Source organism: Belnapia sp. AC561, assembly GCF_979252845.1.
The window spans coordinates 1-55,602 of sequence record NZ_CEEDBP010000032.1; the positions used below are offsets into that span (position 1 = coordinate 1).

General features: G+C 70.5%; 52 protein-coding genes and 1 tRNA gene (1 of these 53 only partly in view). 19 read left to right on the forward strand and 34 right to left on the reverse strand.

Going from position 1 to position 55,602, the window contains the following annotated elements; translation table 11 throughout:
• The first annotated feature begins 276 nt into the window (after positions 1–276).
• The 10 genes from AC0IW9_RS22045 to AC0IW9_RS22090 all read left to right on the forward strand — a co-directional run bounded on the left by AC0IW9_RS22045 (position 277) and on the right by AC0IW9_RS22090 (position 10,192).
• A complete protein-coding gene (locus AC0IW9_RS22045; RefSeq protein ID WP_471650456.1) occupies positions 277–873 on the forward strand; it encodes a TetR/AcrR family transcriptional regulator in 597 nt (198 codons plus the stop codon).
• 132 nt (positions 874–1,005) lie between these two features.
• Positions 1,006–1,329, forward strand: a complete 324-nt coding sequence (locus tag AC0IW9_RS22050; RefSeq protein ID WP_471650457.1) for an STAS domain-containing protein — start codon at positions 1,006–1,008, stop codon at positions 1,327–1,329.
• Entirely contained in the window at positions 1,329–1,691 is a 363-nt protein-coding gene (locus AC0IW9_RS22055) for a response regulator (protein WP_471650458.1), read from the forward strand. Before AC0IW9_RS22050 ends, AC0IW9_RS22055 begins: the two co-directional genes overlap by 1 nt.
• Positions 1,688–3,673, forward strand: coding sequence for a chemotaxis protein CheA (locus tag AC0IW9_RS22060; RefSeq protein WP_471650459.1), 1,986 nt, complete (start codon positions 1,688–1,690; stop codon positions 3,671–3,673). Before AC0IW9_RS22055 ends, AC0IW9_RS22060 begins: the two co-directional genes overlap by 4 nt.
• Complete coding sequence (locus AC0IW9_RS22065; protein WP_471650460.1) at positions 3,670–4,122, forward strand: chemotaxis protein CheW; 453 nt, start codon at positions 3,670–3,672, stop codon at positions 4,120–4,122. Before AC0IW9_RS22060 ends, AC0IW9_RS22065 begins: the two co-directional genes overlap by 4 nt.
• A gap of 54 nt (positions 4,123–4,176) precedes the next feature.
• Entirely contained in the window at positions 4,177–6,000 is a 1,824-nt protein-coding gene (locus tag AC0IW9_RS22070; protein WP_471650461.1) for a methyl-accepting chemotaxis protein, read from the forward strand.
• A gap of 41 nt (positions 6,001–6,041) precedes the next feature.
• Positions 6,042–6,521 (forward strand): chemotaxis protein CheW, encoded by a 480-nt coding sequence (locus AC0IW9_RS22075; RefSeq protein WP_471650462.1) that lies wholly within the window; start codon positions 6,042–6,044, stop codon positions 6,519–6,521.
• Between the two features lie 13 nt (positions 6,522–6,534).
• Entirely contained in the window at positions 6,535–7,392 is an 858-nt protein-coding gene (locus AC0IW9_RS22080) for a CheR family methyltransferase (protein ID WP_471650463.1), read from the forward strand.
• Complete coding sequence (locus AC0IW9_RS22085; RefSeq protein WP_471650464.1) at positions 7,389–8,477, forward strand: protein-glutamate methylesterase/protein-glutamine glutaminase; 1,089 nt, start codon at positions 7,389–7,391, stop codon at positions 8,475–8,477. Before AC0IW9_RS22080 ends, AC0IW9_RS22085 begins: the two co-directional genes overlap by 4 nt.
• Positions 8,468–10,192, forward strand: a complete 1,725-nt coding sequence (locus tag AC0IW9_RS22090) for a hypothetical protein (RefSeq protein ID WP_471650465.1) — start codon at positions 8,468–8,470, stop codon at positions 10,190–10,192. Before AC0IW9_RS22085 ends, AC0IW9_RS22090 begins: the two co-directional genes overlap by 10 nt.
• A gap of 9 nt (positions 10,193–10,201) precedes the next feature.
• Here the strand turns inward: AC0IW9_RS22090 and AC0IW9_RS22095 are convergent, their stop codons facing one another.
• Together AC0IW9_RS22095 and AC0IW9_RS22100 are read right to left on the reverse strand one after the other, a co-directional pair.
• Entirely contained in the window at positions 10,202–10,402 is a 201-nt protein-coding gene (locus tag AC0IW9_RS22095) for a hypothetical protein (protein WP_471650466.1), read from the reverse strand.
• A 167-nt stretch (positions 10,403–10,569) separates the two neighbouring features.
• Positions 10,570–11,775 carry a CaiB/BaiF CoA transferase family protein gene (locus AC0IW9_RS22100; RefSeq protein WP_471650467.1) on the reverse strand — a complete coding sequence of 402 codons (1,206 nt, stop codon included), beginning with the start codon at positions 11,773–11,775 and terminating at the stop codon, positions 10,570–10,572.
• A gap of 194 nt (positions 11,776–11,969) precedes the next feature.
• Here AC0IW9_RS22100 and AC0IW9_RS22105 point away from each other — a divergent pair, with 194 nt between their 5' ends.
• On the forward strand, positions 11,970–12,461 hold the full coding sequence (locus AC0IW9_RS22105; RefSeq protein WP_471650468.1) for a MaoC family dehydratase: 492 nt from the start codon (positions 11,970–11,972) through the stop codon (positions 12,459–12,461).
• 1 nt (position 12,462) lies between these two features.
• On the opposite strand, the gene AC0IW9_RS22110 is transcribed toward AC0IW9_RS22105, so the two are convergent.
• On the reverse strand, positions 12,463–14,151 hold the full coding sequence (locus AC0IW9_RS22110) for a diguanylate cyclase (RefSeq protein WP_471650469.1): 1,689 nt from the start codon (positions 14,149–14,151) through the stop codon (positions 12,463–12,465).
• Between the two features lie 367 nt (positions 14,152–14,518).
• Here AC0IW9_RS22110 and dinB point away from each other — a divergent pair, with 367 nt between their 5' ends.
• Complete coding sequence (gene dinB, locus AC0IW9_RS22115) at positions 14,519–15,559, forward strand: DNA polymerase IV (protein ID WP_471650524.1); 1,041 nt, start codon at positions 14,519–14,521, stop codon at positions 15,557–15,559.
• Here dinB and AC0IW9_RS22120 read toward each other — a convergent pair.
• The 7 genes from AC0IW9_RS22120 to AC0IW9_RS22150 form a co-directional block, all read right to left on the reverse strand.
• On the reverse strand, positions 15,556–16,206 hold the full coding sequence (locus tag AC0IW9_RS22120) for a response regulator transcription factor (RefSeq protein ID WP_471650470.1): 651 nt from the start codon (positions 16,204–16,206) through the stop codon (positions 15,556–15,558). The genes dinB and AC0IW9_RS22120 overlap by 4 nt on opposite strands.
• Positions 16,207–16,210: 4 nt before the next feature.
• Entirely contained in the window at positions 16,211–17,809 is a 1,599-nt protein-coding gene (locus AC0IW9_RS22125; protein ID WP_471650471.1) for an ATP-binding response regulator, read from the reverse strand.
• A gap of 85 nt (positions 17,810–17,894) precedes the next feature.
• Positions 17,895–19,277, reverse strand: coding sequence for an alginate export family protein (locus tag AC0IW9_RS22130; protein WP_471650472.1), 1,383 nt, complete (start codon positions 19,275–19,277; stop codon positions 17,895–17,897).
• A complete protein-coding gene (locus tag AC0IW9_RS22135; RefSeq protein WP_471650473.1) occupies positions 19,274–20,869 on the reverse strand; it encodes an MFS transporter in 1,596 nt (531 codons plus the stop codon). The genes AC0IW9_RS22130 and AC0IW9_RS22135 overlap by 4 nt, the downstream gene beginning before the upstream one ends.
• A complete protein-coding gene (locus AC0IW9_RS22140) occupies positions 20,866–21,234 on the reverse strand; it encodes a DoxX family protein (protein ID WP_471650474.1) in 369 nt (122 codons plus the stop codon). Before AC0IW9_RS22140 ends, AC0IW9_RS22135 begins: the two co-directional genes overlap by 4 nt.
• 2 nt (positions 21,235–21,236) lie before the next feature.
• Positions 21,237–21,497: a DUF1427 family protein gene (locus tag AC0IW9_RS22145; protein ID WP_471650475.1), complete on the reverse strand. Its 261-nt coding sequence runs from the start codon at positions 21,495–21,497 to the stop codon at positions 21,237–21,239.
• 26 nt (positions 21,498–21,523) lie between these two features.
• Positions 21,524–22,174, reverse strand: a complete 651-nt coding sequence (locus AC0IW9_RS22150; RefSeq protein ID WP_471650476.1) for an isochorismatase family protein — start codon at positions 22,172–22,174, stop codon at positions 21,524–21,526.
• A gap of 314 nt (positions 22,175–22,488) precedes the next feature.
• Here AC0IW9_RS22150 and AC0IW9_RS22155 point away from each other — a divergent pair, with 314 nt between their 5' ends.
• A complete protein-coding gene (locus AC0IW9_RS22155) occupies positions 22,489–23,007 on the forward strand; it encodes a helix-turn-helix domain-containing protein (protein WP_471650477.1) in 519 nt (172 codons plus the stop codon).
• 10 nt (positions 23,008–23,017) lie between these two features.
• On the opposite strand, the gene AC0IW9_RS22160 is transcribed toward AC0IW9_RS22155, so the two are convergent.
• On the reverse strand, positions 23,018–27,997 hold the full coding sequence (locus AC0IW9_RS22160; protein WP_471650478.1) for an AAA family ATPase: 4,980 nt from the start codon (positions 27,995–27,997) through the stop codon (positions 23,018–23,020).
• A gap of 164 nt (positions 27,998–28,161) precedes the next feature.
• Between AC0IW9_RS22160 and AC0IW9_RS22165 the strand changes: the two genes are divergently transcribed.
• Complete coding sequence (locus AC0IW9_RS22165) at positions 28,162–28,455, forward strand: hypothetical protein (RefSeq protein WP_471650479.1); 294 nt, start codon at positions 28,162–28,164, stop codon at positions 28,453–28,455.
• A gap of 116 nt (positions 28,456–28,571) precedes the next feature.
• Positions 28,572–28,943 (forward strand): hypothetical protein, encoded by a 372-nt coding sequence (locus AC0IW9_RS22170; RefSeq protein WP_471650480.1) that lies wholly within the window; start codon positions 28,572–28,574, stop codon positions 28,941–28,943.
• A 63-nt stretch (positions 28,944–29,006) separates the two neighbouring features.
• On the opposite strand, the gene AC0IW9_RS22175 is transcribed toward AC0IW9_RS22170, so the two are convergent.
• Positions 29,007–29,726 carry a response regulator transcription factor gene (locus AC0IW9_RS22175; RefSeq protein ID WP_471650481.1) on the reverse strand — a complete coding sequence of 240 codons (720 nt, stop codon included), beginning with the start codon at positions 29,724–29,726 and terminating at the stop codon, positions 29,007–29,009.
• 364 nt (positions 29,727–30,090) lie between these two features.
• Here AC0IW9_RS22175 and AC0IW9_RS22180 point away from each other — a divergent pair, with 364 nt between their 5' ends.
• Positions 30,091–31,575: a sensor domain-containing diguanylate cyclase gene (locus AC0IW9_RS22180; RefSeq protein WP_471650482.1), complete on the forward strand. Its 1,485-nt coding sequence runs from the start codon at positions 30,091–30,093 to the stop codon at positions 31,573–31,575.
• An 87-nt stretch (positions 31,576–31,662) separates the two neighbouring features.
• Here the strand turns inward: AC0IW9_RS22180 and AC0IW9_RS22185 are convergent, their stop codons facing one another.
• The 19 genes from AC0IW9_RS22185 to AC0IW9_RS22275 form a co-directional block, all read right to left on the reverse strand.
• On the reverse strand, positions 31,663–32,187 hold the full coding sequence (locus AC0IW9_RS22185; protein WP_471650483.1) for a 2'-5' RNA ligase family protein: 525 nt from the start codon (positions 32,185–32,187) through the stop codon (positions 31,663–31,665).
• On the reverse strand, positions 32,184–32,993 hold the full coding sequence (locus AC0IW9_RS22190; protein WP_471650484.1) for an SDR family NAD(P)-dependent oxidoreductase: 810 nt from the start codon (positions 32,991–32,993) through the stop codon (positions 32,184–32,186). Before AC0IW9_RS22190 ends, AC0IW9_RS22185 begins: the two co-directional genes overlap by 4 nt.
• Positions 32,994–33,066: 73 nt before the next feature.
• The gene (gene mdoH, locus AC0IW9_RS22195) at positions 33,067–34,764 is read right to left on the reverse strand and encodes a glucans biosynthesis glucosyltransferase MdoH (protein ID WP_471650485.1); all 1,698 of its coding nucleotides are present in this window, start codon (positions 34,762–34,764) and stop codon (positions 33,067–33,069) included.
• 2 nt (positions 34,765–34,766) lie between these two features.
• Positions 34,767–35,789 (reverse strand): UDP-glucose 4-epimerase GalE, encoded by a 1,023-nt coding sequence (gene galE / locus AC0IW9_RS22200; protein WP_471650486.1) that lies wholly within the window; start codon positions 35,787–35,789, stop codon positions 34,767–34,769.
• Positions 35,786–36,439, reverse strand: coding sequence for a uracil-DNA glycosylase family protein (locus AC0IW9_RS22205; protein WP_471650487.1), 654 nt, complete (start codon positions 36,437–36,439; stop codon positions 35,786–35,788). The genes galE and AC0IW9_RS22205 overlap by 4 nt, the downstream gene beginning before the upstream one ends.
• On the reverse strand, positions 36,436–37,194 hold the full coding sequence (locus tag AC0IW9_RS22210; RefSeq protein WP_471650488.1) for a PIG-L deacetylase family protein: 759 nt from the start codon (positions 37,192–37,194) through the stop codon (positions 36,436–36,438). Before AC0IW9_RS22210 ends, AC0IW9_RS22205 begins: the two co-directional genes overlap by 4 nt.
• The gene (locus tag AC0IW9_RS22215) at positions 37,191–38,432 is read right to left on the reverse strand and encodes a glycosyltransferase family 4 protein (protein ID WP_471650489.1); all 1,242 of its coding nucleotides are present in this window, start codon (positions 38,430–38,432) and stop codon (positions 37,191–37,193) included. Before AC0IW9_RS22215 ends, AC0IW9_RS22210 begins: the two co-directional genes overlap by 4 nt.
• Positions 38,429–39,274: a sugar phosphate isomerase/epimerase family protein gene (locus AC0IW9_RS22220; protein WP_471650490.1), complete on the reverse strand. Its 846-nt coding sequence runs from the start codon at positions 39,272–39,274 to the stop codon at positions 38,429–38,431. Before AC0IW9_RS22220 ends, AC0IW9_RS22215 begins: the two co-directional genes overlap by 4 nt.
• Before the next feature lie 2 nt (positions 39,275–39,276).
• A complete protein-coding gene (locus AC0IW9_RS22225) occupies positions 39,277–40,758 on the reverse strand; it encodes a YcaO-like family protein (protein WP_471650491.1) in 1,482 nt (493 codons plus the stop codon).
• Complete coding sequence (locus AC0IW9_RS22230; protein ID WP_471650492.1) at positions 40,755–41,600, reverse strand: MBL fold metallo-hydrolase; 846 nt, start codon at positions 41,598–41,600, stop codon at positions 40,755–40,757. Before AC0IW9_RS22230 ends, AC0IW9_RS22225 begins: the two co-directional genes overlap by 4 nt.
• Positions 41,591–42,634, reverse strand: coding sequence for a Gfo/Idh/MocA family protein (locus AC0IW9_RS22235; protein WP_471650493.1), 1,044 nt, complete (start codon positions 42,632–42,634; stop codon positions 41,591–41,593). Before AC0IW9_RS22235 ends, AC0IW9_RS22230 begins: the two co-directional genes overlap by 10 nt.
• 2 nt (positions 42,635–42,636) lie before the next feature.
• Positions 42,637–43,752 (reverse strand): class I SAM-dependent methyltransferase, encoded by a 1,116-nt coding sequence (locus tag AC0IW9_RS22240; protein WP_471650525.1) that lies wholly within the window; start codon positions 43,750–43,752, stop codon positions 42,637–42,639.
• On the reverse strand, positions 43,752–44,663 hold the full coding sequence (locus AC0IW9_RS22245) for a hypothetical protein (protein ID WP_471650494.1): 912 nt from the start codon (positions 44,661–44,663) through the stop codon (positions 43,752–43,754). The genes AC0IW9_RS22240 and AC0IW9_RS22245 overlap by 1 nt, the downstream gene beginning before the upstream one ends.
• A 2-nt stretch (positions 44,664–44,665) precedes the next feature.
• Complete coding sequence (locus AC0IW9_RS22250) at positions 44,666–45,865, reverse strand: inositol-3-phosphate synthase (protein WP_471650495.1); 1,200 nt, start codon at positions 45,863–45,865, stop codon at positions 44,666–44,668.
• Positions 45,866–46,029: 164 nt separating this feature from the next.
• Entirely contained in the window at positions 46,030–47,337 is a 1,308-nt protein-coding gene (locus tag AC0IW9_RS22255) for an MFS transporter (RefSeq protein ID WP_471650496.1), read from the reverse strand.
• Positions 47,334–48,419, reverse strand: a complete 1,086-nt coding sequence (locus AC0IW9_RS22260; protein WP_471650497.1) for a glycosyltransferase — start codon at positions 48,417–48,419, stop codon at positions 47,334–47,336. The genes AC0IW9_RS22255 and AC0IW9_RS22260 overlap by 4 nt, the downstream gene beginning before the upstream one ends.
• On the reverse strand, positions 48,416–49,339 hold the full coding sequence (locus AC0IW9_RS22265) for a galactosyltransferase-related protein (RefSeq protein ID WP_471650498.1): 924 nt from the start codon (positions 49,337–49,339) through the stop codon (positions 48,416–48,418). The genes AC0IW9_RS22260 and AC0IW9_RS22265 overlap by 4 nt, the downstream gene beginning before the upstream one ends.
• Complete coding sequence (locus AC0IW9_RS22270; RefSeq protein ID WP_471650499.1) at positions 49,336–50,481, reverse strand: hypothetical protein; 1,146 nt, start codon at positions 50,479–50,481, stop codon at positions 49,336–49,338. Before AC0IW9_RS22270 ends, AC0IW9_RS22265 begins: the two co-directional genes overlap by 4 nt.
• Positions 50,478–52,268, reverse strand: a complete 1,791-nt coding sequence (locus AC0IW9_RS22275; protein ID WP_471650500.1) for an HAD family hydrolase — start codon at positions 52,266–52,268, stop codon at positions 50,478–50,480. The genes AC0IW9_RS22270 and AC0IW9_RS22275 overlap by 4 nt, the downstream gene beginning before the upstream one ends.
• A 514-nt stretch (positions 52,269–52,782) precedes the next feature.
• Between AC0IW9_RS22275 and AC0IW9_RS22280 the strand changes: the two genes are divergently transcribed.
• Positions 52,783–52,995, forward strand: coding sequence for a hypothetical protein (locus AC0IW9_RS22280; RefSeq protein WP_471650501.1), 213 nt, complete (start codon positions 52,783–52,785; stop codon positions 52,993–52,995).
• Positions 52,996–53,458: 463 nt separating this feature from the next.
• Here AC0IW9_RS22280 and AC0IW9_RS22285 read toward each other — a convergent pair.
• The 3 genes from AC0IW9_RS22285 to AC0IW9_RS22295 all read right to left on the reverse strand — a co-directional run bounded on the left by AC0IW9_RS22285 (position 53,459) and on the right by AC0IW9_RS22295 (position 54,025).
• A tRNA-Glu gene (locus tag AC0IW9_RS22285) sits at positions 53,459–53,534 on the reverse strand.
• 42 nt (positions 53,535–53,576) lie between these two features.
• A complete protein-coding gene (locus tag AC0IW9_RS22290) occupies positions 53,577–53,753 on the reverse strand; it encodes a DUF2256 domain-containing protein (protein WP_471650502.1) in 177 nt (58 codons plus the stop codon).
• On the reverse strand, positions 53,750–54,025 hold the full coding sequence (locus AC0IW9_RS22295; RefSeq protein WP_471650503.1) for a DUF6476 family protein: 276 nt from the start codon (positions 54,023–54,025) through the stop codon (positions 53,750–53,752). Before AC0IW9_RS22295 ends, AC0IW9_RS22290 begins: the two co-directional genes overlap by 4 nt.
• On the opposite strand from AC0IW9_RS22295, the gene AC0IW9_RS22300 reads away from it, so the two are divergent.
• Entirely contained in the window at positions 54,006–55,013 is a 1,008-nt protein-coding gene (locus AC0IW9_RS22300; protein ID WP_471650504.1) for an RluA family pseudouridine synthase, read from the forward strand. The two genes, AC0IW9_RS22295 and AC0IW9_RS22300, sit on opposite strands and share 20 nt — an antisense overlap.
• A gap of 232 nt (positions 55,014–55,245) precedes the next feature.
• Positions 55,246–55,602, forward strand: the beginning of a protein-coding gene (rpoH, locus tag AC0IW9_RS22305) for an RNA polymerase sigma factor RpoH (RefSeq protein WP_471650505.1). 525 nt of this gene lie beyond the right edge of the window; 357 of the gene's 882 nt are visible here — the first part of the coding sequence; it begins with the start codon at positions 55,246–55,248; its stop codon lies off the right edge, out of view.

Genomic DNA, 55,602 nt, shown 5'->3' on the forward strand with positions numbered 1-55,602 from the left:
GGCGGGGCACCCTGGGCGGCGGCGGGGCTGGAGAGGGCGGTGCCGGCGGCCAGCGCCAGCGCAGCGGCGCTCGGCAGGGCCCGGTTCAGCCAATCAATCCAGAGGCTTCCGCCATTCTGGCCCGAAAGGGCCTTGTGCTGGTGGGGCGACATAACCAATCTCCAGGGCCGAATGATACCGACCGGTTCGTCCCAAGGTAAGTGACCGGTCAGTATCGTTAAAGGGGCTTTTTTGTGGCGATGTACAATTCCGCCGCCGAGAGGAGTGAGGGCCATCATGTCCAGCGCCACGGCCGATAAGCCGAAGGCCGCCGACCGCATCCAGGCTGCCGCGAAGGACCTGTTCTATCGGCACGGCATCCGCGCGACCGGAATCGAGGAGGTCTGCCGTGTGGCGGAGGCGACGAAGATGAGCCTCTACCGGGCCTATTCCAGCAAGGATGCGCTGGTCGCCGCCATCCTTTGCGACGATTCCGCCGCCTATGATGCCTGGTTCGAGGCGGTGACGGCGCCGCACCCGGCCCCGGCGGCGAAGCTGCAGGCGCTGGTGGAGGCGGTGGCGGCGAAGCTGGCGGTGCCGGACTACCGCGGCTGCCCGCTGCTGCTGGCCCAGGCCGAATTCCCCGACCCGTCCCACCCGACGCATCAGCTGGTGGCCGAGCACAAGGCGCATATGCGGGCGGGGCTGGCCCGGCTGGCCGCCGCGGCCGGCGCGGCGAAGCCCGAGGCACTGGGCGACACGCTGTCGCTGCTCTTCGACGGCGCCTGGGCCGCGCTGCCCTATCTCGGCCCGGAGCGGGCGGGCGAAAGCCTGCGCCAGGGTGCCGCGGCGGTCATCGCCGCCGCACTGCCGGAGACCGGCGCCGTCGGCTGAGCGGCGCAGGGCGGCCATGAACCGGTCGCCGACCGCGTCTCCGTCTTAAGCGTAAAGTTACCCCTGTCTGCGAAATTCCGTCCGTGGGCATGCCTCTAACCGAGGCAAGGACGGAGGTTGAATAGCACCAGCATGAGCCAGTGCAGGGGTGAGGTTCGGGTGGTGGAGCTGTCAGGCCCACTGACCATCGCGTCCATGGCCAGGTGCCGGGCGCGGTTGCTGGAGGCCTTCCAGGACCAGCGCGATATCGTCGTCGCGTGCGAGGACGCGACCGAATTCGACATCGCTTTCGTGCAGGTCATCCTCGCCGCGCGCAAGCTGGCGGATGAGCACGGCATCGGCCTGCGCCTGGCGGAGCCAGCGCCGGCCGGGCTGCAGGACATCATCCGGCGTGGCGGATTCGCGGCCGCCCTGGGGCTGGAAGACGTCGCCGCGCCGCAGCCGGTGCGGCACTGATGAAGACGATCCTCAGCGTCGATGATTCGGCCAGCATCCGGCAGATGGTGAAGCTGACCCTGTCGGGCAGCGGGCACCAGGTGGTGGAGGCGGTGAACGGCGCCGATGGGCTGAAGCGGGCCCAGGCGGGCGCGGTGGACATGATCGTCACCGACCTGAACATGCCGGTGATGGATGGCCTGACCTTCATCCGCGAGGTGCGCAAGCTGCCCGCCTACAAGGGCGTGCCGATCCTGTTCCTGACCACGGAATCGGATGCCGCCATCAAGCAGCAGGCGAAGCTGGCCGGCGCGACCGGCTGGATCACCAAGCCTTTCCAGCAGGACCAGCTGCTGGCCGTGGTGAAGAAGGTGCTCGGATGAGCGCGCCTGTCGATGCCACCGAGACCTTTCGCCAGGAAGCCGGGGAGCTGCTGGAGGAGTTGGAGCAGGCGCTGCTCGACCTGGGGCAGACGCTGGATGACCGCAGCCTGGTCGATACCGTCTTCCGCGCCATGCATACCATCAAGGGCTCCGGCGCCATGTTCGGCTTCGAGGCCATCGCCGGCTTCACGCATGACTTCGAGACCGCCTTCGACCAGGTGCGCAAGGGCCTGACGCCCTGTAGCCGCGACCTGATCGGCGCCGGGCTGCGCGCCACCGACCATATCCGCACCCTGCTGAACCGGCCGGAGGCGGCCGATCCGGCGACCGGCGCGGCGATCCTGGTCGCGCTGCACCGGGCGCTGGCGGAAGCCTCCGACGGTGCCGGGGCCGCAGAGGATGCACCGGCCGCGCAGGCCGCGGCCGCCGGCCAATGGCGCATCACCTTCCGCCTGGCCGCCGATGCGCTGGTGAATGGCACTAAGCCGCTCATCATGCTGGATGAGCTGCGCGAGCTGGGCGAGGCGCGGATCGTCGCGCTGGTGGATGCGGTGCCCGCGCTCGACGTGATGGACCCGGACTCCTGCGCGCTGGGCTGGGACGTCGTGCTCTCGACCGATCGGCCGCGAAGCAGCATCGAGGAGGTCTTCCTCTTCGTCAGTGACGATGCCTCCATCGAGATCGTCGATCTGTCCGGCGGCGGGGCGCCGGCACCGGTGCCGGCGACGGGCGGCGATCCCGCCGGCGTCGCGCCGGTGGCCGAACGCGCCCGCAGCGAGCCCGAGGCCGGCAAGGTCGGCAGCAGCCTGCGGGTGCAGGCCGAGCGGCTGGACGAACTGATGGATCGGGTCGGCGAACTGGTCATTGCCCAGGCAAGGCTGAGCCAGCTCGCCGGCGTCGGCGACGACGGCAACCTGACCACCGTGGCGGAGGAGATCGAGCGCCTCGTCTCCGAGTTGCGCGATACCACGATGAGCATCCGCATGCTGCCCATCGGCTCGCTCTTCGCCCGTTACAGGCGCCTGCTGCACGACCTGTCGCGCGACCTCGGCAAATCCGTGGAACTGGTGACCAGCGGCGAGGATACCGAGCTGGACAAGACGGTGATCGAGCGGCTGGCCGATCCGCTGGTCCATCTCATCCGCAATGCGGTGGACCATGGGCTGGAAACGCCCGAGCAGCGGCTGGCGACGGGCAAGGCCGAGGGCGGCACCCTGCGCCTCGCCGCCCGCTACTCCGGCGCCGAGGTGCTCGTCACCGTCAGCGACGATGGCCGCGGCCTGAATGCCGAGCGGATCCGTGCCAAGGCGGTGGAGCAGGGGCTGATCGGCGCCGAGGCGAAGCTGCCGGACCATGAGCTGCACCAGCTGCTCTTCCATCCCGGATTCTCGACCGCGCAGGAGATCTCCGCCATCTCCGGCCGCGGGGTCGGGATGGATGTGGTGAAGCGCGCGATCGAGGCGCTGCGCGGCTCCATCGATATCACCACCGTGCCGGGGCGCGGCACCGAGGTGACGCTGCGGCTGCCGCTGACCCTCGCCATCATCGAGGGGCTGCTCGTGCGGGTCGGCAAGGCGCGCTACGCCATTCCGCTCTCGGCGGTGGAGGAATGCGTCGAGCTGCCCGCCACCGAGGAGCAGCGCTCACATGGCCGCAGCTTCCTGAACATCCGGGGCGCGCTGGTGCCCTTCCTGCGGCTGCGCGAATTGCTCCAGGCCGATACGCCGCCGGACCCGCATCAGAAGGTGGTCATCATCGCCACCGGCGAGCAGCGGGTGGGGCTGGTGGTGGACCAGATCATCGGCAGCCACCAGACGGTGATCAAGTCGCTCTCTACCCTGCACGCGGATGTGGAGACCTTTTCCGGCGCCACCATCCTCGGCGATGGCACGGTGGCGCTGATCTTCGACGTTAGCCACCTGCTGGAGGTCGGCCAGGCGCATGAGGAGAGGACGCGCGTCCTCCGGCGGGAGGCCGCATGATGACGGGGGCGAGCAGCCTGCGGGACCTCGATGTCCTGACCCTCGGGATCGGCGGCGAGATCTTCGCGGTCGAGGCGGCGGCAGTCCGCGAGATTCTCGACTTGGTGCCGGTGACGGAGGTGCCGGGCGCGCGCGCCTTCGTCGGCGGCGTCATCAACGTGCGGGGCCGGATCGTGCCGCTGGCCGATCTGCGGGTACAGTTCGGCATGCCGGTGACGCCACCGACGCTGGACACCCGGATCGTCGTGCTGGAACTCGAGCTCGATGGCGGACCGACGGCGGTGAGCATCCTTGCCGACCGTGTCTATGAGGTGACCCAGCTCGCCGCCGGCTCGCTGGAGGATGCCCCGCGCATCGGCATGCGCTGGCGGCAGGATTTCATCCGCGGCATCGGCAAGCGGGACAGCGACTTCATCATCATCCCCAACCTGCCCCGCATTCTGAACTGAGTCGCGGCATTCCGCCCGTTTTCCCGTTCCCCCCACCCTGGAGCTCGCTTGCGTATGCGCATCACCATCAAGGCCAAGCTTCTGGCCTCATTCGCCTTCGTCCTGATCCTGATGGCCTCCATGGCGCTATTAGGCATCTCCAACCTCGGCTCCTTGAACACATCCCTGGCGCAGGTTCTGGATGGCCCGGTGGCGCGGGCTCAAAGATCCCAGGTGGCGATGACCGACCTGGCGCTGCTGGTGCGGGCCGAGAAGAACATGGCCCTATCCTCCGACCGGGCGACGATCGACCGCTTCGAGGCGGAACTCCTGCAACGCCGCCAGGCGCTGCTTGCGATGGTCGATACCGCGATCACCGGGGCGTCTGAGCAGGGGCGGCCGCGCTGGGTCGCGGTGCGCACCTCGGTACAGCAATATGGCCAGGTGCAGGACCGCATGCGCGACCTGATCCGGCGTGGCGAGGCGGCCGAGGCCGTCCAGCTCTCAATCACCGCCGGCCGGCAGAATGTGAGCGAGGCGCAGGAAAAGCTGCTCGAGATCATCGGCATCAACGAGGCGGCGGTGCGCCAGGCACGCCTCATGGCGACTGGCACCTACGAGGACGGCCGCAACCTGCTGATCCTCATCGGCGCCGTTGCCATGCTGCTCGGCATCGGCGCGGCGGTCTGGATCGCGCTCTCGGTCAGCCGCGGCATCAGCCGGGCGGTGGGCCTTGCCAGCGCGGTGGCAATCGGTGATCTCAGCCAGAAGGTGACGGTGACCAGCAACGACGAGATCCGTGATCTCATCACCGCGATGAACCGTATGACGGATAGCCTGAATGCAACGGCCGGCGTGGCGGATGAGATCGCCGCTGGCAACCTGACCGTCCGCATGACGCGGCTTTCCGACAAGGACACCATGGGCATGGCGCTCGAGAAGATGCTCGAGAAGCTGCGCGGCGTGGTCACGGAAGCGACGATGGCGGCGCAGAACGTTTCTTCCGGCAGCCAGGAGCTCTCCTCGAGCGCCGAGCAGCTTGCCCAGGGTGCCAGCGAGCAGGCCTCCTCGGCCGAGGAGGCTTCCGCCTCGATGGAGGAGATGGCGGCGAACATCAAGCAGAACGCCGAGAATGCCGGCCAGACCGAGAAAATCGCCCGCCAGTCCGCCAAGGATGCCCAGGCGAGCGGCGAGGCCGTGGGCCAGGCGGTGAATGCGATGCAGACCATCGCCGAGAAGATCAACATCGTGCAGGAGATCGCCCGGCAGACCGACCTGCTGGCGCTGAACGCGGCGGTCGAGGCGGCGCGGGCGGGCGAACACGGCAAGGGCTTCGCCGTCGTCGCGTCCGAGGTCCGCAAGCTGGCCGAGCGCAGCCAGGCGGCGGCGGGGGAGATCAGCACGCTCTCCTCCGATACGCTGAAAGTGGCCAAGGAGGCGGGCGACATGCTGCTGCGGCTGGTGCCCGACATCAAGCGCACGGCGGAGCTGGTCGAGGAGATCACCGCCGCCTGCCGCGAGCAGGATATCGGTGCGGACCAGATCAACCAGGCGATCCAGCAGCTCGACAAGGTCACCCAGCAGAATGCCAGCGCGTCGGAGGAAGTCTCCGCGACCTCCGAGGAGCTGGCGGCGCAGGTCGAGACGCTGCAGACAACCATCGCCTATTTCAGGGTCGATGACGTTGCCGGCGCGCCGCGCGCGGCGCCACGGCCGGCACGGGCCGCCGCCGAGCCGGCCCGTATCACCGTCAGCCGCCCGAGCCTTGCGGTAACCCGCCCGGCGCCGGCCAAACCTGCCGCCCGGAAGCAGGCGAATGGCAAGGTCAATGGCGGCGGCTTCGCGCTCGACCTAGGCAGTGCCGAGGATCATCTCGATGGCGAATTCCAGCGCCACTGACCGCAGCGACCGATCCGCCCGGGATGAGAGGAAGACGAGGCATGAACGATCTTTCGCAATACGTGACGCTCGGCGTGGACCATGAGGTCTTTGCCATCCCGGTTTCCAAGGTGCAGGAAATCCTCGACATGCGGCAGATCGCACGGCTGCCGCATGCGCCGGGCTATCTGCTGGGGCTGATCGATGTGCGGGGGCATAGCGTCCCCGTCATCGACCTGCGGCGGAAGCTCGGCCTGCCGGCCATCGAGCCGACGGCCAATTCGCGCATCCTCGTGCTGGAAGTCACGATCGAGGCGCGGCCGCTGCGGCTCGGCCTGTTGGCGGACCGGGTTTTCGAAGTGACGGGGCTGGACGAGGACAAGGTCGATCCCTCGCCGGAGATCGGCCAGCAATGGCGTTCCGACTGCATCCTCGGCATCGGCCGTCGACGCGGTGCCTTCGTCATCATCTTCGATATCGCCAGCCTCATCGCCAACGACGTCCCGGCGCTTGTCATGCCTGAGGCATCGCTTGCAGCCTGATCCGGAGTTCGGCATGTCGGACCAGCTCAGCGAGGGCCGCTTCCGTCAGGTGGCCGCGCTGATCGAACGCGACATCGGCATTCGCCTGCCGCCGGCGAAGCGGTCGATGGTTGAAGGCCGGCTGCGCAAGCGGGCCCGCAGCCTCGGCATGGCCGGCGTGAACGAGTATTGCCAGGCGCTGTTCGACGAAGGTCAGCTCGACGTGGAATACATCCACCTCGTCGATCTGGTCACGACCAACAAGACGGATTTCTTCCGCGAGGCCGAGCACTTCGCCTTCCTGCGTGACGTCGCCGTCCCGCGCCTGCTCTCCACCCGCGGCGCACGGCGCGACCGGCGCCTGAAGATCTGGAGCGCCGCCTGCTCGATCGGCGCGGAAGCCTTCACCGTCGCCATGGTGCTGGAGGACATGCTGCGTGCGGGCAACCTTGATTTCCGCTACGCCGTCCTGGGCACCGATATCTCCACCCAGGTATTGGGACAGGCTATCGGCGCGGTCTATCCGGCGGACATGCTGGTGCCGGTGCCGGCCGAGATGCGGCGCCGCTACACCATGCGGCCCCGTGACCAGGGGCGGCAGGAGCTGCGGATCACGCCGGAGCTGCGGGCCAATGTCCGCTTCCATCACCTCAACCTGATGGACACGAGCTATCCTTTCGACCGCGATGTCGACGTGATCTTCTGCCGCAACGTCCTGATCTATTTCGACCGCCCGACGCAGCATGCGGTGCTGACGCGGCTTTGCGGCCATCTGCGCCCGGGCGGCTACCTCATCGTCGGGCATTCCGAATCGTCGGCGGGCGGCGGGCTCACCGGGATGCGCCATGTCACCACCGCCATCTGGCAACGTGAGCAGGGAGATGCGCCGTGAACAGGCCGCCAGGCAAGATCCGGGTCCTCATCGTCGATGACAGTGCCTCCGTCCGCCAGGCGCTGACGGGCATCATCCAGCAATCCGGCGACCTGGTGGTCATGGCCACCGCCTCGGACCCCTTCATCGCCGCGGCCCGCATCCAGGAGGAAGTGCCGGATGTGATGATCCTGGATATCGAGATGCCGCGCATGGATGGCATCACCTTTCTGCGGCGGATCATGGCTCAGCGGCCCATCCCGGTCATTATCTGCTCCTCGCTGACGGAGCAGGGCTCGGCCACCCTGGTGCAGGCGATGGAGGCGGGGGCGGTCGATGTGATCGCCAAGCCGCAGGTGGGCACGACGCAGTTCTTCCTCGAATCCGCGGTTCGGATCTGCGATGCGGTCCGCGCGGCGGCGCAGGCGCGGATCCGCCGGCAGGCTGCGGCCGGGCGGCTGCGCGATATTGAGAAGAAGCTGAGCGCCGACGTGATCCTGCCGCCGCCGAACAGCCGGGCGATGTCGCGGACGACGGAACGTATCGTCTGCATCGGCGCCTCCACCGGCGGCACGGAATCGCTGACGGAGGTGCTGACGGCGCTGCCCATTTCCTGCCCCGGCCTCGTCATCGTCCAGCACATGCCGGAGAAATTCACCGCCGCCTTCGCCCGCCGGCTGGACGGACTCTGCCGGATCGATGTGAAGGAGGCGGCGGATGGCGATGCGGTCCTGCCGGGACGGGCACTGATCGCGCCGGGCAACCATCATCTGCTGCTGCATCGCAGCGGCGCGCGCTATCACGTCACGGTCAAGGACGGTCCGTTGGTGTCGCGCCACCGGCCTTCGGTGGATGTGCTGTTCCGATCCACGGCACAATACGCCGGGTCCAATGCCATGGGGGTCATCATGACCGGCATGGGCGACGACGGGGCCAAGGGCCTGCTGGAGATGCGCAAGGCCGGTGCCTTCACCCTGGCGCAGAATGAGGAAAGCTGCGTCGTCTTCGGCATGCCGAAGGAAGCGATCGCCCTGGGCGCGGCGGAGCGCGTCATCCCGCTCGACCGTATCGCGCATGAGATCGCGGAACAGCGCCAATGGGCCTGAGCGCGGGACCCGGCGTCGCTGCCGTCCGCAAGGTTGCGCTGCGGCTGAAGGATGCCTTCCAGCCGGTGGATGCCGAGATCGTATCGCTGGGCAGCCAGCTCGGCGCTGCGATCGAATTGGTCCAGGGCATTACCGGCAGCTTCGAATCGCTGCCGCGGGAGATGGAAGGTGCGGCGCTGGCGGCCGCGACGGAGGCGCTGCGCGGGGCGGCAGCGACCATGCAGGACCTTGCGGCGGCCCTGCAGCGGGAGCATGGCGGCTTCCTTGCCCTGACCGGGCGGCTGGCGCAGATCGGCGCCTCCATCTCCCGGCTGGAGGGGACGCTCCGGACGCTGTCCCTGCTCTCGTTGAACTCGCGCATCGTGGCGACCGGCATCGAGGATGAGGGCGACGACCTCAACAGCTTCTCGCGCGATATCGCCGCGCTGGTGGCGACCGGGGAGGAGGCGGTGCGCGGCTATCGCACGGCCTATGGCCAGGTGACGGCGGTATTGCGCAGCGCGGCGGCGACGCAATCGGGCTTCGCGGACCGGCACGGCGCCATGTTGCGGCAGGTGGCGCGGCAGATCGAGGAGAGCCTGGGCGGCATCGCCGAACGGCGCGACCGGGCACGGGCGGCAGCGCAGGCCATCGGCGACCGCGGGCGCGAGATCGGTGGCGCCATCGGCACCGTCGTCACGGCTCTGCAGGTCGGTGACAGCACGCGGCAGCGGCTGGAGCATGTCTCGGACACGCTCGGCCTGCTGGTGGACGAACCGGACACGGGTTGCGCCTGGGCGCAGGGCCTGACGCCGGCCGAACAGGAGGGCCTGTTCGGCAGCGTGGTGCGGACCCAGTCCGCGCAGCTTCGTCGCACCGGGGAAGACCTGGCGGCGGAGGTGGCGCGGATCACCACGTCCTTGCAGGGGCTGGGACGGGACAGCGCAGCGCTGGTGGCGATGGGCACCACGGTCTATGGCCAGGCGGAGCGCGGCGGCGGTTCCTTCCTCGCCGCGTTGGAGCGCAACCTGGCGGCCGCCGCCGGGCTGGTGCGGGAGTGCCGGCAAAGCCGCGGCCAGGTGGATGAGGCCATCCAGGCGATCGATACCATGCTGCGGGAGCTGATCGCCCAGCTCCGCTCGGTGCGGGATATCGAGGCCGATATGCGGCTGGTCGGTCTGAACGCGGCCTTCAAATGCCTGCGGCTCAGCAACAAGGGCCGCGCGCTCAATGTCATTGCCCGGGAGTTGCGCGGCTATGCCTGGCAGACCGTCGAATGCGTCAATGGACTCTTCGACGAACTGCGCGGCACGCTGGAGGCCGGCGAGGCCATGCGGACCGAAAGCCGGGCGCTGCGGGCGGAGGACCTCGATTCCCTGCTCGGCGCCATGGCTGATGCGCTCGCGGGATTGCGCGACGTCGGGCAGCGGATGGACAGGGCGCTGACGCACTTGGACCAGCATGGCCATGCCGCCGCTGAAACCCTGGCACGGATGGCGGCGGGGCTGCCGGCCACCGCCAGCCTGCTGCAGGATATTGCGCAGGATGCCGGCCTGCTGGAGGCATCGGCAGGGGAGGGGAGGGGCCCGGACCTCGAGCCGGCCGTGCTGGCGGCGCGGCTGACGATGCTGGGGGCCGATCGCTACACCATGGCCAGCGAGCGGGAGGTCCACAACGGGATGCAGGGCACGCCGGCCTCCGCCCCGGCCGAGGCGCTGGAGGATATCCTGTTCTGAGGCGCCCGCTCAGGGCCGGCGGCGGCGCGGGGCGATATGCTCCAGCCAGGCCTGGGCGGCGAGATAGGCTGCCTCATCCGCCGTATGGGTGACGCGCTGGCCAGCGGCCTGGGTCAATGCCAACTGCGCGATCGTCGAGCTCTCGCTGTCGTTCAGCGGCTGCGGCGCCACCGTCAGGGACGCGGCGACGGCGCTGGAAGTGATGAACATGCAAACAAGCCCGCTGCGAATCATAACCCTGATTTCCCCATCCGCGGCGAAGGCCGTGCCGGCGCCGCGGGTCGATGCCATATAGCGACAAGATGGGGCCGTATCATGGCCGCGGCCAACCACATCTGCGAATGGGGACCATTCGCGCGATGGATGCGGCCGGGCGGCTAGAGGGCGCCGGCGCGGCGCATCGCCTCGATCGCGGCAGCGTCATAACCCAGTTCCGCCAGCACCTCCGCGGTATGCTGCCCCAGCGCCGGGACATCGCCCATCGCCGCCTCCACGTCGGCGAGGACGGCGGGCGGCAGCAGGGCGCGGATCGGGCCGCCCGGGGTCCCGATATCCCGCCAGCGATCCCGCGCGGTGAATTGCGGATGGTGCCAGAGATCCATGGGCTGATTCAGCCGGCCATTGGCGATGCCGGCCGCATCCAGCCGCGCGACAACCTCGCGTGAGGTCAGGGTGGTGAACAGCGCCTCCACCGCCGCGGTCAGCGCCGGGCGATGGATGACGCGGGCGGCATTGGTGGCGAAGCGCGGGTCCGCCACCAGCTCCGGCCGCTGCAGCACCTCCCGGGCGAAGACCGCCCATTCGCGGTCGTTCTGCAGGCCGAAGATCACTTCCCCGTCCGCGGTCCGGTGCGTGCCATAAGGCGCGACCAGCGGATTGCCCGAGGCTTCCCGCACCCAGGGCAGGTTGCCATAGGCGCCGCGGTACATCGGGTAGTGCATCCACTCGGTCAGCGCATCCAGCATCGCCACCTTGACCGAGGCGCCGCGGCCGGTGCGGGCCCGCCGCAGCAGCGCCGCCAGGATCCCCTGCTGGGCATACATCCCGGTGCAGATATCGGCCATCGAGAGGCCGACGCGGGAAGGCGTCTCCGGCGTGCCGGTGACGCTCATCACCCCGGCCTCGGCCTGGATCAGCAAGTCATAGGCCTTCTTGCCGGCGAAGGGGCCCTCGTCGCCATAGCCGGAGATGTCGCAGACGACGATGCCGGGGTTGGTCGCCGACAATGTCTCATACGAAAGGCCGAGCCGGGCGGCGGCGCCCGGCGCCAGGTTCTGCATCACCACATCGGCACCGGCGACCAGCTTGCCGAGCACCGCCTGGGCCTCGGGGTGCTTCACGTCGAGGGTGATGCTGCGCTTGCCGCGGTTGAGCCAGACGAAGTTGGCGGATTGGCCATGCACCGCGCTGTCGTAGCCGCGGGCGAAGTCGCCGACGCCGGGGCGTTCCACCTTCACCACGCTGGCGCCGAGGTCGGCGAGGTGACGCGAGCAGATCGGGCCGGCGACGGCGTGTTCCAGGGCGACGACGCGGATGCCTTCGAGCGGCAGCATGGCATCGGCCCTGTCCGGTGCGGCGGTCATGCGCCTGCGATCCTGGCAAAGGCAGGCGATCCCCCGCGATACCTCATGCATTCCCCCGCTATTGGCCGTCTCCGGCATTCCACGCCATACCAGGATGCGGCGCCGAGGCCGTCAAGGGCTGGGCGCCGCAGCCGCGGGCCGCGATGCAGGGGCGGCGGACGGCGATCGACGACCAGCAACGGGACCCATCAGCCATGACCGATTCCGACCCCGCCCCATTCGATCCGGCCCGGCACCGCATGGTGCCCGAGCAGCGCTGGTTCGAGGATTTCGCCCTCGGCGAGCGCTTCGTCCTGCCCAGCCGGACCATGACCGATGCCATCTTCCTGGCCTTCCAGGCCGCCAGCGGGGACAATCACCCGGTCCACTACGATGCGGAATACTGCCGCGCCCGGGGGATGCCGCAGATGCTGGCGCATGGGCTGCAGACGCTGATCCAGACGGCGCCGGGCGCCGGGCTCTTTCCCTATCTGGTCGAGGATTCGCTGGTCGGCTTCGTCGAGCAGTCGAGCCGCTTCCACAAGCCGGTCTATGTCGGGGATACGCTCTACCCGGCGCTCACGGTGGGGGAGGCGACGCCGCGCCGGACCACCGGCGTCATCGGCCTGACCAGCACCGTGCACAACCAGCGGCGGGAGCTGGTGCTGGATGGGATGATGCGCTTCATCATCCGCAAGCGGGGGTGAGCTACTCGCCCGGCGCGGCGCGGACGATCTCGAGCTTCTTCTGCGCCGCGCGGCCATCCGCGGCCACGACCCGGTTCCGCCCGGCGCGCTTGGCCTCGTACAGCGCCGCATCGGCCGCCTTCATCGCATCCACCAGCCGGGCGGCGGTCTGCGGCACCGCGGCGACGCCGATGGAGACGGTGACCGGCGGCAGCGGGATGCTGCCCACGGTGCGCGCGACGGTGCCGCTGAGCGCGGCGATGGCGCGGCGGATATCATCCGCCCGCTCGGTCGCCTGTTCGATGTCGCAGACGGGCAGCAGCACCGCCAGCTCCTCGCCGCCGTAGCGGCAGGCGACGTCGCTGCGGCGGAGCTGGTCGCTCAGCAGGGCGCCGACCGCATGCAGCACGGCATCGCCGGTGGCATGGCCATGGGTATCGTTGATCGACTTGAAGTGGTCCAGGTCGAGCATCAGCACCGCCACCGGCTGCCCGTCGCGGGCCACCTGCGCCTCGATCTGCGGCATGACCTCTTCGAGGAAGCGGCGGTTGTGCAGGCCGGTCAGGGAATCCCGCAGCGCCTGGCCGCGCAGCCGCTCCCGCAGGGCCTGGTTGGCCAGCGCCAGGGAGACGCTGTCGCCGAGCGCCGTGGCCAGCGCGGTCTGGTCCGCGGTCGGCGGCGGGGCATTGGCGCCGAAGGCAATGCGGAGGACGCCCTGCACCTCCCCCCGCGCCGCCATGGGGACGCAGAGGCCGCTGCCGGTCGCCGCGCAGGCGACGCAGCCGAGGCCGCCTCCCTCCGCCGTGGGATCGCCGTGATGCGGCCGGCCGCGCTTCAGCGCCCAGCATTCGGAGGGGGCGAAATGGTCCGGCGGCTCGCAGCCCGTCGCCGTGGCGGCGCCGCCGTCGCCCTTCCAGGAGGCGGCGAGGTCCAGCCGGTCGCGCGAGTTGTTGAAGGCGAAGAGCCAGCCGGACAGGCCGGGCAGCAGCCGCTTGGCGGCATGCGCCACCACGGCGCGCACGTCGCGGGCCTCGACGCCGCTCTGCAGCAGCTCGCTCATCTCGACCAGGGCGGAGAGCTCGCGGCCGCGGCGATCCGAGGCGGTGCGGGCGGTCTCGGCGGCCTTCTGGCGCCGCCGGATGATGCGGTGCGCCACGCCGAGGGCGACGATCGAGGTCAGCGTGCCGAGGAGGACGAGGATGACCACCGTGGTCTGCCGCCAGCCGAGGGCGGTGCGCCAGGCGGCGATCTTGGCCTCGCGGTCCGCCACATAGACGCCGACGAGGCGGCGGATGTCGTCCGTGGCGCGCTTGCCCTCGCTGGCCTGGGTGCCGCGGACCGCGGCGTCGGCACCGCCCGTGGCGTAATGCTCCAGCCGCCGGGCCCGGGTGCGGATGGCGACCTCGAGCGCATCCGTGATCGAGGATTCCTTCAGCTCGGCCAGGCCGCGATCGACCTTGGCGATCGACTTGTCGCGTTCCCGCTGAAAGAATTGCAGGGCGGCGTGATAATCCGCCAGCTGCTCCTGCCGGCCGCTCAGCAGGAAGCCGCGCGAGGAGCTTTCGAGGTCCACCGCCGCCTGCAGCACGCGCCGGGCATCATCCCGTTCGGTCAGGGCATATTGGACGCGGGCGTCGAAGCGCTCGGCCTCGACATAGCCCCAGGTCGCGGCCGCGGCGCCCAGCATGAGAACGGTGGCAAGGCTGGGCACGACCCATCGCCACTGGCGAAGCGTGTCGCCCTGGTGGGCATCCCGGTCGCTACCCTGAACCTGCGCCACACCCGGCATTGTTACATTCCGTCGCATCCTATCGTATTCTTTACTCTCAATGGGGATTGGGCGCGATTGAAATTGCGGCTGCAACCACCCTGGGTTGCCGAGGGCCGCCTCCGGCCCCAGCCTGGCCTTGCTGAAAATCGGGACGCCGCATCCCGGATGTGCGATTTCTCCGGCTATCACAGGGGCCAATCGGCGATCCGACGGGGGAAGCGTGCCGGAGATCAAGCCGGACCAGGCCAGGGCAGACCAAGACACGGCGGATCAGGCCGCACGGCCGCGCAAGATCATCCATATCGACATGGATGCCTTCTATGCCTCGGTCGAGCAGCGGGACGATCCGGCGCTGCGCGGCCTGCCGGTCGCGGTCGGCGGCTCGCGTGAGCGGGGCGTCGTCGCCGCCGCCAGCTACGAGGCGCGGCGATTCGGCGTCCGCTCGGCCATGCCCTCGGTCACCGCCCGGCGGAAATGCCCGGAACTGGTCTTCGTGCCGCCCCGCTTCGATGTCTACAAGGCGATCTCGCTGCAGATCCGCGGGATCTTCGCCGAGCATACGCCGTTGATCGAGCCGCTCTCGCTGGACGAGGCCTATCTCGACGTCACCGAGAATATCCAGGCCATCGCCTCGGCGACCGAGATCGCCCAGCGCATCCGCGCCAGGATCCGGGAGGTGACCGGGCTGACCGCCTCGGCCGGCGTCTCCTACAACAAATTCCTCGCCAAGCTGGCCTCCGACCACCGCAAGCCGGATGGGCTCTTCGTCATCACCCCGCGGCTGGGGCCGGCTTTCGTCGAGGACCTGCCGGTCGGCCGCTTCCATGGCGTCGGCCCGGCGACCACCGCCAGGATGGAGCGGCTGGGGATCCATACCGGCCTGGACCTGCGGGCCCAAAGCCTGGCTTTCCTGCAGCAGCATTTCGGCAAGGCCGGCGCCTATTACTACTGGATCGCCCGTGGCGTGGACGAGCGCCCGGTCCGGGCCGACCGCCTGCGCAAGTCGGTCGGCGCGGAGAATACCTTCGCCACCGACCTGACGACCTTGGACGCGGCCCGGGCGGCGCTGCACCCGATCATCGAGAAGGTCTGGCGCTATTGCGAGGGCAGCGGCGTCCGCGGCCGGACGGTGACGCTCAAGGTCAAGTATGCCGATTTCAGCCAGGCGACGCGCAGCCGGACCGGACTGGCACCGGTCGCCAGCAAGGGCGAGCTGGAGCAATCGAGCTTCGCGCTGCTGGAGCCTTTCTTTCCCGCGCCCCGCGGCGTGCGGTTGCTGGGCGTGACGCTTTCGGCGCTGCACGACGAGCAGACGGCGGCCGAGGCGCAACTGCGGCTTTCGGTCTAGCCGGGCAGGCCGGCACCCTGGGCCTGGCCTTCGCCCGTCAGCTGGTCCGCCGCCCGTACCAGATCCGCCAGGCTGCGCACGCCCATCTTGCGCATGACCTGGCCGCGGTGGAGCTTGATCGTCGCCTCCGCGACGCCGAGCTCGGCGGCGATCTGCTTGTTCAGCAGGCCAGCGGCGACCAGGGCCATCACCTCGCGCTCCCGCGCCGTGAGCCGGGCATAGGCGGTGCGCAGCGCGCTGCGCGCCTCGGTCTCGACCCGCCGCTGCCGGTCCCGCACCAACGCCGCCTGGATGGCATCCAGCAGATCCTGGTTCCGCACCGGCTTGGTGAAGAATTCGAAGGCGCCGCCCTTCATCGCCCGGACCGACATCGGCACGTCGGCATGGCCGCTGAGGAAGATGACCGGCAGGGTGATCCCGGCCTTCACGAGGTCCTGGTGGAAATCCAGCCCGCTGCGGCCCGGCAGCCGCACGTCGAGCACCAGGCAGCCGCAGGGATCCGGCGGCATCGCCGCCAGGAAGGCATCGACCGAGGGAAACAGCGTGGCGCGCAGGCCGATGGACAGCAGCAGGTCGCCGATCGCCTCCAGCACGTCCGGGTCGTCGTCGACGACATAGACCAGCTGCGGCGGCGGCGCGGCGGGCACGCGGCTAGCCATTCCCGCCCAGCGGCAGGGTGAAGCGGATGATGGTCCCGCGCGGCTTCCGGGCCACCGACCAGATCCGGCCGCGATGCGCCTCGACGATGTTGCGGCTGATCGACAGGCCGAGGCCCATGCCATCCGGCTTGGTCGTCACCAGGGGCTCGAACATCCGCACGGCGATGCCGGCATCGACGCCGGCGCCGCTGTCGGCGACCGCGACCACCACCTCGCCCTCCGCCTCGGTGCCGGCCTCGATCAGGTCCACTTCGATTAAGATGGTCCGCGCCTCGGCCTCGGGCTCGGCCTCGCCGATCGCCTCGATGGCATTCATCACCAGGTTGGCGACCACCTGCTGGAGCTGCACGCGGTCCCCGGTCACCATCGGCAGCGCCGCCGGGAAGCGGGTCTGCAGAAGGATGTTGCGGCGATCGAGCTCGGCCCGCAGCAGCACCAGGGCATCCTCGATGGTCGCCGGCAGGTCGAGCGGCACCATCCGCGGGCTGGTATTGCTGGCCAGCGCACGCAGGCTGGCGATCACCTCCGCCGCACGATGGCCGTTGCGCACCACGCGCTGCGCCGCATCGCTGGCGCGGCGGATATCCGGCTGGTCCTGCCCCAGCCAGCGCAGGCAGGTCTCCGCATTGGTGACGATCGCCATCAGCGGCTGGTTCACCTCATGCGCGATGGAGGCGGCGAATTCGCCGAGCAGGGTCATGCGGGAGGCGCGCGCCAACTCGGCCTCGGCGCGGCGCAGCGCCACTGCCGCCTCCCGCTGGCCGGTCATGTCGGAGAAGACGAGGACGGTGCCGGTGACCTGGCCATCCTCGGCCAGGATTGGGGCGCTGCTGTCGTCGATCGGGATGTCCTGCCCGCCGCGGGCGCGCAGGATGGTATTGGGCGGCAGGTCGACGATCGCGCGTGCCCGCAGGGCCCGGATCGCCGGATCCTCCAGCCGTTCCCCGGTCCGGCCATCGAAGATCTGAAACACCTCGGACAGGGGCCGGCCGAGCGCCTCCGCCTGCGGCCAGCCGGTCAGGCGCTCGGCGATCGGGTTCATGAAGGTGACGGCGGCGGCCTCGTCGGTCGAGATCACGCCGTCGCCGATGCTGGAGAGGGTCGTCTCGTAGCGCTGCTCGCTGGCCCGCAGCCGGCGGTCCGCGGCATGCTTGTAGAGCGCCATCTCGATGGTCGCCAACAGCTGCGGTTCCTGGAAAGGCTTCAGCAGGTAGCCCAGCGGCTCCGCCGCCCCCGCCCGGCGGGTGGTCTCGTCGTCCGCATAGGCGGTGAGGAAGATCACCGGGACGCGGCAGCGGTCGCGGATCTGCTGCGCGGCGGTGATGCCGTCCACCGCGCCTTCCAGTCGGATATCCATCAGCACCAGATCCGCCCGGGTATCGAGCGTGCGCGACAGCGCATCCTCCCCGCGCGAGGTGGTGCCGACGACGACATGCCCCATGCGCGCGAGTTGCTGCGCCAGATCCCGCGCGACGATCCGATCGTCTTCAACAATCAGGATACGGGCGGGCGTCACTAGGCGTGGGTGGTCCTGGGTGATCGCGGACCCGGACCATACCGGCCGCACCGGCGCATCGCTGCGATGCACCATGGCGGACGAAACCACACCCGCCGTCGGCCTGTCCAGCCTGCCGCCCCGGCATGGTGCCGCCTGGCGGTATCGATTCGGGAACGGTTCAGAACTTGAAGGCGAGCGAGGCTGCCGCGAAGTCCACGTTCCGTCCGCCGGCCTGCCGGATCGTATCGCCGACGGTGAAATGCACCAGCCAGGCCCGCAGTTCCAGGTGCCGGCCGAGCCCCCAGCGGGCCGCAAGCTGGACCTGGTGGCCGATCCAGGCGCTGCCCCGGCCGGCGGTGCCGCGCAGCGGCGCGAGGGGGACGGGGCGGTAGATGGCATCCGCCGTGGTCTGCCGCCACAGCAGGTCCCAGCCCAGCTCCAGGGTCACCGCCGGCGCCGGCTGCAGCCGGATCGAGGGGAAGAGATCGATCAGGTTGGCCGGCGCGACCAGTCCTGCCTCGGTGAAATAGGGCACCTTCGGATAGAGCGCGTTGAAGGTGCCGAGACGGCCGTCCCGCGGGTTGTCGTCGCCGCTGGCGATATCCGCCTTCAGCCCCAGCCGTGGCGACCAGGGCAGGGCAGGGAGGCTGATCCCGGTATCGGAGGCCAGGGTCCAGGCCCGGATGGCCGCCCCGCCGAAGCGGCCGGATTGCCCCGCTGCCTCCCAGTCCCAGTCCCAGGGGCCGCGGCGGCCGAAGACCCGGGCGCCCAGCGTCTGCCGCTGCTCGAAGGCGACGCCCTGGGCGAAGCCGGCCCGCTCCCGCTCGGTGCCGAAGGCATAGAGGTCGAGGCCGGTGTCGCCGAGCGGCGCCGTCAGGTACAGGCCCCAGAAGGCCTCGCCGGGGTTGGTCCGGTCGTCGAAGCCCTCCCGCAGCGGCTGTACCGGCCGGCTGACGAAGGCATCGAGCCGCGGCCCGCCGGGCTGCGCCACGATGGCGCGGACGCCGTCGAAGGCGCGGCGCAGGTTGGGGCCTTCGCGTTCCGAGACCAGCCGGCCGGAGCCGAAGGCCAATTCCTGCCGCCCGGTGCGCAGCCGTGCCTCCGCCGTGCCGAGCGGCAGGATCAGCTCGCCGAAGCCCTGCACCAGGTCGCCGCGATTCTCCTGCGTCGTCGCCAGGCTGCCGCCGCGGGCGCCGAGCCCGGCGAAGCTGCCGAGCTGGACGAAGGCGCGAAAGTTGGCGCCGAGGTGCAGGTCCGCATGCGCCATCAGCCGCTGCAGCAGCACCTCGCTCGTCTCCGGCGCGCCCAGGCGGCGGCCGATGGCGAAGCCGCCGTTGCGGGTCCACTCGTACCGCTCCCGCAGCTCCCCGCCGAGCGTCAGGAAACTGCCGTCCACACCGAGCGGCAGGTACTTGAACGCATCCAGCGCGTCGCGCCGCCGGGCGGGGTCGGCGAGGAAGCGGTAGTCCTCGTCGAAGCGATGCACCGGGAAGCCGCCCAGCGGCTGCGCCGCGGCCAGGCCCGGGAGTAGCAGCAGGACCAGGGCGACCAGCCGTCTCATGACTGGCGGAGCGGCCGGCCGAGGGTCAGGAAATGCCGCACCACCGGCGCCTCCGGTCCCTGGTGGAAGCGCCGCGCCTCCGCCTGGACATCGGCATCGGCGCGGGAGACGCGGTGATGCTGGCGCAGATGCTCGGCCCAGGATTCGACGGTGAACCATTCGACCAGCCGCTCCGGATCCGCCGCATCCTCGGTGATGCCCCAGCCGAAGGCGCCATCGCGGCGACGTTCCGCGGCAAGCTGATGCATGGCATGCAGGAAGGCGCCGCGGTCCCGGGCGGCGATGCGGTACTCGATCAGGATCAGCACCGGCCCGCGGTCGTGTGGCACCGGCTCGGCGGTCAGTGGCTCGGGCCAATGGTTCGAGGGGACGAGATCGGCCTCGCCCTTCGGCAGCTTCACCCGGTGCAGCAGCAGCCCCGCCGCGACCAGCCCGGCGGCGGCCAGCAGCAGCGTGCCGGGTACGCCCAGCACCTCCGCCGTCGTGCCCCAGCCGAGGCTGCCCGCGGTCATCGCGCCGTTGAAGACGGTGAGGTAGATCGCCAGCGCCCGGCCGCGCACCCAATTCGGCAGGATCGCCTGGGCGGTGCCGTTCAGGGTGGTCAGCGCGATGATCCAGGCCAGCCCGAGCAGCAGCAGCAGGGCCAGCGCGACCGGCCGCGGCGGGGCCAGGGCCAGCGCCGCCATCGCCACCGCGGTGGCCAGCGCGGCGGCCAGCATGAGCCCATCCGCATCGAGCCACCGCCGCAGCCGCGGCAGCAGCAGGGCGCCGAGGATGGCGCCGGCCCCGACCGCACCGAGCAGGATGCCGTAGAAGCCCGCGTCGCCGCCCAGCAGGTTGCGGGCGACCAGCGGCAGCAGCGCCCAGACCGCGCTGGCGAAGACGAAGAAGATCGCCGCCCGCAGCAGCACGACATGCAGCGGCCGGCTGGAGCGCGCGTAGCGCAGCCCGGCGCGGAAGGCGCCGCCGAAATTCTCGGACAGCGTATCCGCGGCCTTGGCCGGGCGCCGCCACCAGAGCAGCGCGGCGATGACGAAGGCGTAGCTGGTGACATCGGCGCCATAGGTCGCGGCGGCGCCGGCCGCCGAGAGCAGCAGCCCGCCGGCCGCCGGCCCGATCGAGCGGGCGATGTTGATGCCCAGCGAGTTGAGCGCGACCGCCGGCTTCATCTCCTTCGCCGGGACCAGTTCCGGCACGATGGCCTGCCAGCTCGGCCCCATCAGCGCGGCGCCGATGCCGCCGAGGAAGGTCAGCCCGACCAGCGCCGCGACCGACATGGCGCCGGAAGCGGCCAGCAAGGCCAGCGAGAGGCTGACCGAGGCCAGCAGCAGCTGGATGGCGATGAGGAATTTCCGCCGGTCGAGGATATCCGACAGCACGCCGGCCGGGATGGCCAGCAGGAAGATCGGCAGCGTCCCCGCCGCCTGGATCAGCGACACCGCGGCCGGGCCGGCGCCGAGGTCGGTCACCAGCCAGGCGCTGGCCACGTCGCGCATGAAGCTGCCGGTATTGCCGAGGATGGTCGCCGCCCAGACCACGGCGAAGCTGGCACGGCGGAGCGGCGCGAAGGCGCCAACGGGGGCTTCGGTCATGCGTCCTTCCGGGGGTGAAGGGCAACCAGCAGGAAGCCGCCGGCCAGGCCCAGATGCTCGAAGAAGCCATTCGCCGCCATGAAGCGCTCCGGCCCCGGCGGCAACGACCAGAAGCGGTTGGCGATGAGGGTGGCGGCGAGGGTGAAGACCATGAGCGCCAGCGCCCCCGCCCGGCGCCCGCGGCCGCCGAGCACCATGGCGCTGGCGATCAGCTCGAGCCCGATGGTGGCGGCGGCGGTGAGGCCCGGCAGCGGCAGGCCGAAATGCACCGCCTCCGCCACCGCGCCGGGATAGTCGAGCAGCTTGGTCAGCCCGCCCTGGAGATAGGCGGCGCAGAGCCCGAGCAGGCCGAGGCGATGCAGCATGCTCAGGCGACGTCGCGGCGCGGCGTGCCGCCCTTCGGCAGCTCACCAAAGACATGCGGCTTGCAGATCTCGCCGAGCACGCCGACCGAAGTCGCCTGGCCGGAGAACAGGTGCCGCGCCACCGGCACGAGCTGCTCGCCGACCAGGATGCCCAGCAGCCCGAGCAGGGCGATGACCGGCGGCGCCGGGGAGCGCACGCCGATCAGGCCGTAGATGACGCCGACGAGCAGCCCCGCGCCGAGCGAGAGCAGATGGATCTTCATCGCAGCCTCCCTGCGGCGTCCCGGCCTCAGCCCTCGTGCGCGCCGAACATGGTCTTGGCGTAGGTGATGCCGATGCCGTAGCCGCCGCCGAAGCGGCGGGCGATGCCGGTGGTCATGTCGTAGGTTTCGCCGCGCGCCCAGTCGCGCTGCAACTCAAGCAGGTACTGCAGCGCGGTCATCGGCCGGGCGCCGGACTGGATCATCCGCTCCGCCGCCCGCTGATGCGCCTCGGCGGAGACGTCGCCGCAGGCATCGGCGATGAAGTGGACCTCGAAGCCCTGGTCGAGGGCCGAGAGCGCCGGGCCGACGATGCAGACCGAGGTCCAGAGCCCGGCGAGGACGATGCGCGGCTTGCCGATGCGGTTCACCTCGGCGATCACCGCCGCATCCTCCCAGGTATTCATCGAGGTGCGGTCGAGCAGCGCCTTGCCGGGGAAGGGTGCCGTCACCTCGTCGAACATCGGCCCGGAGAAGGACTTCTCCGCGACCGTGGTGAGGATGGTGGAGACGCCGAAGCCGGCGGCGCCGGCGGCGACCAGCCCGGCGTTGTTCCGCAGCAGCACGGGGTCGATGGAATTGGTGGCGAAGGCCATCTGCGACTGGAAGTCGATCATGATCAGCGTGTGGTCGCCGGGCGTCAGCAGCGTGCGGCCGGGGGTCGGGGTGGCGGTGGGCATGGCGTGGCTCCTTGGTGCTTCGGGTCAGCAGCGGGCGAAGGCGAGCAGGCCGGGCACGCTGCGGGCGGCTTGCCCCTGCCCCGACCGGAGGAAGGCTAGGGCCCGGCCGGCCGCGGTGATTGTCGCCTGAGGTGCCGATTTGAAGGATGCGGACGTGGCAGCGGGCGCAGCCCCTAGACCTTGGTCTAGGATCCCCGCGACCTGGGGCGTGCTTCCTTCGCCGCATGTCGAATAGTGCGGCGTCGCCATCGCGGTCAGTCTGCCGGCCAGGGGCATCACCCCCAAAGGAGCGAGAGCCGATGCCGGATCGAAGCATGGAACAATTCCAGCCCGCCGCGGGGCTGCGAGCCACCCTGGTATCGCGGCTGCTGCAGGATGCGCAGGACCTGCTGGCGCGGGACCGCAGCGCGGCCTCGCGCGCGCTGATCCGTGCGGCGCAGCTGATCGACCCGGCCGATGGCGAGGATGAGGGGACGCAGGCCGCCGCGGGTGGCCTCGCCCGATGGCAGGTTCTCCGCCTGGCGCGCTTCATCGAGGCGCATCTCGATGAGCCGGTGCCGCTGCACCGGCTGGCCGCCGAGGTGCGTCTCAGCCGCGGCCATTTCGCCCGGGCCTTCAAGCGCAGCTTCGGCCGCACGCCGCATGCCTATCTGACGGAGCGCCGCATCGCCCGGGCCAAGTCGATGATGCTGCGGACGACGACGCCGCTCAGCGCGATCGCCCTGGCCTGCGGCCTGTCCGACCAGCCGCATCTTTCGCGCCTGTTCCGCCGGCAGACCGGGGAGACGCCCCTGGCCTGGCGCCGGCGCCACGAGGCCGGGCCTGCCGCATAGGCGGAACCGGCTAGGCCCCGCCGTCCGACGGCAGCGGAAAGGTCACGGTGAATTCGGCCCCTGGCGGCGGGCCGAGCGTCAGCCTGCCGTGCAGCTGCTGCACGAGATCGCCGACGAGCTGCAGGCCGAGGCTCGCCGAGGCATCGAGGTCGGCCGCGAGCGCCGCCGGCATGCCGATGCCATCGTCGCGCACGGTCAGCACGCAGTCCCCGCCCTGCTGCGACACGGTGATCGAGATCCGCCCGGCCGCATCATCCGGGAAGGCGTGCTTGAAGGCATTCGACAGCAGCTCGTTGATGATGAGCCCGGAGGAGATCGCGCGGTCGAGGTCGAGCTGGATGGGCTCGACCGAGACATCGAGGCGGATGCGTCCCTCGCGCCCGCGATAGGCCCGTTCGATCTGGGCGCAGAGCGTCTCGACATGGTGGCGCATCGGCACCCGCGCATAGTCGCCGGCGCGATACAGGTTCTCATGCACCAGCGCCATCGATCGGACCCGGTCGCGGCTGTCGATGAAGAGCTCGGCCACCGCCGGATCCTCGACCCGGGCCGCCTGCAGGTTGAGAAGGCTGCTGACCAGCTGGAGATTGTTCTTCACCCGGTGGTGCATCTCCCGCACCAGCGCCTCCTTCTCCTCCAGCGTCGCATTCTCCAGCGAGATGGCGGCCTGGGAGGCCAGAAGCTGCAGCACGGTGACGCGGGCGGGGGTGAAGACATAGGGGGCGAGGCTGTTCTCGAGATAGAGCAGCCCGGTCAGCCGCAATTGCCGCAGCAGCGGGATGCAGAGGACGGAGCGGCCGCCGGTCCGGGCGAGGTAGCCATCCTCGGCGAAGCGGCCGGGCCGTGCGGCGTCGTCGATCAGGACCGTCTCCGGGACGCGCAGCACGTGCCGCACCAGGCCGATCGGCAGCTCCGTCTCGGTCACGATGCGCTGCGGCAGGCGCACGGTGATGCCGCCCGGACCGGTCGCCGCCTCCGCCTCCAGCCGCAGCTCATTGGCGCGTGGCATCAGCAGCAGGCCGCGCTCCGCCCCCGCATGTTCCAGCACGACCTGCATCAGGGTCTGGATCAGCGCCGTCAGCCCGCTCTCGCCCGAGACCGCCTGGGAGGTGCGGATCATGCTGGCGAGATCGATCATGCCGAGCCCGCCTTCGGCGCCGGCACCCGGCAGGGGGAGCTGTTCCGCGAGGCCGCGGTCCTGCTGCTCGAGCTGCTGCACCTTGGTGGTCGCGCCCCAGCGCAGGTAGCAGTCGCGGGCATTGCGCAGATAGGCACCGGCGGAGGTGGCGAAGCCATTCTCCCGGTAGAAGCGGGAAGCCCATTCATGCGCCAGCGCCTCGACCTGCACGAGGCTGTTCTCGGCGGCACTGCGGATCGCCGCCTCGAAATGCTGCATGGCGGTGAAGCCGCGGCCCTCGATGGCCGCGACGGCGCCTTCGAGCAGGGCCGCTCGGGCGGCGAAATTCTCGGGGCAATTCTCGGCCCAGAGGCGGAGCTGCTCACGGTGGCTGGCGATGGCCGTGCGATGGCCGACATCATCGGCGCCGCCGCAGCAGGCGGCATGGGCGAGGCCGGCGTGGAAGTGATACTCCGCCATCTCCAGGTGGCCGAAACTGGTCCAGAGCAGCGGCTCCGCCTGTGCCGCGGATTCCAGCGCCTCGGCATAGGCCCCGCGGATCACCGCCGCCTGCAGCTTGCGGATCCAGTGCCAGCAGGCCGCGATGGCGAGGCTCGGCTCCGACTGCAGCCGGGCCTCGAATTTCGCCTCGTCCCAGGCGCCGCCCTCGGCCTCGCTGCGATCGGGCCGGTAGCCACGCAGGCCGCGCACCATGCAAAGCTGGCTGGTGATGATATCGACGATCAACCCGAAGCGGGCGCGCCGGACGAAGGCGAGCTTCTCCACCGCGACGCCTTCCACCTCGGCCAGCGGTACGCCGGCGGCGAGCAGGCTGGTGATCAGGGTGCAGGCGCTGAAGCCGGAATAGGTCAGGTCGCCGGCCCGCACCGCGACCTCGAAGGCGCGGCGCAACCGGGGCAGGGTGAAGGAGATGTGCCGCGTCCAGGGCGCGACATGATAGGCGAAGCACATCTGCACGCGGGCGGCGTATTGCGCCAGCCCGCCTTCCTCGACCAGGGCCTGGCCGAGCAGGCCGAATTCGAAGCCCGCCCGCCAGTCGCCGAAATAGGGACCGAGCATCATGCCGAGATAGGCATAGCCAAGCGGCGAGGCATTGCCGTTGCCATGCGCGAGGCCGTAGATCGCCATCCGGCAGAGCACGAGGCAGACGAAATTCTCGTCGCTGAAGAAGGCGGGCGGCAGCACGGCGGCCAGCACGTCGAGGACGGCGCGGACTTCCGCATCCTCCAGCCGCGGCAATCCCTGCAGCGCGCCGATCGGCCGGTCGCCGATCTGCCGCAGCAGCAGGCGATACTCGCTCCAGGCTACCTCCGGCTGCGGATGCGCGCTCCAGTGGATGTCGAGCTCGGCGAGGAATTCGAGGCAGGTCTCGACGGCGCGGTCGCTGCGATCGAGTGCGGTATAGAGCGTGATCCGCAGCGCCGCGACCGTGGCCCGGTCGATGCGGCATGGCGCACGCGCCGCAAGCGTCAGGAGCTGCGCCTCGGCCATTTCGGGTTCGCCGGTCAGGAAGCGGCATTCGGCGATGTGGTAGCGGAAGTCGAAGCAGAGCCGTTCCGAGTCCGCCCAGCCGGCCTCGCCCAGCAATTGCCAGCCATGCTCGAAATAGCCGAGGGCGGCGGCGAAGGCGGCGGCGTCGCGCGCGCGCTGGCCGGCCAGCAGGTTCAGCGCGGCGACATCGCGCCGTTCATCCCCGCCGGTGATGCCGGCGATGCCGCGGTTGTACTGGTCGGCAACCTCGAATACCGCCTCCTCCAGCGCCGCGCGCGACAGGCCGGCCACCAGCCGGCGGGCGATGGCGAGGTGCAGCGTCGGACGTTCCGGCGGCGGGGTCAGCGCATGCACCGCCTCCTGCACCCGGTCGTGCACCAGGCCATAGGCACTGCCGGAGTGGGCGATGAGTCCGGCGGCGACCGCGGGCTGGGCCAGCGCATGCACCGCATCCAGCGTCACCCCATGCGCCAGCGCGAGGCGCGTGGCCGGCGCGCTGCTGCCGAGGCAGGCGAGGGTGACCAGCAGCCGCCGCGTCGGCCCGGCGAGGCGGACGAGGCGGCTTGCCACCAGCTCACCGACATTGTCGGTCATCCCCTTGGCTTCGATGCGCGCCAGGTCCCAGCGCCAGGCACGGGCGGCATGGTCGAAGGCGACCAGCCCCTCGTCGACGAGGGCGGTCAGGAACTGGCTGGCGAAGAAGGGGTTGCCGGCCGTCTTCTCGTGCACCAGCCGGACGAGCGGCGCGGCATCCTCGGGCGTCGTGCGCAGCGCGTCCGCGACGAAGCCGGCGAGGTCGCCGAAGGCCAGGTGGTCCAGCCGGATCTCCTGCAGCGGGAAGCCAATGGCGCGCAGCGACCGGACCATGTGGCGCAGCGGGTGCCCATCGTCCATCTCATTGGACCGATAGGCGCCGAGCAGCAGGACGGAACGCGGCGGATCGGCGAAGAGGCTGGCGAGGAGGCTGCAAGTCGCCGCATCGAGCCATTGCATGTCGTCGATGAACAGGACGAAGGGATAGCCGGCATCGATGAAGATCTCGATGAAGCTGCGGAAGGCGAAGCGCAGCCGGGCCTCCAGCTCCCGCTGCGACAGGATCTGCGCGGCCGCGCTCTCGCCGAGCAGGGTGGCCAGGGCCGGGGCGAGCGGCAGCAGCACGGCGACGGCCTCGCCGAGCGCGCTGCGCATGACCTGGCGCCAGCGCTCGCGTTCGGCCGGCGGGGTGCCGAGGACCCGTTCGGTGATGTTCTGCAGCACCTCGCCGAGGGTGGCATAGGGCGTGTCGCGGTGGAATTGCTCCGCCTTGCCGGAGGCCATGATGCCGCGGTCGCGCATGACCGCCGGGCGCAGCTCGTTGGCGATCACCGATTTGCCCGTGCCGGAATAGCCGGAGATGAGCACGGCGCGGGACTGGCCGGTGGCCGCCGTCGCCTCGAAAGCGGTGGCGATGGCCCTGGTCTCCGCCTCCCGCCCATAGAGCCGCTCGGGCAGGATCAGCCGGTCGGGGATATCCTCGGTGCCGAGGACGAAGGGGGGGATCGCGCCGCTGGCCTCGAATTCCAGGCGGCAGCGGCCGAGATCGGCGGCGAGCCCGGCGGCGGTCTGGTAGCGGGCCTCCGCGGGCTTCGCCAGCAGCTTCATGACGATGGCCTCGACCGCCGCCGGCAGGCCGCGGACCAGCGGGGCCAGCGAAGGCGGGGGCCGCGCCACGTGGCAATGCACCCATTCCAGCGGCTCCTTCGCCTCGAAGGGCCGCATGCCGCTCAGCATCTCGTAGAAGGTGACGCCGAGCGCATAGAGATCGGCCCTGGTATCGACCGAGCGGTTCATCCGTCCGGTTTGCTCGGGCGCCATATAGGCAAGGGTGCCGGCGATGCTCTCGGGCGCGGCCAGCGCCTGCTGTTCCCGCCTCGCCTGGGAGGCGATGCCGAAGCCGGTCAGCCGCACCCGGCACTCCGGCTCGACCAGCAGGTGCGGCGGCCGGATGTCCTTGTGGATCAGGCCCTGCGCATGCATCGCCCCGATCGCCGTGGCGGCGGCCTGCGCCACGTGCAGGAAACGCGCGAGCGGCAGCGGCCCGGTCGTCGCCGGCGCCAGCGGCGCGCCGCCGGCATCGGCCAGCAGCAGGGCGGGCTGCCCGGCATGGACGATCGAGGCGAGCGGCTGCGCGGCCCAGTCGCCGCCGAGTTGCGGCGCCAGGGCATATTCATGCGCCAGCCGGTGCCGTGCCGCGGGCGAGGCCGGATTCGTCGCCGGCATCAGCACCAGCACCGTGCCCGGCTGATCCTGCAGGCGGGCACGATAAAGGGCGAGGGTCTCGTCCTGCCGCAACGGGTCGAGACTGTCGCCGTCCAGCTGCATGTCCGCCGTACCCCCGCGCCCGTCCTGGCTGGCGCCCCTGATGGGCGTCTGGTGCCGCCGGTCCTTCCGAGGCTACAGCATCGTGACGGCGCGGCGCCATGGCTGGGCGTGCTGTGCCATGTCACGGCGCAGGCCGGATGGTCTTTCACCGCAGGAGCATGCCGGTGTCGCGCACGAGACTTCCCGACGGCCCGCCGGCGCCGCGCAAGCGGTCCCCCGGCCTCATCGCCTGGGGCGCCGTGATCGGCGTCGTCAGCATCGCCGGCGTCATCGCCGGTCTGGCCTTCCGGCCGATGCGCGACATCGGCGCCCTCGGCATCTTCACGGCGGTGGGTGGTGCGATGCTGATCCGGCGTGGCCTTCACGGTCCCCGCGGCAATTCCGGATCGGACAGCGGCGACGGCGACTTTGCCGATGGGGACGGCAACGGGGATGGCGGCGGCGACAGCAGCGACTAGCGCGGCACTCCCGTCCCTGGGATGACAGGTATGAGGCGATCGAAGATCACAACCGCCGGTTAGTGGATTGCCAGCGGGGCGTGTTCCAGGTTCACCGGGTGACCTGAGAGCGCGCGGTGCCGACGATAAACCGGAACATTCGTTATCAGCAACTTGCGGCGCGGCGCCTGAAGGCGGCGGAGCATCGCTTGCGCTGTTACGATTTCGGCGGTGATGTCGTCGCCTTTGGGGAGTGGAGCCAGCTCGGCCGCGAGGGCGGCCAATGGCGCCGGCCGGTGCGCCTGCAATTAGATCAGGATGTGCTGGACGTCGTCTTCGCCATCACCTTCGCCGCCGGCACCAACCACATGATCGAAGCCTATGCGGTGGCCGCCAGCGGCGCGCCGCTGCTGGTCGGCAAATGGTCCGACGACATATTGCGCGAGGCCGTCATGGCACGCCAATCCCGGCCGGCCGGCCTGCGCCGGAGGCCGGGCGGCTGTGGCTAGGCCTCCTGCCGCGGCTGCCACGGAGCTTCGCTTCCGTGACAGCCGCAGCCGGATGGCGCCGTATCAGTGGCCGGCGGCGAGGAAGACGGTGGCGTCCAGCTTGTAGCCGCCCGTCTCGGTCAGCAGCAGGCGCGGCCGGGCAGGATCGGCCTCCAGCTTCTGGCGCAGCCGGTAGACATGCGTCTCGAGCGTATGGGTGGATACCGAGTTGCTGTAGCCCCAGACCTCGTGCAGCAGCACCTGGCGCGAGACGGTCTTGCCGCCGGCGCGGTACAGGAACTTCAGGATATTGGTTTCCTTGTCCGTCAGCCGCACCTTGCGGTTGCGCGTGGTGTCCTGCAGCAACCGCATGCTGGGGCGGAAGACATAGGGGCCGATGAGGAAGGTCGCGTCCTCGGAGTTGTCGAATACCCGCAGCTGGGCCCGCACCCGCGCCAGCAGCTCCGGCAGGCGGAAGGGCTTCGCCAGGTAGTCGTTGGCGCCGGCCTCGAGGCCGCGGACCACGTCGCGCTCGGCATCGGCGCCGGTGACCATGATGACCGGCATCCGCCGGCCGTCGCGGCGCAGCTTGGCGCAGAAGTCGCGGCCATCAGCATCGGGCAGGCCGACATCCAGCAGGATAGCGTCGTAGCGCGCATCGGCGCTCGCCAGCTTGACCTCGGCCTCGGCCGCGGAGTCCGCCTCGTCAGCCATGAACTCGCCGCCGAGCATGATCTGCTCGGCCAGGGTAGCGCGAAGGGAGGCGTCGTCCTCGATGATGAGGATCTGGCGAAGGGCGGACATGGGGGCTCCGAAGGGTAAAGGCTGGGCTAATCGCCAACCATGTATATCATCTACAGGTTGATGCTGGATTTCACCAATCACTCAAAGGAGAGGATTGTCTTATTTTTGGTGCGATACCGCGAGGACCACGACGGGTCCGCATCGATCAGACCCCCTCCCGCCTGCAGGAGGAGGACACCGGCAAGCCAGGCGATCGGCCTCGCCCTCCGCCGGGCAACGTGATCGCGAATTGCACCTTCAGGCCTGACATCGCGGCCAGCAACTGACACACTATCAACCATAAGTAGTGTATTTCCTTGTAATGCATCATGGATATGGCTTGTGGACCGCCAGGGCACGTGGCCCACGCTCCTGGAGACGTCCCGTGGCTGAGGCCATCCGGCAGCCGATGGTCCTGCCCATCGTCGTCTGGGCCCTTCTTACGCTTCTGGCCGCCGGGTCCATCGGCATCGCGCTGCAGCGCATGCATGCGGCACGGGTCGAGGCCGCCTTCGCCGAAGCCGAGGCCGCCTCGGCAACCGCCGAGCAGGTCATCCTCCGCGCCTTCGAACTGGTGACCAGCATCCATGAGCTGCTGCGGATCAAGGCCGGGCTGCTGGACTACAGCTATTCGACCGCCGGCATCGCGCTCGACAACCACCTCCGCGGGCTGGCCCGCGACGGGCGGTTCGGCCTGCTCCAGGTCAGCGTCGTGGACAGGGCTGGCGACATCGCCTGGTCCTCCGCCGCCGAGGCCATCGGCCTGTCCGTCGCGGACCGCGAAGCCTTCCACGTGCATCTCACGGGCGGCATCCAGGGCCTCTACATCGGCAAGCCGCAGGTCGGCCGGGTCTCGGGCCGCTGGAGCATCATGGTCTCGGAGACCCTCCGCGGCGCCGATGGCGTGCCGCTCGGCATCGGCGTGGTGGCGCTGGATCCCGTCGTGCTCTCGCAATCGCTGAGCCAGCTGGTGCATGGCCCCGGGCGGCGGATCGTGGTGCGACGGCTCTCGGACGGCGCCATGCTGGCCCGCAGCGCCGATATCGAGCAGCACATCGCCCGGCCGGCCGAGCCCGACCACCCCGTGGTTGTCACGGCGCGGCAGGCGCGGAACGGGCAGAGCAGCTACGAGAGCGTCCTGTTCCATCGGGAAACCATCTCCGCCTATCGCTCGCCCAGCGTCCTGCCCATCGTGGTCTCCGTCGTCTTCGACAGCGAGGAGGAGCTGCGCGGCTTCTGGCATACCGCCTATGCGGTGATCCTCTGCGCGCTGGCCGCCTCGGCGCTCGAGCTGCACCTGGCGCGGCTCTGGGGACGGCGTCGGCGGCTGCATGAGCTGCTCGTCGCCCAAGCCGAGCAGGATCCGCTGACCGGGCTGCGCAACCGCCGGGCCATGGAAGCGCAGGCCGCCCTGGTGCTGGCGCAGGCCGCGCGCCTCGCCGAACCGCTGGCGGTGCTGCTCTTCGACCTCGACCACTTCAAGCAGATCAATGACACCCATGGGCATGACGCGGGCGATACCGTGCTGCGGGACGTGGCGACGGCCATCGCGCGCAACGTCCGGCCCGGGGACCTGGTATGCCGCTGGGGCGGGGAGGAAATCCTGGTTCTCCTCCGCCGTTGCGACCGGGCCGGTACCGCCATCCGCGCGGAGGAGCTTCGTTCGGTGATCGCCGGCCTCTATGGCGATGGCCATGGCCCGGTATCCCGCGTGACCGCCTCGATCGGCGGCGCCGTCTTCCCCGTCGCCGGCCGGTCCCTGACCGCGCTGGTCCATGCCGCGGACGAGGCCCTTTATGCGGCGAAGCGACAGGGCCGCAATCGGGTCGTGGTCGGCGGCATGTCCCGGCCAGCCCTGGCGGCTGCCTGAGGGCGGGCGGCACTCAGCACGGTGACGCCGGCAATGCCCCACGACGGTTGCGGCCTCGGGTGATCCTCGGTCGCGGGGCAGGGCCACTCAGCCAGGGTGCGCAGCGTCCTGGAATTGATAACCCGCCGCCGGCGCCCAGGGGCCCCCCTGGTAATGCCAGAGCCGCAAGCCGATGCCTTTGACCTCGAAGGGCACGAAGCCCGCCTGCAGCCGCGCGTGCAGCGCCCGCGCCTCGCCCGCATCCACCTTGTTCTGGATGGTGATATGGGGCCGCAGGGACTGGCGGTCCTGCGGCGTCAGCCAGTCCCACCAGGCCTTGGCCAGGCCGGCGTGCAGTTCGACAAGTGCGGGGGATCGCAGCCGATAGGCGACCCCGCGTCCCATCATCCAGGGTCCCAGCACCTCCAGCGGGAAGCTGCATCGGCCTGTGCCGACCGCCCGCAGCCGGGCGTCGATGGCGTCGATCGCCTCGCCCGGCAGATGGTGGAACAGGGTCAGATGGGCGGCGAGGTAATTCCGCTTCACCGGGAAATGGGTCGCCCGCTCGGCATCGAACCGCGCCTGGGCGGCAGCATCCAGTTGCAGCGTCAGGATCAGCGGCGCCAGCGTCATCGAACCGGCCGCGACCCTGTCCCGCTGCCCCGCCGCACCAGCAGCGAGATCGCCTGCGCCATCCCCGCCCTGACCAGCGCCGGTACCGTCAGCACGCTGCCGCTGATCGGCCCGAGGGTCAGCGTCCGCTGCCGTCCCAGGGCCCGCAGCGCCGCACGCGCCACCGTCAACGGGTCCTGCGCCCCCGGCAGGCTCGGCCCATAGCCGGACCGCTCGGCGAACTGGCTTCGGGTCGCCGTCGGGCAGAGCGCCAGCAAATCCACCGGCGCACCGTCGAGCTCTGCCGCCAAGGCCTCGGTCAGCGACAGGCCGAAGGCCTTCGAGGCCGCATAGGTCGCCAGCCGCGGCACCGGGTAGAATGCGACGCCGCTCGAAGTCACGATGACCCCGGCCCGCCGTCCCGCCGCATCGGCCCGCGCCAGCATGCCGGGCAGGAGGCGATGCAGCAGCACCAGCGGCGCCATGACATTCACCGAGACGGTCGCGCGCAACGCGGCTTCCTCGGCATCTAGGAAGTCACCGAAGGGTCCTTGCCCGGCATTGCAGATCAGCAGGTCGACGGCGAAACCCTCGGCCGCCGCGGCGACCTGATCCCGGCCGGCATCGGTGCCAAGGTCGGCGGTCAGCCCTTCGACCCGGCGTCCCGGCCGTGACAACTCCTGCACCCTTTCGGACAGGGCCTCGGCATTGCGCCCGGTCAGCAGCAGGTCCGTCGCCGCCGGCAGGGCACGGGCCAGGGCCCCGCCGATGCCGCCGGTCGCCCCGGTGACCAGGGCACGGCGATAGGTCCGGTTCATCTGCGTCATGGGTGGCTTTGCTCCATCTCGGGGGTTCTGCAGGTCGCCGCGGAACGGGCCCGGATGGCCGGGCGAGGCCGGGTCACGGATGGCCCGGTGGCTTGCCGGGACCGAATGCGACCGCCTGGCGCATCCTGGCCGTCAGGCTGCCGCCCCGCCGCCGGGCAGCATCGGGACGCGCCGTCAGCACCGCCACCGGCACCGCCAGCAGCAGCCCCGCCAGGGCCGGCAGGGCGGCCAGCAGGGCAAAGGGCCCGGCGCTGGCGAACAGGGCACCGAGCAGCAGGCCGGCGGCAGTCTGCGGGCCGAAGCGCCGGCCAGCCTCCGCCCAGCGCAGGCCGCGTGCCGCCCGCGCCTGCGGTTCCCATCCCTGGCCCAGGCCGCCCGCCAGGCGCAGCAGCATGCAGGTCCGGTCGAAGGCGGCGATGGTATCGACCAGCAGCCCCAGCAGGAGCTCCCGTCCCATCACCGTCAGCAGCCGCCACCGGCTCTGGCGCGCGGGCCGCAGCAAGGTCTCGGCATAGCCGGCCAGCTTCGGCAGGTTCAGGGCCAGCGCGCCGCAGCCCAGCAGGGCCAGCAAGGCGAGGCGGGACGTGCCCTCGCCGCCGCCCGTCGCCGCATTCACCGCCGCGAGCGGAAGCAGCGCGAACCAGAGCGGCGTCAGCGCATAATGTAGGATCGCCTGCAGCATCTGGAAACGGCCGAGCCCGCCGAGATCCGGCCGGCGCAGCAGGTGCCGGTACTGCAGGTTGCCGGCCGCCCAGCGCAGGTCGCGGCTGAACAGCGCCTGCAGGTCGGGCGGATGCCGTTCGGCGGAACCGGCATCCTCGGGCACCACCCGCACCGCCCAGCCAGCCTTTTGCAGCAGGGCCGCCTCGACGTGGTCGTGGCTGAGAATGGCGCTACCACCCGGCAGCAGGGGCAGCCGCGCATGCTGCCGGAAGGGGGCGACGCGGATCAGCGCGTTATGGCCCCAGTAAGGGCCCTGCGGCCCCTGCCACCAGGCCTGCCCGGTCGCCCAGAGCCGCGTGCCGTGCCGCTGGCCGAAGCCGAATAGCCGGCTGAAGGGCGTATCCGCGCCATGCCCGCCGATGGTCGGCTGCAGGATCGCCAGCCCGGGCTCCGCCTGCATGCGGAGGACCAGATTGCGGACCGCGGCGGCCGACATGATCGAATCCGCGTCCAGCACCAGCACGAATTCGCTGTCCGCGGCCCCTCCGTCGAGGAAGTCCATCAGGTTGCCGGCCTTGTAGCCGGTATTCTCCGCCCGCCGCCGGTAGTGGACCGCGCCCTCCGGAAAGCCGGCGCCGCATCGCGTCGCGGCCGCTTCCTCGAGGCAGGCCGCGGTGCCGTCCGGCGTGTCCGACAAGATTGCCAGCACGAAGCGGTCGCCGTCATCCGGCGCCGCGCGCAGGTTCCGCAGCAGCCGCGTCAGCGGCGGCAGCACCGCATCCATGTCCTCGAGGCGGATGCAGACGGCGAGGGCGGTGCGCGCCCGGATATCCTGAGCCTGGCTCTGAACCTGGGACGACGCCGCGGCGCCGGCGGATGCCCTCAGCCGCAGGACAAAGCCGACCATCCCGGTCGCCGCCGTAAGCCCGAGCCAGGGTGCATTGGCCGCGAGACAGACCAGGATCAGCGCCTCCCAGAGGGTCCAGCCATTCCCGGCCAGCACCTTCCAGCCGAGGCCGACGAGCCCGGCCGCCAGACCCAGCACCAGCAGGGCCAGGACGGTCCGGCGCAACCCGAGCCGCTCCCGCGGCAGCCTGGATGATGCCATGCCTAGGCCGACAGGATCCGCTGCAAACCGCCATTGGAGGCCAGCATCCGCCGCTCCCAGGTCAGCGCATCGGCGACGATCCGGTCGAGGTCGTCGAAGGCGGGGCGCCAGGCCAGCAAGGCCTGGATCCGCCCGGCCGCGGCGACGATGGCCGGAGGGTCGCCGGGACGCCGCGGCGCCAGCTGCACCGGCAGGACGACGCCCGCCGCCTTCTCCACGGCACGCAGCACCGCCCGCACGGAATGGCCATGGCCATAGCCGCAGTTCAGCACCGCTCCCTCACCGCCCATCGCCAGATGCCGCAGCGCCTCGACATGGGCGCGGGCGAGGTCGGTGACGTGGATGTAGTCGCGGACGCCCGTCCCATCGGGCGTGTCGTAATCGGTGCCATAGACGGCGACCACTGGCCGCTGCCCGAGCGCCGCCTCGCAGGCGACCTTGATCAGATGCGTGGCGCCGAGGGTGCGCTGCCCGGCCCGCCCCGCCGGATCGGCGCCGGCGACGTTGAAGTAGCGCAGCGCCACCACGGCGAGCCCATGCGCCGCCGCGGTATCCCGCAGCAATTGCTCCGCGGCGTATTTCGAGGCGCCATAGGGGTTGATCGGCCGGCAGGGTGCGGTCTCGTCGACCGGCAGCCGGTCCGGGATGCCATAGACGGCGGCGGTCGAGGAGAAGACCAGCCGCGCGACCTTCTCGGCAACGCAGGCCTCGGCCAGCGCCAGGGTATTGGCCACGTTGTTGCGCCAGTAGCGGGTCGGGTCCTGCACGCTGTCCGGCACCACCAGGGAGGCCGCGAGATGCACCACCGCCTCGACCCGGTAGCGGCGCATGGTCGCCCGCACCAGGGCGACATCGCCGGTGCTGCCGCGGACCAGCGGCACCCCGGGCGGCACGGCGGCCGTGCTGCCGGTGGAGAGGTCGTCCAGCACGACCACCGGCAGGCCGGCGTCGATCAGCGCCAGCACGACATGGCTGCCGATGTAGCCGGCGCCGCCGGTCACCAGAATGGTCGATGAGGCATTCATGGGGCGATGCTCCGGCGGTGGCTGCCGAGGATGGCCGCAGCCTCGGCCAGGGTAGCGGCGATGCGCTGCGGCACGGCCGGGCTGGTGCAGACATAGGTCGGGCTGGGATGCGGCATCCGCAGCACCGGCAGTCCCGGGCGCGCGGCGGCCAGGAAGGGCGCTGCCGTCGCGGCGGCACGTCCGGCAAGCACCGCCACCTGCAGGTCCGGCAGCAGCTCCAGCAGGGCCGGCAACAGGGCCAGCCCCGCTTCGCGTTCCGCCCGCGAGGGCGACCGGTTGCCGGTACCGGGCACCTGGATGACGAAGGGCACGGCGTTCCAGATCAGGGTCTCGCTCCGGGCCAGGCCGGCCGCGGCCAGGAAGCGGCGGAGGTTGCGCGCGGTCGGCGCCGGGTTGTCGCGGGAGACGAAGCCGGTCAGGCCGATGGCCGGGCCGGGCGTCTCGAGCAGCAGCAGCAGCCGCGCCCTGACGCCGCCGTCGGCGGGGTCGGCATCCGGCACACCCCGTCCGGTCGAATGCCGCAGCCTTGCCGCGAAGGCCGCGAGCGGGGCGGCATGCGGCACGGCGAGCGCCTCGCGCCGGGCCATGAGCTGCAGGGGGTCGGCCAGCAGAGGCCTGCCGGCAGTGCTGCCGTCGACGGCGGCGATCATGCCGCCGTCGCTTCCCAGAACCCGTCCAGCGGCGCCTGTCCCTGTTCCCGCAGCCGCTCCACCGGTCCGGCACCCTGCAGGGCCGTGGCCAGGCCAGCGGCGCCGCCGAACTGGAAGCCGATCTGGGTCGTATAGGCCGAGCAGGCGGCGAGCCGTGCCGCCGCATCGCCGGTGACGGCCCGCTCCGGCAGCGCAGCCATGACTTCGGCGAAAGGGCGGGCCGGGTGGCTGTGGGGACGCAGGGCATAGGGGAAGTCGGTCCACCACAGCACCGGCGGCGCCCCGGCCGGCAGCACCAGCCGCAGCGCCAGGGCCACCAGCACGTGATCCACATGCCCGCCGATGGCCTGCGGTGCCAGGATCAGATCCGGCGCGCCCTCCATCAGGTCGCCGAACCTGGCACATAGCGATGCCAGGACATCATCCTCCGCCCGGGGAGCGGCGAAGAGGGCGGCCGCATCGGCATAGCCCCGATGCGGCGCCTCGGCGAAGTCCAGCCATAGCGGGCGGGCGCCGAGCGCCGCACAGGCGGAGGCATCCTCCGCGCGGCGCAGGGCCATGTAGTCGACGTCGGCCGGCAATCCCTTGTCGAGCTGGCAGGCCAGGGCGAAGCCGGTCGGCGTGGGCACCGACCGGGTGAAGACGGTGGCGACCGTCACCTCCCAGCCGCTCCGGGCCAGGCGCGCGAGCGTCCCGCCGCAGGAGAAGGCCGCATCGTCGAGATGCGGCGACACGGCGAGCGCGCGTCGGATCACAGCAGATGCGGCGCCGCGCGGAAGCGGCAATCGGGATCGCGCGGCAGCACGGGATCGAAACCGGTGTCGGGCTTCGTGCCCTGCACCGCGGCATAGACCTCCATGATCTGCCGGCCGACCGCCTCCCAGGAATAGGTCCGGCGGCATTCCTCCAGGGCATTCGCCGCAAGCCGGCGCCGCAGCGGCGCATCCTCGATCACCCGGCGCAGCGCGACCGCCAGGGCCGGGATGTCGCCAGGCTGCACCAGCAGGCCGTTCTCCTCGTCCCGCAGGCAGTCCACCACGCCGACGGCGTAGCAGGACACGCTGGGCAGGCCATTGGCCATGGCTTCGAGGATGGTGTTGCTGAAGCCCTCGGCATAGGTCGGGCTGACGAAGACATCGGCGTCGCGGTAGAGCGCCGGCGCCGCGTCGTAATCGGCATAGCCGGTGAAGCGCACGTCGAGGCCGAGCTTCTCCGCCAGCTCGCGCGTGCTGTCGTAGTCGGGCCCGATGCCGGAGACGGTGGCGGCGAAGCGGACGCCCTGGGCGCGCAGCAGCGCCAGCGCCTCCATCATGTCCAGCGAGCCTTTCCGCCGGTCGACGCGGCCGTGGTAGAAGAGCCGCACGGGATCCGCCGCATCGCCCGGGACATGGCCCGGAGCCGGGTGGAAGCGCGAGGTATCGACCGCGCCCGGCACGATGGTGAAGCGCTCCCGCGCCACGCCCAGCCGCTCGACCACTTCCTGGGCGAAGCTCTCGCAGCCGATCAGCAGGGCATTGGCATGGTTCAGCACGTTCAGCATGCCGAGCCGGTGGGTCTCGCAGCAGGATCCGACCCAGTGGCCGTCGCCGCCCTGGATGGAGACGACGGTCGGGATGCCGAGCTGCCGCGCCGCCAGCAGCACCGCCCAGCCATTGGGATAGCCGTATTGCGCATGCAGCAGGTCGAAGGGCTTCTTCCGATGCTCGGCCAGGATGACCGAAACCATGTCCTCCACGTCGCGCTCGAAATCGGCGCCGCCCGGCTCGGCGAAGGCTTCCTCGCCCAGCGACTGCCGGCCGATGACGGTGACGCCGGGCACCTCGGGCGGCGGCCCGCCGCCATAGACCCGGGTACCGGCCGCATCGCCGCGATACTGGCTGACCATGGTCACGTCATGCCCGGCGGCGACGAGCTGCCGCAGCAGGTTCACGGCATAGACGCTCATGCCGGAGATGGCCGGGAAGAAGCGGCGGCTGCAGAACAGGATTCTCATGCGGTGGCCCTCTCCTTGCGGCAGCGGCGCAGCCATTGCAGGGACTGCGGGATCATCCGGTCGGCGCGGTGGCTCTCGCGCGACAGCTCGACGCAGACCAGCCGCTCGAAGCCGATACCCTCCAGCGCGCCGAGGCAGGCCGGGATATCCATGTCACCCTCGCCGAAGGGCAGGTGCGTATGGTCGCCGCGCCGCATGTCCTCGATCGCCACGGTGCCGATCTGCCCGGCGAATTCCCGCACCGCCGCCGGCGGCTCGCGTTCCTGCGTCACCAGGCAATGGCCGAGGTCGAGCGCCAGGGTGAGTTGCGGCAGCCGCGTCCGCAGCAGGGCCCAGTCGTCCAGCGTCTCGACCAGCATCCCCGGCTCCGGCTCAAGCGCCGCGGTGACGCCGCGCCGCCCGGCCTGGGCCACCACCTGCTCCAGCCCCTCCAGCAGCCAGCCACCGGCCTCGCCGCGATCGACGCCGGGCAACGGCACGCCGGCCCAGAAGGACACCGCCTCGGCGTTGAGGATCTGGCCGATCTCGAGCGCCCGGTCGAGGAAGGCGACACGCCGCGCCCGGCCCTCGGGGCTTGGCGTCAGCAGGGTCGGCTCGTGCTTGCGCCGGGGGTCGAGCAGGTAGCGGGCCCCGGTCTCGATCACGCAGCCGAGCCGCTTGGCATGCAGCAGCCGGCCCAGCGCCTCGGTCCGCGCCACCCAGCCCTCGGCCATCGGGTCGAGGTGATGGTGGTCGAGGGTCAGCGCCACGCCGTCGTAGCCGGCCTCGGCGATCAGGGCGACCGCATCCTCCAGCCGGTGGTTGGCGGCGCCGTTGGTGTTGTAGGCGAAGCGCAGCGCCATGCTCAGGCGGCCTTCCGCTTCTGCATCAGCAGCTGGGCCGAGAAGGTCCCGCACTCGCGGTACATCGGATAGAGCCGGCCGACGATCCGCTCGGCCAACGCCACGTCGAACCAGGCGGGGCCGCCGGCCTTCGCCTCATCCTCGGGACGCAGCCGCACCCGCTGCGCGCCTTCGCGCGGCGCATCGAGCAGCAGCGCATCGCCGCGTTCGCGCAGCCGCACGACGCCGCGCCAGCCGATGCGGTGATAGCTCATCGTCTCGCTCTCGAGGCCCGGCACGATGGTCTTCACCACCTTCACCGGGCTGCCGGGCGGCGAGCAGTCGATCACCAGCGTCTCCAGGCCCGCCTCGGCGAGGCGTGCCGTCAGGAAGCGCAGCCGGTCGCCGGAATCGGCCAGCTCGGCCGCCGGCGTGGTGGGCAGGGACGAGAAGGGCACCTGCCGCCGCGCCGAGAAGACATTGCCGCCGAGCCGCCGCCGCAGCTCCGCCGCATCCTGGCCCACCCACTCGGCCATCGCCTCCAGCGCGCGGCCCTCCTCCTCCTCGAGCATCGCCACGCCGATCTGCCGCTCGACGTAGTCGGCCGGCAGCGCGGCGCGGACCAGGTCGATCGGCCCATGCGTCGCCGCCTTGCGCGAGCGCGAGCCGCAGAACTCCAGCAGCGCCTTGCGCAGCCCGCGGGCCCGGTCGGGATGCGCCGCCTCGCCGCAGGAGGTCACCTGCACCGGCACGGTCGGCGTGCCGTGGTCGTCGCCGACGACGTAGAGGTTGGGGATGCCGAAGTCGGTGCAGGCGAGCTTAACGGTGACCGCGATGCCGAGGCTGCGGATATGCGCCAGCAGCGCCGCCACCTCCGGCTCCTCCACCGCGTCGGGTTCCACCACCACGCCCTGATCCAGTGCCCGGTAGGTGACGACATTGCCGTCGCGCTGCAGCTGCTCCATGATTCCATGGGCGATCGCATGCGGCAGGTCGAGGCCGGCGCCGAGCCCGTTGGTGATCGGGGTGATCAGCCTGGCCGGCTCGCCGAGCTGGTAGGGATAGGCCGCCACCCATTCGCGCGGCACCATCACCGGCTCGCCCGAGGGCCAGCGCTGCGCCTCCACCCAGGTGAGCGGCATGTCCGGCGTCCAGACGCTGCCGGCGGGCAGGCAGAGGGTCAGCGGATCGACCACGCCCGCCACGCCCCGCTCGCGGCACAGCGCGGCGTAGGAGGCGACGGTGCCGCGGTTCCGCTTCACCCAGGCGCCGACATGCACTTCCTCGCAAAGCTCGCCGAGCGCGCCGACCTCGGCTTCGATCGGCGTGAAGCCGTAGCCGTAGCCGGTGGTGGCCGGCTCGTCCCGCAGGATCAGGTTGGCCTGCACCACGGGAATGCCGATCCGGTCCAGCGCATCGATCGGGAAGACGGAGACATGGGAATCGGTGGGCATCGTGGTGCGGAATGCCGCGGCCACGTCCTGCAGATCGGGGCTCGCGCTCATCCTGCGGTTCTCCTGTGCAATTCATCGATCGGGATATGCCGCACGCCGGGCGGTCCGCTGAGCTGGTCGTCCAGCACGGCGAGGGCGATGTCGCGGCCGATGCCTGGCGCATGTTCGAAGGGCGTGCAGACGGTGTCGAAATCGAGCCCGGCGATGACGGCGCGGTAGCGGCGGATCTCCGCCGGGGTCAGCGGGATCGACTTGTGGAAGGCCTTGTGCGTGGAGACGGCGGTGTTCCGGCCGGCTTCGTCCTGATCCACCTTGAAGGCGTCGCCGCAGAACAGCATCCGCCGCCCCGCGTCATGCAGCACCGCCTGGCCCTCGTAGTGGCCGCCGACATGATGCAGCGTCAGTCCCGGGCGCAGCTCCAGCGCGTCGTCGTAGGGCCAGGTGACCCGGAAGGCCTTGGTCAGCCAGAGGTCTTCCTTCTGGATCGCCAGCACCTCCGGCTTGAACGCATCCTGCAATTGCCAGAGCGCGCCATAGCCATGCACATGCGAGGCGGCGAGGAAGCGGATGCCACCGAGCCGGTCGATCTCGGCCAGCATGTCGTCGGTGTATAAGGGGGCGGCCTCGAAGGCGACATTGCCCTCGGGGTGCAGCAGCAGCCAGCCGGTGCCGTTCAACCCGAGCGGCGGCGTCGTCGAGAAGGCGACCAGGTCGCGTTCCAGCCGGCGCCAATGGCCTTGCAGGGTCGGCTTGACCGCCTCCACCGGCAGGAACCGCCAGCCATCCTCCGGCAGGTCGTTGCGCGTATCGGTGCAGACCGGGCAGTCCGGCGGCGGCGCGAAGTAGCGCTGCCAATGCCCGCAATTGGCGCAGGCGTAAGGCTTCAAGGGCATCCGGTGGTCTCCGCTGCGGCATAGGCGCGGGCCAGCAGCCGCATGGTGTGCAGATCGCGTTCGATCGAAAATGCATCGGCCGGTCCCTCGCCGCGCAGCCAAGCGGCGAAGGCCGCCATCTGCCGCGCGAAGGGCGAGGCCCCGGCATCGGGCACCGGCACCGGCATCCGCAGGCCGAGCCGGCCATCGATGCGATGCAGTGTGCCGCCCGGCGTCTGGCCCATGGTCCGCTCGGCGACCAGCTGGCCGGTCGTGCCAAGGACCTCGAGCTGCCGGCGCGGCAGGGCCTCGGGGCAATTGTAGGCGACATGCAACTGCACCAGCACGCCGGAGACGGTGCGGCCGATCAGCATGGCGCCGTCGTCCACCGCATAGGACTGGACCCGCCGCTGGGTCAGCGCGGCAACCTCGGCCAGCGGCTCGCCCAGCAGGTAGTCGACCAGGTCGAGCCCATGCGGCGCGAGATCCATCAGCGCGCCACCGCCGGCCCGTGCCGGATCGGCGCGCCAGTTGTCGCGCGCCCAGCCGGCATCGACCCAGCAGGCATAGGCGATGCGGATCGCGGTCACGGTGCCGATCGCGCCGCCGGCGATGGCGTCGCGGATGGCGGCATGGGCGGGATGGTGACGCTGGTCGAAGGCGGTGCCGTAGCGGATGCCGGACCGGCGGACCGCCGCGGCCAGTGCCTCGGCATCGGCCAGGGTCGCCGCCACGGGCTTCTCGCAGAGCACGGCCTTGCCGGCGGCGGCGGCGGCCTCGACCGCGGCGCGATGCAGGTGGTTGGGTGTCGCCACATAGACCGCCTGCACCGCCGGATCGGCCAGCAGCCGTGCGGTATCGGCATAGGCCCGGGCGCCCAGGGTCGCCGCCTCGGCACGCGCCGCCTCATTGGGATCCGCAACCGCGACCAGCCGCCCGCCGGCGGCCTGCAGCCCAGGCACGCCATAATCGCGCGCGACCCAGCCGAAGCCGATGACGCCCCAGCCCAGGGCCTCCCCGGCGGTCATGGCGGATGGCGCAATGCTGTCCAGCATGCTCACCAGCCCTCCGGCAGGTCGACCAGCTCGCGCCGCCGCGCCGCCTCGATTGTCGTTGCATCGAGCGTCGCGCAGTCGGGCGCCCCGCTGCTGCTGGGATAGGTGGCGCGTGGGCCGTATTCATGGCCATAGCGCTCGGAGGGCCAGGCGATCCGCCCGTCCGGACCATAGAGCGGGTTCCGCCGCAGGGACGCCCCGGCGGGCGGCAGGGCCAGCAGGCCGCGCACCGGCTGGGCCGGGTGCAGGCCGGGTCCCTCGACAACGGCGAAGGCTTCCGCCTGCTGCAGGCTGCTGGCCGGCGCCGGCCGGGGCATGCGGTTCTCCGCCAGCGCCCGCGTCAGCTCGGCATCGTCGTAGAGCAGGCCCTGCGGAAACAGCGCCGCCATCTCGGCTGCCGGAATTGCCGCGCCGGCGGAAAGATTGTCCCAGTCGCTGTTGTGGACATGGCCGATGGCGAGCAGCCCGCGTCCGGGATCGAGCAGCGCCCGGAGGTCGGCCAGGATCTGCGGCTTGGGCTCGAGGAAATAGAAGGCGTCATGACAGGCAACGAGGTCGAAGCGCTCTGCGATCGGCCAGGACTGCGCCGCATCCAGGCAGAGCAACTGCGCTTCCGGCGCCACCCAATGGCGGCAGACCCAGAGCTTGGCGAAGACCACGTCGACACCGGTGACGGCAACCCCGCGCCGGGACAATTCGCGCAGATGATGTCCGATGCCGCAGGCCAATTCGAAAGCCTGCCGCGGCGCTGTCCAATGCGCCTCGACCAGGGCGAGGCCAGCCAGGAAGGTCGGGTCGGACCAACGATGCGCGAAGTAGTCGGCGACCGGCCCCCAGGCCAGCAACCGCATCGCCTCCCGCAGGCTCAGCGTGGCCGCATCGCGCACCAGCCGCCGCAAGGCATCGGGCTCGGCCGTCGGGCCACGCCACCAGTCGTCCTGATCGGCCAGCAGCAGGACCAGGGCGGCGTCCCTGTCGCCGGCGTCGAGACGTGCCAGGGCCGCCTCGGCCAGGTCGCGGCGACCGGACCGCAGGAAGGGAATGCCATCCGGCGCCGGCCAGCGCGTGCCGTCGGCGTCGCGCACGGAATGGGCGGTATCGGCCTGGATCGAGGCCATCACGCCGCCAGCCCCATGCGCGCCAGCACGGCGTCCTGGAAGGACTTCACCGGCCCGGCATGGACCAATTCCATCTCCCGCAGGACGAAGTCCATGCTGGTACCGGCGGCACGCAGGTGATGTTCGACCTGCAGCACGCGGTCGAGCGTATCCGCCGCATTGAAGGCGCAGCCCTCTGGCGTCGTCACATCGGGCAGGATCCGGCAGGCAGCCTCGACCGCCGCACGCGGTGCGGGGGCCAGTTCATCGAGCGCCAATGCGGTGGCGCGCGTCATGGCGGGCGCCAGCCATTCCCCGAGCAATACCTCCCCGGCGAAGCCCGCATCTGGCAGCAGCGCGTTGTGCAGATGATGGGCGAGGCTGGCGAGGAAGACCGTCTCCGCCCGCGCCCCCCAGACCGGAGCCAGCACGACGGCGCAGATGGCGACGATGCCGCAATGCTCCGCATGATCCTCCGGTGGTTCCAGCACCAGACGGCCGCGCCCGGGGCAGGTCGCCCCGGCCCGTGGCTGGGCGGCGAGCCGCGCCACGAAGGCCGGGGGTGGCCCGGCCGCAGCGGCAGCGGGAGCCTGCAGGATCCACTCCCGCAGGCCGGCATCGAGCGGCTCGGCCGCCGCCGCGGCCGCTTCCCTGCGGATGCGGCGGACCTCATCCGCAGGGACACCCGACGTTTGCAGCACGCCTGCATCCAGGTCGCCAAGCTGCGTCGCGGCCAGCGCATCGAAGACGATGCGACGCGCGACGTCGGCGACCGGAACCCCGGCCGCGACATCGGTCCAGGCCGCGGCAAAAAGCCGTGCGGCGATCGACCCGTCACGGCCGGAGGAGCGGATGCGCTTGAGGTCGCCGAGCATCCGCAACACCGGCAGCAGGTCCGGCGGGGCGCGCCGGCCCAGTTCCGCGATGGCCATGGTCACTCCGCGGCGGCGGCGCCGAGCCAATCCTCCAGCATGCGTTCCTGGACGTGGAAGGCATGCTCGGGCGCCCGGCCATTCGCGGTCATCGGCGCCTTGAAGAAGACCGAAAGCTGCTCCTGCGGACCGCTCTCGCCGCGCTGCCGCGCGAGGTCGAGCACGCGGGCGATCTCGAGCACCAAGGGCGCCGCCAGCACGCTGTCCTTGCAGAGGAAGTTGACCTTGATCTGCATGCGGTGGCCAAGGAAGCCGCTGATGTCGATATTGTCCCAGGCCTCCTTGTCGTCGCCGCGCGGCCGGTAGTAGCGGATGTCGACGATATGGTCCTCGACGGGATAGCCGAGGATCGAGTCCAGCACCCGGCCCTTGGTGCCGAGCTTCGATTTCAGGCTGTCCGGGTCTTCCAGGGCCTGGCCGTCGCGGTTGCCGAGGATGTTGGTCGAGAACCAGCCATCCACGTGCAGCGACCGCGCCCGCAGCATCGGCGCCAGGGCGGTCTTCATCAGGGTCTGCCCGGTCTTGCCGTCCTTGCCGGCGACCGGCACGCCGCGACGCTGCGCCATCTCCGTCAGCCCCGGCGCATCAGCCGCCACGGAAGGGGTGAAGTTGCCATATGGCACGCCGGCCTCGATCGCCGCCGCCGCATAGAGCATGGCGGGACCGATATCCGCGTCGTCGCGGTCGAGCGCACGCCCGAAGGCCTCGGCGCTGCGCAGCGAAGCGGCATCGGCCGGGGTCCGCTCGGTGGATGCCAGGTTGATCATGACGATGTCGTCGAGCTTGTTCGTCACCTTGAAACGCTCGAGATCCTCGATGATGGCGCCGATGGCGGCACGATGGCCGCTTGCCTCGCGCGTATTGGCACCCTCGATGCGGCGGCAGAAGGCGCTGCTGGCGACCGCGGCCCAGGGCTTTAGGGCGGACAGCGCGCCGGAGGTCTCGGCGAGCTGGTTGTCGTTCAGGACATGATGCTCGGAGGCCGCATCGGCCAGGCTCTGGCCATTCATGTCCCAGCCGCCGAAGACCAGGTCGTCATAGCCAGCGAAGCCGGGAACCGAGACATGCGCGAGCGGTAGCCCATCCATCCGGTTCGTGCCGCGCCGCAGCAATTCTACGCCTGCGACCGCCGTCGTCGCAACGGCACCACCAAGCCCGACAATGGCCACACCGACCCGACGCCGCCTGACAACTTCTGACATTCCACACCCGCTTCCTCAACAAACGCGAACTTTGGCGTGGCCCGGAAAATCACCAGACAAGACTTGGATCACGTAAAGCGGAGTGCCTGTCAAAACCAAGCATGTGAAAGCAGAAACGGAACGTTGTTATTTCGCCATGACGGCTGTTGGTTCTATCGTCATGGTCATATTGGTTTTGATTTAGTGTCGTCGGCATCAGGACCGAACAAGCGTTCCGGACGGCGAGCCGCGGCGGCGCAGGCTGCGAAGATGCAGGCGCCACCCAAGGCGATCTGCCAGGACGAGAGCAGCGTCCCGACCAGGCCCGAGGTTGCGGAGCCCAGGATGCCGCCGAGATTCAACGCTGCCATGAACAGGGCGAAGCGGGTCGCCGCACCGATTCCCCGGCTGCTGCGCATGACCGCGGGTGCCAGCGCGACGAAAGCCAGCGCCGGCACGATGCTCGACAGCGCCAGGGCGCCGGCACTGAGCCAGGCGGCCTGCGGCACCATCAGCATCCCGGCGGCAGCGGCATAGGCGACGGCACAGCCGGCGAGAAGCCAGCGCAGCACGCGGTAATGCCCGACCCGGTCCGACCAGTGGCCGATCAGCAAGGCACCGGCGGTGCCGCCGAGCAGCGCCAGCGCGCCTTGCAGGCGCGACAGGGACACCGCATCCCAGCCGCCGCGCTGGATCATCTCGACGCCGAGATGCACGCCGAGGACGGCCGTCGCGGCTTCCTCGGCGATGCAGAGCGCGAGCAGGGCCAGGGCAGCCGGCTGCCGCATCGCCGAGAACAGCCGCAGGAGGAGGACACGGTACGAATCCACGGGCTCCGCCCTGGCCGCGTCATGCCGCGACGACAACACGGGGTCGCCGTCCGCCTCTCGGACGATCAGCGCAATGACCATGGCCGCGGTGCCGAGCAGCAGCAGCAGCAAGGCAGCCGTGGCCAGCCCATGGGCCGGGATCATCCAGGCGAATACCACCGCACCGACCGCGGTCCCCGTGACGAAGCCGGTCCGTGTCAGGGCCGTCGCCTGACCGAGCCGTTCCACCGGCACGCGGTCGATGATCATCGCATCGACCGCGGTATCGAGCAGGGCCGCGAAGCCGCTGTGGAGCAGCAGCAAGGGGCCCAGCCGTGCCAGGGCCGCCGGGCCATCCCCGGCCAAGGGCAGGCAGGCCAGCGAGGCCAGGGCGCCGGCCAGCGCCAGCACCACCCAGAACCGCCGCCGCCCCATCCGGGCCCGCCCGAACCGGTCGACCAGCGGCCCCCAGAGCGGCTGCAGGGCCCAGGGCAGGCCGACCATCGCCATATAGCCGCCGATCGCCCCGACCGTCGCCCCGAGCTCGGCGAAATGGTTCGGCAGGGCGGTCATGCCGAAGCCGGCGACCAGGCCCTGGTAGCCATACAGGGCGAGGATCAGCAGCCGGCGACCCGCGGGATCGAGGAAGGTCGGGAAGCGCCGGCGCGATGGCACGCGGCTCACGCTCGCTCTGCGCCGCCGGTCCTGCCGGCATCGGCGCGCGCCTGCCGATAGAGAACCTCGCATCGGTCGAGCCAGATGTCCCGGGTGAAGAGGCGCGTCACGCGTTCCAGGGGTATCCGGCGGGGGATCGCCATGGCGGCGGGGATCGCCCGGGCCAGGGCCGCGGCGTCGTTCGCCGCGGCGAAGGCACCGGCCTCGGCGACCACCTCGCGCGCGGCACCCATGTCGAAGCTGGCGACCGGGACGCCGCAGGCCATCGCCTCGACGGCGACCAGACCGAATGGTTCGTCCCAGCATGGGGTGAAGAGGAAGACCGATGCCCGGCCCAGCTCCCCGGCGAGGGCCGCGCTGCCGATATGCCCGCCGTAACGGATTCCGTCGCCGAGCAGGGGGGCCACCTGCTCCTGCCAATAGGCCGGATCCTCGATGGTGCCGAAGATGGTCAGCGGCAGGCCGGCCCGCCGGGCCGCCTCGGCGGCCAGATGCGTACCCTTGTTCGGCGTGATCCGGCCGCACCATGCCGCGCTGCCGTCGCCGTGTTCCTGATAGGGCCAGGCGGCAAGGTCGATGCCGTTGTGCAGGACGGAAACCTCCTCCGGCGTATCATCCGGCCACCATGCCTTCATCTGACTGGCGGAGGTGACCGTGATCCGATGCGCCGGGCCGGCGCTGTCCCGCACGAACCAGCGCAGGGCATCGAAGGGCGGGACATGCAACGAGGTCACCGTCGGCACGCCGCCGCCGCCCGGCCAGGCCAACGGGAAGCGATGCAGGCTGTTGTTGTGCACCACGTCGAAGCCGCCGGCGGCGATCCGCGCCCCGGCGGCGGCAAAGCCGGCATCAACATGCGCGATCAGCGGCGCGCTGCCGCGATGCTCCGCCCAGGGGAAGACCTTCTCGTAATGCTCGGCCAGGACCGGATCGAGGGCGAAGCGCGGGTCGCTGTCGCCCGCGGCGAAGAGCACCACCTCATGGCCCCGCGCCTCCAGCCCGGCGGTCAGGTGCCAGGCATGGGCCTCCATGCCGCCCATGAAGGGCTCGGCGATCGGCTGGCGGACATGCGCGAGGACGGCAATCCTCATGACGCCGCACGGGTGATGCCCATGGCCCGCTGTTCCAGCACGCGGATGACGCTGGCGGTATTGGCATAGGGCTGATGGCTCTGCTGCCCGGTCAGCGCCAGGTCCTCGGCACCCGGACGACGCAGGATGCGGATGGGCCTGCCCGGGGCATCGTCGATCAGGCCCATCAGGCGGAAGGCATGCAGCCAATGCCCCATCGTCCGGTAGCCCCATTTCGCCTCGAACAGCTGCGCGTTGCGGACGACGCTGTCGAGGTGATGGACCGGCGGCATGTGGTGCGGATGATACTGGTGATAGGCAAGCCCGCCCTTCATCCAGGCGATGGGGATGCCCTGGCCGGCGAGCGACTTGCCGAAGTCGGTATCCTCCCCGCCATAGCCGATGTAGCGCTCATCGAAGGCGCCGGCCGCAAGGAAGGCATCACGCCGCATTGCGAAGTTCAACGACCAGAAGCAGCGGTAGTCGGCGCAGGGCTCGATGCCCGCAGGGGGCGGGCCGCGCCGGTCGGAATGGCGCACCGCGCTGGCGGCGAAGGCATCGAAGCGCAGTCCCTCCGCCGCCGCACCGCCGGGCAGATACATGACCTCGCCCATCAGGAGGCCCTCGAAGGCCTCCAATTCCCGGGTGTAGTCGGAGACCAGGGTCGGCGACGGGATGCAGTCCATGTCCAGGAAGATCAGCGCCTTCCCCTCGGCCGCCCGGGCCGCGGCATTGCGCGCGGCCGCCAGCGGCAGCGGGGTCGCCTGGACCATCACCTGCCGGACCGGGAAGGGCGCCTCCGGCAGGCGATAGGGCGTGTCCTGCATGACGGCGACGAGCAGCTCGACCGGCAGGACCTCCTGGCGGCAGAGGCCGAGCACCAGGTTGCACAGGTGGTCCGGTCTTCCTCCGGCAAGCGTTACGACCGATGCAGGCGTCATGCGTCTTCGGGCTCCGAGCGGCGGGATGGATGGTGCGATGGGCGGCCGGACCAGAGCGTGCCGGCAAGATGTTCGAGCCAGGCGGCGGCCTTGCCGGCCGGGCCATCCTCGACCAGCGCGCGCTGCGCGGCGGGGCGGTGCTCGGCCAAGGTCTGTGCGAGCGCGTGCTGCCAGGCCGTGGCGGAGGAGGGCAGATGCGGCCTGACGCTGGCCACCCCCGCCGCGGCGAGCGCCTGCGCCTTGCGGTGCTGCTCGTCGAAGTACCGCCATTCCGGCACCGCGAGCCAGGGTCGCGCCGCGGCGAGGATCTGCTGGCAGGTGGTATTCCCGGTCGAGGCGATGACGATATCGGCGGCCGCGATATGGTCCGCCGCGGTATCGACCCAGCCGCGATGCTCGAGGTTGGCCGGCTCCGTCGCGTGCCAGTCGCGTTCGATCCGGCCGATCGTGATCCAGCGTGCCTCCGGGCGGCTGCGGGCGCCGACGGCGATGGGGCCCTGGCTGAAGCCATTGCCGCCGCCGCCGGCCAGGACCAGGACCATGTCCTCCTCCGCGCCGATGCCGATGCGCCGGCGTGCCGCCGCCCGGTCGATGGCCCGGGTATCGACGCCGAGCCCGCCGGCGAAGCAGGTCTTGGCCCGCATGGTCCCCGGCCATTCCGGCTGCGCCAGCTCGGCGTGGAACGGGGCCAGCAATCCGGCGGCGCCGTCATAGGCGGCACGATGGCCGGCGTCGTCACGATCGCCGTGCTGCAGCACCTTCACATGCGGCACGCTGCAGATCCGGGCGAGCTGGGCCACCTCCGCCGAGACGTCGCAGATCATCAGCGCCGGGTCTGCCTGGTCGAACCACCGGGTCATGGTCGCCATGGCACTGCGGATGCCCGGCCAGCCGAGCGGCGCGCAATGCAGGGTCGCCGGGGTGGCGATATGGTCCATGCCCGGGACCTCGTCGCCGCGCGGCTCGAAGAGGGAAGGGACCTGCAGGATCTGCGCATTGGCCGGCAGGGCCGGGAAGATGTCGCCGCGCGCGCAGAAGATCGTCAGCGGCCGATCGTCCGGCAGCGCCTGCGCAATGGCCGCGCAGCGTTCGGCATGGCCGCGCCCCTGGTGATGGACGAAGTAGCCGAAGGGCCGCTTCATGCCGCGGCGGTGCTCAGGCCGAGGGCTGCCAGTCCTTCCATCACTCCGGCGGCATGGTGCCTGGCCACGCGGCGCAGCCCGTGGCGACGCCGCAGCCGGTCGAGGTCGGCATCCGCGTTGCCGACGACGATGGCATGGCCGCAGGCATCCAGCATGTCGAGGTCGTTGCCGCTGTCGCCCGCCGCGACGCAATCGGCCAGGGTGATCCCGCGCTGCGCCGCATAGGCGGCGATCGCCGCCGCCTTGCCGCCGCCGGGCGCCAGGACATCGATCAACCGGCCATGCGAGTGGATGACGCGGGCGCTGAGCCCGGCCGCCGCCAGTGCCGCCCGGATCGCCTCCGCGTCCCGTTGTGCGCCGAAATAGCTGAGCTTGAACATGCCGGCGGTTGCCGCGGGCTGCGGCACGAGGTCGAGGCCCGCCAAGGTGGCGGCGACCGCGGCTCGGTCCCAACCCTCGGCGAGCTGCGTCGCGTAGCGGGGACATTCCTGCCAGCCGCCATCCACCGTGGGCAGCATGAGGCGGGTGCCGACGTCGACGATGAAGGCGTCGGGTAGCGGCAATTGCCAGTCCCTCAGGATGGCGCGCGCCGTGTCGAACGGCCGGCCGGTCGCCACGATGAAGGGCAATGCGCGGCGGGCCCGCCAGGCCGCGAAGGCGCTCGCCCCGCTGCGGCACCCGGTCAGGGTGCCATCGATGTCGCAGACCAGGAGGCGCGGTCGCCGGCGGAGCGAGGCATAGAGGGCGACCGACCGCGCCGCGTAATCGGTCCAGCTGTACAGATGGATGTTGCGTCGTGCGGCCGCGGCGAGCCGGGCATGGCGTGCCGGATCGGCGACGAGGCTCAGGCAGGCATCGGCGATGGCGGCCTCGTCCTGCGGATCGATAAGCAGGCCGTGGCCAAGCCTTCGGAGGATCTCGGCCGGACCGCCGTGGCGGGTGGCCACCACGGGCACACCGGCTGCGGCCGCCTCGATGAGGGTGAGCCCGAAGGGCTCGTGCAGGGCGGCATTGACGAAAACGCCACCGGCGGCGGCACGCTGATACAGGGCGGCGACATCGGCGGGATCATGCCGGGGCGGCAGCGCGACGCGGCCCCGGAGGGCCGGTGCGTCGCTGAGCTGCCTGAGCTCGCCGATCACCTGCTGCTCCTCCGTCGAGCCATGATAGCCATCGTGCCGGCCGGCGAGGATGATGAGGTTGGCACGGGCCATCAGCGCCGGGCTGGCTGCATAGGCGCGAAGGAGCGCGGCGAGGTTCTTCTTGCGGACCGGGCGGGCTATCGCCAGGACGATCGGCTTGGCGGGATCGTCGAGCCATTCCCCGAGCTCTGCGGCGAGGCCGGCATGCGCTGCGGGTGCCGGCTGCTGCGGCACGCCCGGCAGGATAGGGTGGATGCGTGCGGAGGCCACAACGCCATAGGCGCTGATCTGATTATCGGCCTCGTCCTGGCTGGACACGATGATCGCGTCGGCCGCGGCAATGGCCTGACGCTCGGCTGCGATGCGCAGCTCCATGCCGGGGGCAGGGATCCTGCTGTCGCGCTTCTGGATGCCAAGGGCGTGCGGCGTATAGACGAATGGAATGCCGAAGCGGGCCCTCGCCGTCAGCGCCACCGCGGCGGCATCGGCGAAATGGGCATGGATCACGTCGGGCAGGTGCGGGAGTGCGGCGAGGTGGCTGCAGAAGGCCTGGGTGAAGGCCGGCAGATCATCGGCGAGTGCCTCCTTCTCCAGATATCTGCGGCATGGCGTGGCGATCCGATCGATCGTCGTCTTCGGGTTCATGCGTTCGCGGGTTTGCGAATACTCGTGCCCCAGAACGCCATCTTCGAATAATCTTGAAACTATCGATACGGATTTTACACCGCATTCTTCAGACTGTTTAGTGGCGGCGTCCAGTACGTAAGCAATATGTCCGCCGGTATCTGCCGTAATTCCGAATTGGACCGGGCGAGCCTTGAGGCATCCTCCTAACGCCAAATGCAATACGAACAATCCGACCTCGTTTTATTACGAACAACACCAATATGTATCAAACAGCCGCATATCAGGCGCTCACTTTGAGACGGATGGAGATTTGTCAACCTGTCGGAATATGCCCGCCGGGTGACGTTTCGGCAGGCGCCGCTGACCGCGCCGCGCCCATCGGGCGACCCGTGTCCTTGGCTCAGGCCCTCGGCTGCGCCATGCCCGCATCTCGGCGAGAAAATTTTCGGCAAGCCTGAAAGTCCGGGTGCCGACAGCGGCGGCAAAGCGTTCCCAGGATACGTTTCACCATCAGCGAAGGGGACGGTTCGCCATGATGCCGGAATCAAAGCCTGCCGGATTTGAGAGCCATTGGGATTCGCAGTGGTTCAAGCACAAGGCAGACGAGTGCCGCCGGATCGCCGGCCTGCTGCCTGATCAGACGTCGCAGCAAAGTCTGCTTCTCCTGGCGAATGATTTCGAGCAGCAATCGCAGCATGCCAAATTGCTGGCGTCGATCGCGGTGCCGGGCCAGTTCGAAACCTGAGCTGCAATGATCGGCGATGGATGAGGAAGGCGGAGCGGACGCCGGCCCGCCGCCCAACGCCTCCGGCGGCATCTTCCAGGGCGCCTGATTGAGCCGCCAGGGCCGATTGCCCCTCGGGCTAGAGAGCGCGGGCGGCGGCGGCAGGTCACCACCGCCCCGAGCGCATCAGGGACGGGCCGCCTGCTTATGCCGCCCTTGTTGCTACGCTTCGGCAATACAAACGGTGCAGATGACAGGCCTGTCGAGGGCTGAACGGTTTCTGCTTCCGAAAGCAGAGCCGGCGGTGCAGCCAGCGGATGGAGAGGAGCCGCCACAGCGCAGGCGAATATTGGCTAAGCGCCTCGGAAAGGACGGCTACCCGGCCTGTGACATCGCCTTCTGATGCTCATGCGCCGAAGCTGTTGCGGGTTGCTACGATAGCCTGGGATATCTTGCCGCCGCGTCCACATCCTTATGAAAAGGATGGCGTCCCCAAGGGGATTCGAACCCCTGTTACCGCCGTGAGAGGGCGGTGTCCTAGGCCTCTAGACGATGGGGACCCGGTGGCAAGGCGCGCCTTCTACCCTCCAAGCCGCAGCGGATCAAGCACCCTTCGGACGCTTTTCCAATTTCGCCTTCGCTGCCCCGTAGCGACCCTCCCGGCAGGCGTCGGAACAGTAGCGTACCTGCTCCCAGTCCCGGGCCCATTTCCGCCGCCAGGCGAAGCTCCGCCCGCAGGCGGCGCAGATCTTCTCCGGCAGGACCGCCTTGCGGGTCACCGGCCCAGCCGGATCTCGCCGACCACCTTGCCCCGCTTCGGATCCACCACCAGCACCCGGTCGCCATCCGGCCGCTGCACCAGCACCCCGACGCCGCCATCCACCGCCGCGACGCTGCCGATCCGCGCCCCGTCCGGCTGGTCCAGCCCCAATTGCCACCCCGCCGCCGCGCCGCCGCCACCGGCGCGCTGGACGAGCATCGTCACCAGCGTCACGGTGCCGCCAATGATCAGCACCCCCATCACAACGACCATGACCTTGAGCGCACCCACCGATTCATCCCCCTCCGCCGCCGAAATCCTGGCCGTCACCGCCGCCCCGGACCAGGCCGGCATCCGCGCCGACCGCTTCCTCGCGGAGGCGATAGGTTCGCTCTCGCGCTCCCGCGTCAAGGCGCTGATCATCGAAGGGGCGGTCAGCCGGGACGGCGCGCCGATGCGCGACGCTTCGGAGGCGATTCGCCCCGGCAGCACCTACCGCATCGCGGTCCCCGCCGCGGTAGCCGCGATCCCCCTGCCGCAGGACATCCCGCTGACCATCCTGTTCGAGGACCGCGACCTCATCGTCCTCGACAAGCCAGCCGGCCTAGTGGTCCACCCCGCCCCGGGCAACCAGGACGGCACCCTGGTCAATGCCCTGCTGGCCCATGCGGGGGAGGATCTGCCGGGCATCGGCGGGGAGAAGCGGCCAGGCATCGTTCATCGGCTGGACAAGGATACCTCCGGCGTCATGGTCGTCGCCAAGACCGAACGTGCCTTGCGCACCCTGTCCGAGACCTTCGCCAACCGCGACCTGGACCGGGAATACCTCGCCCTGGTCTGGGGCCTGCCGCAGCCCCTGGTGGGGGAGGTGGAGGGCGACATCGGCCGCCACCCGGCCGACCGCAAGCGGATGGCGGTGGTGACCCGGAACGGCAAGCATGCCCTGACCCGCTATGCCACCCAGCGTGCCTGGGGCACCGCCTGCGCCCTGCTGCGCTGCAAGCTGGCCACCGGCCGGACGCATCAGATCCGGGTACACCTCACCGAGATCGGTCACCCTTTGGTAGGAGATCCCGTCTATCTTCGGCGCACGCCCGGCGCGGCCAAATCCCTGGCCGAGCCGGCCCGCTCCACCCTGCTGGCCTTCCCGCGCCAGGCCTTGCACGCCGCCACCCTGGGCTTCCGCCATCCCGTCTCCGGGCAGCCGCTCAGTTTCTCCGTCCCCCCTCCGGCGGACTTCGCCGCATTGCTGGAGGCCTTGGACCGTAACCACGAGTAACCAACCCAGGCAGTCGGTTTTTGTTGCCTTCGGGCACCACCCTTGCTAAAAAATGCACGGCAGCGTTTCACCGGGTGCCAACGACCCGATCCAGCAGCCTTGCTCGCCTCGTCGTGACCGGGGCAGGCGCGGTCGGGTGGGCCCGGTAGGCGTTCTCACTGCCAGAATTCATCGCTGAGCCGGGCCCCGCCGTCACGGGGAGGTCCATCAGCGCAGGAGGCAGATACCCGTTATGGCTTCCAGCTCGGTCATCCCCATCGCCCCCGAGGGCAACCTCTCCCGCTATCTGCAGGAGATCCGCAAATTCCCCATGCTTGCGCCGGAGGAAGAACTTTCCCTGGCCAAAAGCTGGAAGGAGAAGGGCGATGAGCGCGCTGCCCATAAGCTCGTCACCAGCCATCTCCGCCTCGTTGCAAAGATCGCCATGGGCTACCGCGGCTACGGCCTGCCGGTGGGTGAGCTGATCTCCGAAGGCAATGTCGGCATGATGCAGGCGGTGAAGCGCTTCGATCCGGAACGCGGCTTCCGCCTGGCGACCTATGCCATGTGGTGGATCCGTGCTGCCATCCAGGAATACATCCTTCACTCG

What these genes read in the sequence shown, in the direction of transcription:
- AC0IW9_RS22300 (WP_471650504.1), top strand. Translation starts at nt 54,006, where the DNA reads ATGACCTTGAGCGCACCCACCGATTCATCCCCCTCCGCCGCCGAAATC.
- AC0IW9_RS22220 (WP_471650490.1), bottom strand. Translation starts at nt 39,274, where the DNA reads ATGGCGCTGCGCTTCGCCTACAACACCAACGGCGCCGCCAACCACCGG.
- AC0IW9_RS22270 (WP_471650499.1), bottom strand. Translation starts at nt 50,481, where the DNA reads ATGAAGCGGCCCTTCGGCTACTTCGTCCATCACCAGGGGCGCGGCCAT.
- AC0IW9_RS22260 (WP_471650497.1), bottom strand. Translation starts at nt 48,419, where the DNA reads ATGAGGATTGCCGTCCTCGCGCATGTCCGCCAGCCGATCGCCGAGCCC.
- AC0IW9_RS22275 (WP_471650500.1), bottom strand. Translation starts at nt 52,268, where the DNA reads ATGAACCCGAAGACGACGATCGATCGGATCGCCACGCCATGCCGCAGA.
- AC0IW9_RS22130 (WP_471650472.1), bottom strand. Translation starts at nt 19,277, where the DNA reads ATGAGACGGCTGGTCGCCCTGGTCCTGCTGCTACTCCCGGGCCTGGCC.
- AC0IW9_RS22190 (WP_471650484.1), bottom strand. Translation starts at nt 32,993, where the DNA reads ATGACGCAGATGAACCGGACCTATCGCCGTGCCCTGGTCACCGGGGCG.
- AC0IW9_RS22245 (WP_471650494.1), bottom strand. Translation starts at nt 44,663, where the DNA reads ATGGCCATCGCGGAACTGGGCCGGCGCGCCCCGCCGGACCTGCTGCCG.
- AC0IW9_RS22135 (WP_471650473.1), bottom strand. Translation starts at nt 20,869, where the DNA reads ATGACCGAAGCCCCCGTTGGCGCCTTCGCGCCGCTCCGCCGTGCCAGC.
- AC0IW9_RS22265 (WP_471650498.1), bottom strand. Translation starts at nt 49,339, where the DNA reads ATGACGCCTGCATCGGTCGTAACGCTTGCCGGAGGAAGACCGGACCAC.
- galE (WP_471650486.1), bottom strand. Translation starts at nt 35,789, where the DNA reads ATGAATGCCTCATCGACCATTCTGGTGACCGGCGGCGCCGGCTACATC.
- AC0IW9_RS22100 (WP_471650467.1), bottom strand. Translation starts at nt 11,775, where the DNA reads ATGACCGCCGCACCGGACAGGGCCGATGCCATGCTGCCGCTCGAAGGC.
- AC0IW9_RS22150 (WP_471650476.1), bottom strand. Translation starts at nt 22,174, where the DNA reads ATGCCCACCGCCACCCCGACCCCCGGCCGCACGCTGCTGACGCCCGGC.
- mdoH (WP_471650485.1), bottom strand. Translation starts at nt 34,764, where the DNA reads ATGGCATCATCCAGGCTGCCGCGGGAGCGGCTCGGGTTGCGCCGGACC.
- AC0IW9_RS22065 (WP_471650460.1), top strand. Translation starts at nt 3,670, where the DNA reads ATGATGACGGGGGCGAGCAGCCTGCGGGACCTCGATGTCCTGACCCTC.
- AC0IW9_RS22045 (WP_471650456.1), top strand. Translation starts at nt 277, where the DNA reads ATGTCCAGCGCCACGGCCGATAAGCCGAAGGCCGCCGACCGCATCCAG.
- dinB (WP_471650524.1), top strand. Translation starts at nt 14,519, where the DNA reads ATGGATGCCTTCTATGCCTCGGTCGAGCAGCGGGACGATCCGGCGCTG.
- AC0IW9_RS22140 (WP_471650474.1), bottom strand. Translation starts at nt 21,234, where the DNA reads ATGCTGCATCGCCTCGGCCTGCTCGGGCTCTGCGCCGCCTATCTCCAG.
- AC0IW9_RS22235 (WP_471650493.1), bottom strand. Translation starts at nt 42,634, where the DNA reads ATGCTGGACAGCATTGCGCCATCCGCCATGACCGCCGGGGAGGCCCTG.
- AC0IW9_RS22155 (WP_471650477.1), top strand. Translation starts at nt 22,489, where the DNA reads ATGGAACAATTCCAGCCCGCCGCGGGGCTGCGAGCCACCCTGGTATCG.
- AC0IW9_RS22050 (WP_471650457.1), top strand. Translation starts at nt 1,006, where the DNA reads ATGAGCCAGTGCAGGGGTGAGGTTCGGGTGGTGGAGCTGTCAGGCCCA.
- AC0IW9_RS22075 (WP_471650462.1), top strand. Translation starts at nt 6,042, where the DNA reads ATGAACGATCTTTCGCAATACGTGACGCTCGGCGTGGACCATGAGGTC.
- AC0IW9_RS22175 (WP_471650481.1), bottom strand. Translation starts at nt 29,726, where the DNA reads ATGTCCGCCCTTCGCCAGATCCTCATCATCGAGGACGACGCCTCCCTT.
- AC0IW9_RS22090 (WP_471650465.1), top strand. Translation starts at nt 8,468, where the DNA reads ATGGGCCTGAGCGCGGGACCCGGCGTCGCTGCCGTCCGCAAGGTTGCG.
- AC0IW9_RS22145 (WP_471650475.1), bottom strand. Translation starts at nt 21,497, where the DNA reads ATGAAGATCCATCTGCTCTCGCTCGGCGCGGGGCTGCTCGTCGGCGTC.
- AC0IW9_RS22125 (WP_471650471.1), bottom strand. Translation starts at nt 17,809, where the DNA reads ATGGTGCATCGCAGCGATGCGCCGGTGCGGCCGGTATGGTCCGGGTCC.
- AC0IW9_RS22160 (WP_471650478.1), bottom strand. Translation starts at nt 27,997, where the DNA reads ATGCAGCTGGACGGCGACAGTCTCGACCCGTTGCGGCAGGACGAGACC.
- AC0IW9_RS22215 (WP_471650489.1), bottom strand. Translation starts at nt 38,432, where the DNA reads ATGAGAATCCTGTTCTGCAGCCGCCGCTTCTTCCCGGCCATCTCCGGC.
- AC0IW9_RS22240 (WP_471650525.1), bottom strand. Translation starts at nt 43,752, where the DNA reads ATGGCCTCGATCCAGGCCGATACCGCCCATTCCGTGCGCGACGCCGAC.
- AC0IW9_RS22225 (WP_471650491.1), bottom strand. Translation starts at nt 40,758, where the DNA reads ATGAGCGCGAGCCCCGATCTGCAGGACGTGGCCGCGGCATTCCGCACC.
- AC0IW9_RS22280 (WP_471650501.1), top strand. Translation starts at nt 52,783, where the DNA reads ATGATGCCGGAATCAAAGCCTGCCGGATTTGAGAGCCATTGGGATTCG.
- AC0IW9_RS22105 (WP_471650468.1), top strand. Translation starts at nt 11,970, where the DNA reads ATGACCGATTCCGACCCCGCCCCATTCGATCCGGCCCGGCACCGCATG.
- AC0IW9_RS22080 (WP_471650463.1), top strand. Translation starts at nt 6,535, where the DNA reads ATGTCGGACCAGCTCAGCGAGGGCCGCTTCCGTCAGGTGGCCGCGCTG.
- AC0IW9_RS22205 (WP_471650487.1), bottom strand. Translation starts at nt 36,439, where the DNA reads ATGATCGCCGCCGTCGACGGCAGCACTGCCGGCAGGCCTCTGCTGGCC.
- AC0IW9_RS22060 (WP_471650459.1), top strand. Translation starts at nt 1,688, where the DNA reads ATGAGCGCGCCTGTCGATGCCACCGAGACCTTTCGCCAGGAAGCCGGG.
- AC0IW9_RS22230 (WP_471650492.1), bottom strand. Translation starts at nt 41,600, where the DNA reads ATGCCCTTGAAGCCTTACGCCTGCGCCAATTGCGGGCATTGGCAGCGC.
- AC0IW9_RS22250 (WP_471650495.1), bottom strand. Translation starts at nt 45,865, where the DNA reads ATGTCAGAAGTTGTCAGGCGGCGTCGGGTCGGTGTGGCCATTGTCGGG.
- AC0IW9_RS22055 (WP_471650458.1), top strand. Translation starts at nt 1,329, where the DNA reads ATGAAGACGATCCTCAGCGTCGATGATTCGGCCAGCATCCGGCAGATG.
- AC0IW9_RS22185 (WP_471650483.1), bottom strand. Translation starts at nt 32,187, where the DNA reads ATGACGCTGGCGCCGCTGATCCTGACGCTGCAACTGGATGCTGCCGCC.
- AC0IW9_RS22070 (WP_471650461.1), top strand. Translation starts at nt 4,177, where the DNA reads ATGCGCATCACCATCAAGGCCAAGCTTCTGGCCTCATTCGCCTTCGTC.
- AC0IW9_RS22095 (WP_471650466.1), bottom strand. Translation starts at nt 10,402, where the DNA reads ATGTTCATCACTTCCAGCGCCGTCGCCGCGTCCCTGACGGTGGCGCCG.